At 72.7% G+C, this 56,746-nt stretch carries 49 protein-coding genes and 1 riboswitch (2 of these 50 cut by a window edge); of the genes, 34 read left to right on the plus strand and 15 right to left on the minus strand.

Annotated elements, in window-relative coordinates; genetic code table 11:
- A protein-coding gene (locus tag ACQB60_RS00295; protein ID WP_496923740.1) for an ABC-F family ATP-binding cassette domain-containing protein crosses the window boundary here: on the minus strand, nt 1–1,414 show its 5' portion. 185 nt of this gene lie to the left of the window's left edge; 1,414 of the gene's 1,599 nt are visible here — the first part of the coding sequence; it begins with the start codon at nt 1,412–1,414; the stop codon falls past the left edge of the window.
- A gap of 114 nt (nt 1,415–1,528) precedes the next feature.
- Nucleotides 1,529–2,317, minus strand: coding sequence for a PQQ-binding-like beta-propeller repeat protein (locus tag ACQB60_RS00300; RefSeq protein WP_496923741.1), 789 nt, complete (start codon nt 2,315–2,317; stop codon nt 1,529–1,531).
- Between the two features lie 233 nt (nt 2,318–2,550).
- Here ACQB60_RS00300 and ypfJ point away from each other — a divergent pair, with 233 nt between their 5' ends.
- On the plus strand, nt 2,551–3,441 hold the full coding sequence (ypfJ, locus tag ACQB60_RS00305) for a KPN_02809 family neutral zinc metallopeptidase (protein ID WP_496923742.1): 891 nt from the start codon (nt 2,551–2,553) through the stop codon (nt 3,439–3,441).
- Between the two features lie 31 nt (nt 3,442–3,472).
- On the opposite strand, the gene ACQB60_RS00310 is transcribed toward ypfJ, so the two are convergent.
- The 3 genes from ACQB60_RS00310 to ACQB60_RS00320 all read right to left on the minus strand — a co-directional run bounded on the left by ACQB60_RS00310 (nt 3,473) and on the right by ACQB60_RS00320 (nt 7,067).
- Nucleotides 3,473–4,933 carry a hypothetical protein gene (locus tag ACQB60_RS00310; RefSeq protein WP_496923743.1) on the minus strand — a complete coding sequence of 487 codons (1,461 nt, stop codon included), beginning with the start codon at nt 4,931–4,933 and terminating at the stop codon, nt 3,473–3,475.
- Nucleotides 4,934–5,001: 68 nt separating this feature from the next.
- Nucleotides 5,002–6,138, minus strand: coding sequence for an alpha/beta hydrolase family protein (locus ACQB60_RS00315; RefSeq protein WP_496923744.1), 1,137 nt, complete (start codon nt 6,136–6,138; stop codon nt 5,002–5,004).
- Between the two features lie 203 nt (nt 6,139–6,341).
- Nucleotides 6,342–7,067 carry a class II aldolase/adducin family protein gene (locus ACQB60_RS00320; RefSeq protein WP_496923745.1) on the minus strand — a complete coding sequence of 242 codons (726 nt, stop codon included), beginning with the start codon at nt 7,065–7,067 and terminating at the stop codon, nt 6,342–6,344.
- A gap of 188 nt (nt 7,068–7,255) precedes the next feature.
- Here ACQB60_RS00320 and ACQB60_RS00325 point away from each other — a divergent pair, with 188 nt between their 5' ends.
- From ACQB60_RS00325 to cobI, 10 genes are all read left to right on the plus strand, one after another.
- Nucleotides 7,256–7,996 carry a lysozyme gene (locus tag ACQB60_RS00325; protein WP_496923746.1) on the plus strand — a complete coding sequence of 247 codons (741 nt, stop codon included), beginning with the start codon at nt 7,256–7,258 and terminating at the stop codon, nt 7,994–7,996.
- Nucleotides 7,997–8,208: 212 nt separating this feature from the next.
- A complete protein-coding gene (locus ACQB60_RS00330; RefSeq protein WP_496923747.1) occupies nt 8,209–9,504 on the plus strand; it encodes an inorganic phosphate transporter in 1,296 nt (431 codons plus the stop codon).
- A gap of 12 nt (nt 9,505–9,516) precedes the next feature.
- Entirely contained in the window at nt 9,517–9,747 is a 231-nt protein-coding gene (locus tag ACQB60_RS00335; RefSeq protein WP_496923748.1) for a hypothetical protein, read from the plus strand.
- Between the two features lie 191 nt (nt 9,748–9,938).
- A riboswitch (cobalamin riboswitch) is annotated at nt 9,939–10,021 on the plus strand.
- 126 nt (nt 10,022–10,147) lie between these two features.
- Complete coding sequence (locus tag ACQB60_RS00340) at nt 10,148–11,116, plus strand: cobalamin biosynthesis protein (RefSeq protein WP_496923749.1); 969 nt, start codon at nt 10,148–10,150, stop codon at nt 11,114–11,116.
- Nucleotides 11,113–12,621, plus strand: a complete 1,509-nt coding sequence (locus ACQB60_RS00345; RefSeq protein WP_496923750.1) for a cobyric acid synthase — start codon at nt 11,113–11,115, stop codon at nt 12,619–12,621. Before ACQB60_RS00340 ends, ACQB60_RS00345 begins: the two co-directional genes overlap by 4 nt.
- The gene (gene cobN / locus ACQB60_RS00350) at nt 12,618–16,268 is read left to right on the plus strand and encodes a cobaltochelatase subunit CobN (protein WP_496923751.1); all 3,651 of its coding nucleotides are present in this window, start codon (nt 12,618–12,620) and stop codon (nt 16,266–16,268) included. Before ACQB60_RS00345 ends, cobN begins: the two co-directional genes overlap by 4 nt.
- A gap of 115 nt (nt 16,269–16,383) precedes the next feature.
- Nucleotides 16,384–18,432 (plus strand): putative cobaltochelatase, encoded by a 2,049-nt coding sequence (locus ACQB60_RS00355; RefSeq protein ID WP_496923752.1) that lies wholly within the window; start codon nt 16,384–16,386, stop codon nt 18,430–18,432.
- On the plus strand, nt 18,432–19,031 hold the full coding sequence (gene cobO / locus ACQB60_RS00360; protein ID WP_384839817.1) for a cob(I)yrinic acid a,c-diamide adenosyltransferase: 600 nt from the start codon (nt 18,432–18,434) through the stop codon (nt 19,029–19,031). The genes ACQB60_RS00355 and cobO overlap by 1 nt, the downstream gene beginning before the upstream one ends.
- Entirely contained in the window at nt 19,025–20,500 is a 1,476-nt protein-coding gene (locus ACQB60_RS00365; RefSeq protein ID WP_496923753.1) for a cobyrinic acid a,c-diamide synthase CobB, read from the plus strand. Before cobO ends, ACQB60_RS00365 begins: the two co-directional genes overlap by 7 nt.
- Nucleotides 20,497–21,237 (plus strand): precorrin-2 C(20)-methyltransferase, encoded by a 741-nt coding sequence (gene cobI / locus ACQB60_RS00370; RefSeq protein ID WP_496923754.1) that lies wholly within the window; start codon nt 20,497–20,499, stop codon nt 21,235–21,237. The genes ACQB60_RS00365 and cobI overlap by 4 nt, the downstream gene beginning before the upstream one ends.
- Nucleotides 21,238–21,274: 37 nt before the next feature.
- Here the strand turns inward: cobI and ACQB60_RS00375 are convergent, their stop codons facing one another.
- Complete coding sequence (locus ACQB60_RS00375; protein ID WP_496923755.1) at nt 21,275–22,006, minus strand: ZIP family metal transporter; 732 nt, start codon at nt 22,004–22,006, stop codon at nt 21,275–21,277.
- 292 nt (nt 22,007–22,298) lie between these two features.
- Here ACQB60_RS00375 and cobM point away from each other — a divergent pair, with 292 nt between their 5' ends.
- The 5 genes from cobM to cobC are packed head-to-tail and all read left to right on the plus strand — an operon-like array spanning nt 22,299 to nt 28,332.
- Nucleotides 22,299–23,153 carry a precorrin-4 C(11)-methyltransferase gene (gene cobM, locus ACQB60_RS00380; RefSeq protein WP_496923756.1) on the plus strand — a complete coding sequence of 285 codons (855 nt, stop codon included), beginning with the start codon at nt 22,299–22,301 and terminating at the stop codon, nt 23,151–23,153.
- On the plus strand, nt 23,150–24,472 hold the full coding sequence (gene cbiE, locus ACQB60_RS00385) for a precorrin-6y C5,15-methyltransferase (decarboxylating) subunit CbiE (protein WP_496923757.1): 1,323 nt from the start codon (nt 23,150–23,152) through the stop codon (nt 24,470–24,472). The genes cobM and cbiE overlap by 4 nt, the downstream gene beginning before the upstream one ends.
- A complete protein-coding gene (cobJ, locus tag ACQB60_RS00390; protein ID WP_496923758.1) occupies nt 24,469–26,214 on the plus strand; it encodes a precorrin-3B C(17)-methyltransferase in 1,746 nt (581 codons plus the stop codon). Before cbiE ends, cobJ begins: the two co-directional genes overlap by 4 nt.
- Nucleotides 26,211–27,191 (plus strand): sirohydrochlorin chelatase, encoded by a 981-nt coding sequence (locus tag ACQB60_RS00395; RefSeq protein WP_496923759.1) that lies wholly within the window; start codon nt 26,211–26,213, stop codon nt 27,189–27,191. Before cobJ ends, ACQB60_RS00395 begins: the two co-directional genes overlap by 4 nt.
- The gene (gene cobC, locus ACQB60_RS00400; RefSeq protein WP_496923760.1) at nt 27,175–28,332 is read left to right on the plus strand and encodes an Rv2231c family histidinol phosphate aminotransferase CobC; all 1,158 of its coding nucleotides are present in this window, start codon (nt 27,175–27,177) and stop codon (nt 28,330–28,332) included. Before ACQB60_RS00395 ends, cobC begins: the two co-directional genes overlap by 17 nt.
- A 3-nt stretch (nt 28,333–28,335) precedes the next feature.
- Here cobC and ACQB60_RS00405 read toward each other — a convergent pair whose 3' ends face one another.
- Complete coding sequence (locus ACQB60_RS00405; protein WP_496923761.1) at nt 28,336–29,286, minus strand: SCO1860 family LAETG-anchored protein; 951 nt, start codon at nt 29,284–29,286, stop codon at nt 28,336–28,338.
- Nucleotides 29,287–29,763: 477 nt separating this feature from the next.
- Between ACQB60_RS00405 and ACQB60_RS00410 the strand changes: the two genes are divergently transcribed.
- From ACQB60_RS00410 to ACQB60_RS00450, 9 genes are all read left to right on the plus strand, one after another.
- A complete protein-coding gene (locus tag ACQB60_RS00410) occupies nt 29,764–29,928 on the plus strand; it encodes a plantaricin C family lantibiotic (protein ID WP_384839848.1) in 165 nt (54 codons plus the stop codon).
- A 44-nt stretch (nt 29,929–29,972) separates the two neighbouring features.
- Nucleotides 29,973–30,137, plus strand: coding sequence for a class II lanthipeptide, LchA2/BrtA2 family (locus ACQB60_RS00415; protein WP_384839851.1), 165 nt, complete (start codon nt 29,973–29,975; stop codon nt 30,135–30,137).
- Between the two features lie 141 nt (nt 30,138–30,278).
- The gene (locus ACQB60_RS00420) at nt 30,279–33,347 is read left to right on the plus strand and encodes a type 2 lanthipeptide synthetase LanM family protein (protein WP_496923762.1); all 3,069 of its coding nucleotides are present in this window, start codon (nt 30,279–30,281) and stop codon (nt 33,345–33,347) included.
- Nucleotides 33,348–33,349: 2 nt separating this feature from the next.
- Nucleotides 33,350–35,545: a peptidase domain-containing ABC transporter gene (locus tag ACQB60_RS00425; protein WP_496923763.1), complete on the plus strand. Its 2,196-nt coding sequence runs from the start codon at nt 33,350–33,352 to the stop codon at nt 35,543–35,545.
- Nucleotides 35,542–38,346 (plus strand): DUF4135 domain-containing protein, encoded by a 2,805-nt coding sequence (locus ACQB60_RS00430; protein WP_496923764.1) that lies wholly within the window; start codon nt 35,542–35,544, stop codon nt 38,344–38,346. The genes ACQB60_RS00425 and ACQB60_RS00430 overlap by 4 nt, the downstream gene beginning before the upstream one ends.
- Before the next feature lie 23 nt (nt 38,347–38,369).
- Nucleotides 38,370–38,555, plus strand: coding sequence for a hypothetical protein (locus ACQB60_RS00435; RefSeq protein ID WP_496923765.1), 186 nt, complete (start codon nt 38,370–38,372; stop codon nt 38,553–38,555).
- Between the two features lie 10 nt (nt 38,556–38,565).
- Entirely contained in the window at nt 38,566–39,543 is a 978-nt protein-coding gene (locus ACQB60_RS00440; protein WP_496923766.1) for an LLM class flavin-dependent oxidoreductase, read from the plus strand.
- Between the two features lie 55 nt (nt 39,544–39,598).
- Nucleotides 39,599–40,513: an ABC transporter ATP-binding protein gene (locus tag ACQB60_RS00445; protein WP_496923767.1), complete on the plus strand. Its 915-nt coding sequence runs from the start codon at nt 39,599–39,601 to the stop codon at nt 40,511–40,513.
- 2 nt (nt 40,514–40,515) lie between these two features.
- On the plus strand, nt 40,516–41,325 hold the full coding sequence (locus tag ACQB60_RS00450; RefSeq protein WP_496923768.1) for an ABC transporter permease: 810 nt from the start codon (nt 40,516–40,518) through the stop codon (nt 41,323–41,325).
- A gap of 39 nt (nt 41,326–41,364) precedes the next feature.
- On the opposite strand, the gene ACQB60_RS00455 is transcribed toward ACQB60_RS00450, so the two are convergent.
- Both ACQB60_RS00455 and ACQB60_RS00460 read right to left on the minus strand, forming a co-directional pair.
- Nucleotides 41,365–42,129: an AfsR/SARP family transcriptional regulator gene (locus ACQB60_RS00455; protein ID WP_496923769.1), complete on the minus strand. Its 765-nt coding sequence runs from the start codon at nt 42,127–42,129 to the stop codon at nt 41,365–41,367.
- Between the two features lie 333 nt (nt 42,130–42,462).
- The gene (locus ACQB60_RS00460) at nt 42,463–43,551 is read right to left on the minus strand and encodes an amidohydrolase family protein (protein WP_496923770.1); all 1,089 of its coding nucleotides are present in this window, start codon (nt 43,549–43,551) and stop codon (nt 42,463–42,465) included.
- Between the two features lie 120 nt (nt 43,552–43,671).
- Here ACQB60_RS00460 and ACQB60_RS00465 point away from each other — a divergent pair, with 120 nt between their 5' ends.
- The 6 genes from ACQB60_RS00465 to thpD all read left to right on the plus strand — a co-directional run bounded on the left by ACQB60_RS00465 (nt 43,672) and on the right by thpD (nt 49,043).
- A complete protein-coding gene (locus tag ACQB60_RS00465; protein WP_496924741.1) occupies nt 43,672–44,772 on the plus strand; it encodes a pyridoxal-phosphate-dependent aminotransferase family protein in 1,101 nt (366 codons plus the stop codon).
- Between the two features lie 83 nt (nt 44,773–44,855).
- The gene (locus ACQB60_RS00470) at nt 44,856–45,383 is read left to right on the plus strand and encodes a DinB family protein (protein WP_496923771.1); all 528 of its coding nucleotides are present in this window, start codon (nt 44,856–44,858) and stop codon (nt 45,381–45,383) included.
- A 329-nt stretch (nt 45,384–45,712) separates the two neighbouring features.
- On the plus strand, nt 45,713–46,264 hold the full coding sequence (gene ectA, locus ACQB60_RS00475; RefSeq protein ID WP_496923772.1) for a diaminobutyrate acetyltransferase: 552 nt from the start codon (nt 45,713–45,715) through the stop codon (nt 46,262–46,264).
- Nucleotides 46,265–46,361: 97 nt separating this feature from the next.
- Nucleotides 46,362–47,633, plus strand: a complete 1,272-nt coding sequence (gene ectB, locus ACQB60_RS00480) for a diaminobutyrate--2-oxoglutarate transaminase (protein WP_384839884.1) — start codon at nt 46,362–46,364, stop codon at nt 47,631–47,633.
- 50 nt (nt 47,634–47,683) lie between these two features.
- Nucleotides 47,684–48,088, plus strand: coding sequence for an ectoine synthase (locus tag ACQB60_RS00485; RefSeq protein WP_496923773.1), 405 nt, complete (start codon nt 47,684–47,686; stop codon nt 48,086–48,088).
- A gap of 55 nt (nt 48,089–48,143) precedes the next feature.
- On the plus strand, nt 48,144–49,043 hold the full coding sequence (thpD, locus tag ACQB60_RS00490) for an ectoine hydroxylase (protein WP_496923774.1): 900 nt from the start codon (nt 48,144–48,146) through the stop codon (nt 49,041–49,043).
- Nucleotides 49,044–49,135: 92 nt separating this feature from the next.
- On the opposite strand, the gene ACQB60_RS00495 is transcribed toward thpD, so the two are convergent.
- The gene (locus ACQB60_RS00495; protein ID WP_496923775.1) at nt 49,136–50,197 is read right to left on the minus strand and encodes an alkene reductase; all 1,062 of its coding nucleotides are present in this window, start codon (nt 50,195–50,197) and stop codon (nt 49,136–49,138) included.
- Nucleotides 50,198–50,341: 144 nt separating this feature from the next.
- Here ACQB60_RS00495 and ACQB60_RS00500 point away from each other — a divergent pair, with 144 nt between their 5' ends.
- Nucleotides 50,342–50,845, plus strand: a complete 504-nt coding sequence (locus ACQB60_RS00500; protein WP_496923776.1) for a MarR family winged helix-turn-helix transcriptional regulator — start codon at nt 50,342–50,344, stop codon at nt 50,843–50,845.
- A gap of 38 nt (nt 50,846–50,883) precedes the next feature.
- Here the strand turns inward: ACQB60_RS00500 and ACQB60_RS00505 are convergent, their stop codons facing one another.
- The 5 genes from ACQB60_RS00505 to ACQB60_RS00525 all read right to left on the minus strand — a co-directional run bounded on the left by ACQB60_RS00505 (nt 50,884) and on the right by ACQB60_RS00525 (nt 55,625).
- On the minus strand, nt 50,884–51,939 hold the full coding sequence (locus ACQB60_RS00505) for an aminotransferase class V-fold PLP-dependent enzyme (protein WP_496923777.1): 1,056 nt from the start codon (nt 51,937–51,939) through the stop codon (nt 50,884–50,886).
- A 69-nt stretch (nt 51,940–52,008) separates the two neighbouring features.
- Nucleotides 52,009–52,737: a DsbA family oxidoreductase gene (locus ACQB60_RS00510; protein ID WP_496923778.1), complete on the minus strand. Its 729-nt coding sequence runs from the start codon at nt 52,735–52,737 to the stop codon at nt 52,009–52,011.
- 64 nt (nt 52,738–52,801) lie between these two features.
- Complete coding sequence (locus tag ACQB60_RS00515) at nt 52,802–53,296, minus strand: GNAT family N-acetyltransferase (RefSeq protein WP_496923779.1); 495 nt, start codon at nt 53,294–53,296, stop codon at nt 52,802–52,804.
- Between the two features lie 110 nt (nt 53,297–53,406).
- Nucleotides 53,407–54,090: a DUF1349 domain-containing protein gene (locus ACQB60_RS00520; RefSeq protein ID WP_496923780.1), complete on the minus strand. Its 684-nt coding sequence runs from the start codon at nt 54,088–54,090 to the stop codon at nt 53,407–53,409.
- Between the two features lie 5 nt (nt 54,091–54,095).
- On the minus strand, nt 54,096–55,625 hold the full coding sequence (locus ACQB60_RS00525; RefSeq protein ID WP_496923781.1) for an aldehyde dehydrogenase (NADP(+)): 1,530 nt from the start codon (nt 55,623–55,625) through the stop codon (nt 54,096–54,098).
- A gap of 116 nt (nt 55,626–55,741) precedes the next feature.
- Here ACQB60_RS00525 and ACQB60_RS00530 point away from each other — a divergent pair, with 116 nt between their 5' ends.
- Nucleotides 55,742–56,512 carry an IclR family transcriptional regulator gene (locus ACQB60_RS00530; RefSeq protein WP_384839913.1) on the plus strand — a complete coding sequence of 257 codons (771 nt, stop codon included), beginning with the start codon at nt 55,742–55,744 and terminating at the stop codon, nt 56,510–56,512.
- 3 nt (nt 56,513–56,515) lie between these two features.
- Nucleotides 56,516–56,746 carry the 5' portion of a GNAT family N-acetyltransferase gene (locus ACQB60_RS00535; protein WP_496923782.1) on the plus strand. The gene runs 342 nt beyond the window's last position, so the window shows 231 of its 573 coding nt (coding positions 1–231); it begins with the start codon at nt 56,516–56,518; the stop codon falls past the right edge of the window.

Below are 56,746 nucleotides of genomic sequence, written 5' to 3' on the forward strand. Positions count from 1 at the left end.
TGTTCGTGGGCTCGTCCAGGAGCAGGACGTTGGCCGAGGAGACGACCAGGGTCGCGAGCGCGAGCCGGGTCTTCTCGCCGCCGGAGAGCACTCCCGCGGGCTTGTCCACGTCGTCGCCGGAGAAGAGGAAGGAGCCGAGGGTCTTGCGGACCTCGACGAGGTCCAGGTCGGGGGCGGCGGAGCGCATGTTCTCCAGGACCGTGCGCTCCGGGTCGAGGGTCTCGTGCTCCTGCGCGTAGTAGCCGAGCTTGAGGCCGTGGCCCTCGATGACCTGGCCGGTGTCGGGCTTCTCGGCGCCGCCGAGGAGCCGGAGCAGGGTGGTCTTGCCCGCGCCGTTGAGCCCGAGGATGACGACGCGCGAGCCCTTGTCGATGGCCAGGTCGACGTCCGTGAAGATCTCCAGGGAGCCGTACGACTTCGACAGGCCCTCGGCCATGAGCGGCGTCTTGCCGCAGGGCGAGGGCTCGGGGAAGCGCAGCTTGGCGACCTTGTCGCTCTGGCGCACCTCCTCCAGGCCCGCGAGGAGCTTGTCGGCGCGCTTGGCCATGTTCTGGGCGGCGACGGTCTTGGTGGCCTTGGCGCGCATCTTGTCGGCCTGCGAGTGCAGGGCGGCGGCCTTCTTCTCCGCGTTCTGGCGCTCGCGCTTGCGGCGCTTCTCGTCGGACTCGCGCTGCTGCTGGTAGAGCTTCCAGCCCATGTTGTAGACGTCGATCGCGGAGCGGTTGGCGTCCAGGTAGAAGACCTTGTTCACGACCGTCTCGACCAGTTCGACGTCGTGGGAGATCACGATGAAGCCGCCGCGGTACGTCTTCAGGTAGTCGCGCAGCCAGACGATCGAGTCGGCGTCGAGGTGGTTCGTCGGCTCGTCCAGGAGGAGCGTGTCCGCGTCCGAGAAGAGGATGCGGGCCAGCTCGATGCGGCGGCGCTGACCGCCGGAGAGGGTGTGCAGGGGCTGGCCGAGCACCCGGTCGGGGAGGTTGAGCGCGGCGGCGATGGTGGCGGCCTCCGCCTCGGCCGCGTACCCGCCCTTGGTGAGGAACTCCGTCTCCTGGCGCTCGTACTGCTTGAGGGCCTTCTCGCGGGTGGCGCCCGAGCCGTTCGCGATGCGCTGCTCGTTCTCGCGCATCTTGCGGATCAGGACGTCGAGTCCGCGCGCGGAGAGGATGCGGTCGCGGGCCAGCACGTCCAGGTCACCGGTGCGCGGGTCCTGCGGGAGGTAGCCGACCTCACCGGAGCGGGAGATGGTGCCCCCGGCCGGGATGCCCTCGCCGGCGAGGCACTTGGTGAGCGTGGTCTTGCCCGCTCCATTGCGGCCGACGAGGCCGATGCGGTCGCCCTTGGCGATACGGAAGCTCGCGTTCTCGATGAGGATGCGGGCGCCGGCGCGCAGCTCGATACCGGAGGCGGTGATCACGGGACAGACTCCTGGGCAGTGGAAGGACGGCGGGTGAGGGTCACGGAGGGCGGTGCCGCGCACGGCTGCCGCCGGCGCCGTCTAGTGCAGGAGGAGAATGGCCATGCGGCAATTCTAACGGGGCGGTGCAACCACTTTTTCAGGGCCGCCCCGCCCGGCGCCCGGCCCGCCGGGAAGCTCGTTGCCGAGCGGGGTGCGGTGGGGCGCGATCCGGCCAAGGCCGTCCACCGCGACCAGTTGGGACGTCCAGGGGGCCGTGCCGTCGCCGCAGGGCTGGGCGAGGAGGAGCGCGCCGCGGTGGTGAGCCGCGCGGGCGGGTTCGAAGGCGCAGCCGCGGCGGGCGGGCAGCGTCCAGCGCAGGTCGCCGTCGGCGGTGCGGTAGGCGGCGATGCGCCGCGGGGTGACGACGGCCAGCATGCGGGCGTCCGGGTCGAGCGGCTGCAGGACACCGGCGGCGCCCCGGGCGGCGGGGGTGCGCAGCCAGGGGGCGGTGGCCGGGACGGCGCGGTGCCAGCGGACCGCGGCGCCGGTGCGCTCGGTGTCGGTGATCAGTCCGTCGTCCCAGAGCGCGATGGCGTGCCCCGGCACCGGGAGCAGTGAGAGGGGGCGGTGCCCCGCGCGCGTGTACGTCCAGCGGGCGCGGCCGGTGCGCGGGTCGTACGCCTCGACGGAGCGGCTCCCGGCGCGCAGGCCGGGCCCGGTCTCGGCGGCCACGCGCGCGTGGACGGTGAGGTGGTCTCCGTAGGGGGCGGGCCGGGAGAGGTGGGCCGCGGTGATGAGCGGGAGGGCGAGGACGGCGAGGGCCACGGGCAGCGCGAGGCGGGTGCCCCGGCCCAGCGAGGGCGGTCCGGGCATCGGCGCAGCGGGCTCGGCGGGCGTCGGCGCAGCGGGCTCAGCGGGCATCGGGCCCCCCTTCGGTACCACTCACGGCCCAGGATCAGGCGGAGCGTAGCCGCGGGCCGGTTCGCGGCACGGACCTCGGCGCCGCGACACGGCGCGGGGCGCGGTGCGCGTCCCCCGTTCGGACCCCCGCCCGGGGCCAGGCACTGTGGGGCATATCAGGATGAAGTGGCCGGGCATCCGGCGCCGGGCGGTACGTCGCCGCACCGGATGCGAGGCAGAGGGTGGTGCGCCCCATGCAGTTCGACGACGACGCGAATCTGGACACCTCCGAGGTGCAGGATGTGCGCGGCAGTCGGATCCCCGGCGGCAAGGCGACGATCGGCGGTGGCATCGCCGGCCTCATCGCGCTCCTGATGGGGCTGTTCTTCGGAGTGGGCCCGGACCAGCTCGGGCTGTCGTCGGGCAACGACGAACCGGCCGCCTCGTCCTCGTCGATCGCGCAGGTGCAGCAGAGCTGCAAGACGGGGCGGGACGCCAACTCCAAGGAGGACTGCCGCATGGTCGCGGTGGTCAACAGCGTCCAGGACTTCTGGCGCCAGGAGTTCCCGCGCAGGAACGGCCGCTACACCCCCGCGCAGACCGTCTTCTTCACCGGCCGCGTCGGCACCGCCTGCGGCCAGGCGTCCTCCGCCGTCGGCCCGTTCTACTGCCCCGGCGACCAGAAGGTCTATCTGGACCTGGGCTTCTTCAACGAGCTGCGGTCGAAGTTCGGCGCGAGCGGCGGGGCCTTCGCGCAGGCGTACGTCGTCGCGCACGAGTACGGGCACCACGTGCAGAACCTGATGGGGACCCTGAAGCGCGCACAGGACGGCCGTACGGGCAAGAACAGCAATGCCGTCCGGGTCGAGCTGCAGGCCGACTGCTACGCGGGCGTGTGGGCGCACCACGCGACGACCACCCCGGACGAGTCCACCGGCAAGCCGCTCATCACGAAGCTGACCGACGACGACATCCGCGACGGCCTGGACGCGGCGGCGGCCGTCGGCGACGACCGGATCCAGGAGCGCTACCAGGGCCGGGTGACCCCGGAGTCCTGGACGCACGGCTCGGCCAAGCAGCGACAGGAGTGGTTCTACGAGGGGTACCGCACCGGCGACATGGCGCGCTGCAACACCTTCCGCTGAGCGGCCGGCCCGTTCCTCCCGTACGGGTCCCTCAGTCGCCGCCGGTGTGCACCTGGAACGCGGCGCGGCGCACCGCCTTGGCCAGCGCCGGGTCGGGGTGCGCGGCCGCGAGGGCGACCAGGACCTGGACGGTGCGGGGGTGGCCGACCGTCCGCACCTCGTCGAGGAGCGCGGGGACGGTGCCCTGGACCGCCGACTCCAGGTGGCGGACGAGGAGTTGGGTCTCGCCGTGGTCGGCGACGGCGGCGGCCGTGTCCACCCACAGCCAGGTCGACTCCTCGCGGGACAGGACCTGGTGGACGTCCTCGGGGTCCATGCCCTCCTGCTCGGCCAGCCACAGCAGGGCGTAGGGGCGCAGCGGGGGCTCGTCGACGACCGCCCGTACGTCCGGCTCGGCGGGGGCGCCGACGACGCGCAGCGCCTCGAAGGCCAGTCCGCGCAGCAGGGCGTCCTCGCCGCGCGCGGTGTCGAGGAGTTCGGTGACGGCACTGCCGACGGGGCGGGCGGCGAGCCAGGCGCGGTACTCGGCACGGGCCGCGTTGGGCCGCAGCCGGGCGCAGCCGCGCAGCATGTCGTCCGCGGACTGCTCGATGTGCCCCGCCGGGCTCTGCGCGGCGACGCAGATCTGCTCCAGCTTGACCCAGACCGCCCAGCTGCCGAGCGGCGTGAGGGTGGCCTGCCCGTCGGCGTAGGTGAGGGCGCCGACGGCGGCGAGGCCGTGCAGGGCCCAGTCGAGGAGGTCGAGCAGCGGGGGGTCGTCGTCGGTGTCGGGGGCGGCGACCGGCTCGGGCTGTGGCCCGTAGGGGATCTCGCAGCGTTCCGTGCGCAGTTCCGTGACGCGCTGGTCCAGGAGGTCGAGCAGCTGCGGTACGGGGACGGGGCCCGCCGACAGCTGGAGCAGGGACAGGAGTTGGGGCACCGCCTCGACGGCCTCGGCGACGGCGGCGGGCGGCAGCTCGCCGGGGGCCGGGTGGACCAGGGACCAGGCGTCGAAGAGGGCGACCCAGCCGCGCAGCACGGCGGCGTCGTCGCGGTCCCAGGCGCGCAGCCGCCAGCCGGGCCGGGCGCTGTCGCCGTGCACCTCGACGAGTCCGGCGAGCCGGGCGGTGTCCCAGTCGGCGCGCACCTGGGCAGGGGACAGGCCGAGGTCCGTGGCGGCCCGCAGGGCCGTGGCGTCGGAGAGGACTCCGTTGGTGTCGGGGGCCGCGTCGGCGCGGTCCCGCGCCGGGCTCAGCGCCGCGTCGGCCCAGCGGGCCACGCGGACGGCCGCGGCGAGGCCCGCGCGCGCCATCCGGGCCAGCTCCGCGGGGGCCGGGGTGCCCTCGGGCGGACGCGGCGCGGGGCGGCGCCTGCGGCGCTCCGCGGTCGCCCGGGGTCCGACGAGCCTGGTTCGCGCTGGGCCGCGCTCCGCCTCCGCTCGCTGTTCGGCCCCCAAAAGCGGAGCGGTCCTGACGAGTCGGAGCCTGGAGTCGCGCGGGATACGGGACGTCACAGGAAGCAGTCTTCCTGTTGACGGTCCGAAAACCCAAACGGAATGGCGCGCCAGGGCCTTGCCCGGCGTTACATCAGGGGGGTGAGGAAGCGGCGGAGCGCCTCTTCGTAGCCCTCCGGGTCCGCGTTCCACATCGCGCCGTGGGGCGCATCCGGAACCTGGTGCAAAGTGACCAACTCGGCCCTCTTGTGGGCGAGTTCCCGCGAGAGGCCCCAGGGGGCGACGGTGTCGTCCGGGCCGTGCACGACGAGGGTCGGCACCTTCAGGACGGCGGGGTCGGCGGCCTCCAGGATGCGGTCGCCGCGCAGTCCGGTGCGGCCCTGGGCGGCGCGCACGGCGAGCGGGAGCAGCGGGCCCGGGGTGCGGCGGGCGGTGGCCAGGGCGCGCAGCGTGGTCTCCCAGTTGAGCACCGGGGAGTCCAGGACGAGTCCGCTGATGCGGTCGCGGAGGGCCGAGTGCGCGGCGGCGTGCAGGGCCATGGTGGCGCCGGTGGACCAGCCGTGCAGGACGACCCGTTCGGCGCCGTGGCGCACGGCGTAGCGGATCGCCGCGTCGAGGTCGCGCCACTCGGTCTCGCCGAGGTGGCCGAGGCCGTCCGGGGAGCGGGGCGCGCCGAGGTCGCCGCGGTAGGCGAGGGAGAGCACGGGGAACTGCTGCTGGTGCAGGAACTCCATGATGTTCATGGGGAGTTCGCGGGTGGTGCCGAGGCCGTGCACCGCGATGACCCAGGTGTCCCGGACGGCGGGCACGAACCAGGCGGGCAGCGCGCCGAGTTCACCGTCGATGTCGACGTCGGCGTGGTCCAGGCCGAGGGCGTCGCGCGGGTTGCCGATGTACACCTGCGGGGTGAGCCAGGCCCGGTCGCCCGCCTCGAGGGAGCCGTGGGTGACCCGCTCCAGGCGGCGCACCACCGCGCTGGCCTCGTGCGGCGCGGCGTCCAGGACGGGGCCGACGACGGCGTGCGAGCCGTCGCCGCTGAGCCCGTAGGTGCCGGGGCGCAGGCTCGCGAGGGCGCGGGTCAGGGTGATGCGGCCCGCGGCGGTGCCGTGCACCGTGAGGCGGGGCTCGGTGGGCAGGGGGCGGCCCGCGGGCGCCTTGAGGGCGGCGTCGCTGGCGTATCTGCCCGCCACCACTGCGGCGGCTGTGGCCGCGAGGGTGGCGGTGACTGCGGTGACGGCGGCGGCGGTTGCTTGGGCGGGGCGCACGGGTTCAGTGTCTTCGGGTGGGCGCGGAACGGCCAGTGGGCGGGGGCCGGTGGAGGGGTGCGGGTCTTGCCTGCGGCGCTTCCTTCCCCGGTCCCGCCCCTTCCCGGCTGCATCAATTAGCGCGCTCCGCGCGCGGAGCGACTCCGTCGCCCCCGGGCCCCCTTGTCGGCGCTTCGCGCCTCGTCCTCAATCGCCGGACGGGCTCAATGGCCGCCGCCGGACGGGCTTGAGTTCGCTTGCCCGTAGCCCTTCAGCTTCTCCTCCGCTTTCGCCATCTCCTCCGGCGACAGCAGCGTCATCTCCCGGCCCGGGACGCCCGATGCCAGGAGCCAGACCCTGCACATCCACTCCAGCTGGGCCGTGCGGTCGTATGCCTGGGCGAGCGTCGCGCCGTAGGCCATCGTGCCGTGGTTCTGGAGGAGGCAGGCGGTGCGGTCGGTCAGTGCATGGAGCATGTTCTCGGCCAACTCGTCGGTGCCGTAGAGGGCATACTTCGCAACTCGGACCGGGCCGCCCAGGGCCCCCGCCATGTAGTGGACGGGCGGGAGCTCGGGGACGAGGGCGGAGACCGCGGTGGCGTGGGCCGCGTGCGTGTGGACCACAGCGGCCGCGTCCGTCGAGCGGTAGATCGCCAGGTGCATGGGGAGCTCGCTGGTGGGGTTCAGCCTGCCGAGGCGCTGTTCGCCGTGCAGGTCAACGGCGGTGAGGTCCGTGTGGGTCAGGCGGTCGTACGGGACTCCGCTCGGGGTGACGAGGACCGTGTCGCCGACGCGCACCGAGACGTTGCCCGACGTGCCGACCACCAGGCCGTCCGTGACCGTCCTGCGGGCCGTCGCCACCAGCTCGGACCAGGCCCGGTCGAGCTCTGCCTCCTCGCGCCGCCGCTCCCAGGGGCGCTGCCGCTGTCGCTGTCCGTCGTCTGCAGTCATGCGGCGATCCTGCCAGGGCGGCCGGCCGGAGCCGGGGCACTTTAGTGCGGAGGCCAGGCGTCCGTAAGGGCGCATATGGGCATACATCCCCCTCTAGGAAGGATTGGCCAGAGATCGACTGGCATTGACCGATCTTCCAGTAATCTCTGGGAGATTTGTCGTGCACGTCGCCATTTCCGGGGGGAACCATGGCTCGTGATCAGACAGCACCCCGCCGTCGCACCCGGATCGTCGCGGCGTCCGCGGTGGCACTCGCCATCGGGGGGACCGCGCTCGCGGAGGTTCCGGTTTCGGCAGCGAGCAAGCCGCGGGGGCACGACGTGTCCTCGCACCAGAAGAACGTGAACTGGCGCAAGGCCAAGAACAAGGGCGCCCGGTTCGTCTACGTGAAGGCGACCGAGGCCACGAACTACCGCAACCCCTACTTCGCCCAGCAGTACAACGGCTCGCGCAACGTGGGGCTCATCCGCGGCGCCTACCACTTCGCCGTACCCAACAAGTCGTCGGGCAAGAGGCAGGCCGCGTACTTCCTGCGCCACGGCGGCCGCTGGTCGCGGGACGGGTGGACGCTGCCGCCCGCCCTCGACATCGAGCACAACCCGTACAGTTCGCGCCGCTGCTCCGGGATGAGCAAGGGGCAGATGATCCACTGGATCAAGTCGTTCAGCAATGAGGTCAAGCGGCAGACCGGGCGCCGCCCCGTGATCTACACGAACGCGATCTGGTGGAACACCTGCACCGGCGGCAGCCGCGCCTTCGCGTCCAGCCATCCGCTCTGGCTGGCGCGCTGGGGTGCGAGCGCCGGGGCCCTGCCCAGGGGCTGGTCGTACTGGACCTTCTGGCAGCACGACAACGGCGGCCGGTTCCCGGGTGATCAGAATCTCTTCAATGGGTCCATGCGGCAGTTGAAGCGGTTCGCGCGCGGGTAGGCCCGGCCGTCCGGCGGCGCCGGGGATCCCGGGATTCCGGGGGCTCCGGCGCCGTGGTGACCGTGTGCGATCAGGCGTATTCGACCTTCGATCCGAAAGTGAGAGACCACTTCCCGCATGCGGCCACTCCCCCGCCCGTCTTAGTTCACCTTCCGTTCACTCGGCTTTCCTACGTTCAACGAGCCACTGACGTCCAACAGAAGCCTGGGTAAATGGAACACATCACGCTTCTCCTCGGGATCGTGATCGTTACCGCTCTCGTGTTCGATTTCACGAACGGTTTCCACGACACTGCCAACGCGATGGCGACGACCATCTCGACCGGCGCTCTCAAGCCCAAGACGGCGGTGGCCATGTCCGCCGTGCTCAACCTCGTCGGCGCCTTCCTCTCGGTGGAGGTCGCCAAGACGATCTCCGGCGGCATCGTCAACGAGGACGGGCTGAAGACCTCAGTCATCTTCGCGGCGCTCGTCGGCGCCATTCTGTGGAACCTGCTGACCTGGCTGGTCGGGCTCCCCTCCAGTTCCTCGCACGCCCTGTTCGGCGGCCTCATCGGCGCCGCGGTCATGTCGATGGGCTGGTCGTCGATCAACGGCGGCACCGTCGTCACCAAGATCCTCATCCCGGCCGTGGCCGCGCCGATCGTGGCGGGCCTCGCCGCGACGTTCGCGACCCGGCTCACCTACCGGATCGGCCGGAACACGGACGACAAGGCGACCGCCAAGGGCTACCGCGCCGGACAGATCGCCTCCGCGGGCCTCGTCTCGCTGGCCCACGGCACGAACGACGCGCAGAAGACGATGGGCATCATCACCCTCGCCCTCATCACCGGCGGCGTCCTGAGCCCCGGCGCCAACCCCCCGATGTGGGTCATCGTCTCGGCCGGTATCGCCATCGCGCTCGGCACCTACCTGGGCGGCTGGCGCATCATCCGCACCATGGGCAAGGGCCTCACCGACCTCCAGCCGCAGCAGGGCTTCGCCGCCCAGACCAGTGCGGCGACCGCGATCCTCGCCTCCTCGCACATCGGCTTCTCGCTCTCCACCACCCAGGTCTGCTCCGGCGCCGTGATGGGCGCGGGCCTCGGCCGCAAGGGCGGCGTGGTCCGCTGGTCCACGGCGACGCGGATGTTCGTGGCGTGGGGCCTGACCCTGCCGGCCGCCGGACTGGTCGGCGCGGGCGCGGAGTTCCTCACCAAGCAGGGCGACTGGGGCGTCGCGGTGACCGCGGCCCTGCTGATCGCCGGTGCGGCCGTCATCTGGGCCCTGTCCCGGCGCAACTCGATCGACCACACGAACGTCACGGACGACCACGCCCCGGGCGAGACCGTCCCCGCCGCCGAGCCCGCGGGCGTCGTGACCACCGCGATCGCCGCCGTCACGCCGCCGCCCGCCGGGACGGTCGCCGCGTCGGCCGCCGACGAGACGGCCGCGGAGCCCGTGCAGACGACCACCTTCTCGGCCCCGACCGGATCCGTGGCGGACCCCGCCCGGCCCGCCACGGTGTAAGGACACATCAGCATGAACATCGACTGGGCAGCACTGGGCTCCGTCTTCGGAGTCAGCCTCGCGGTGACGGTGGCCCTGGTGGGCCTGTTCTCCCTCGGGATCATCGGCCTCGCCAAGCAGGAGGCGGGGGCCGCGCAGGGACGCGGCACAGGGTCGGTCACCGTCGCGCGCGGCGGGGCGTACCTCTGCTTCGCGCTGTGCGCCGCCGCGGTGGCCTACGGGATCTTCCTGATCGTCGCCTGAACCTGATCGTCGTGCGAAAGGGCGCCCCGCCTCGGTGGGGCGCCCTTTCGCGTCCCGTTCCGCATCCCTTTTCGCGTCTCGGGAAGGCCGGTGGAAGTGGTCCTCGCAACACTCTCCCTTCGCAGGTCAAAGGCGAGTTGACGGGCGTCGCGGGCCATGGTGGACTGCCCGAGCCACTTACGGCGGCAGGAGAGGAAGCCGGTGCGAATCCGGCGCGGTCCCGCCACTGTCACCGGGCACGGCCACAGCGTCCGTCCCCGGAAGCCAGGAACTCTCACCGCCGATCACGTCGAACCAGGGCGCGGACACCCTGAGTGAGGACCCATCGCCATGCGCGGCTGCCCGTTGCCGGTTCTGTTCAGTGTGAGAGCTCCACTTCGCGTATCGGCGGGCTGAACCCATGTGTGCCGAGCGCGACTTTGCGTACGGCGCCGCCGCCGGCCTCCTCGGTGACCTGATCCTCGGCGATCCCCGCCGCGGGCATCCGGTCGCCGCGTTCGGGCGTGCGGCCGGGGCCGTCGAGCGCGTGCTGTGGCGTGACCGCCGGGGGCGGGGCGCCGCGCACGCCGTGGTGTGTGCGGGGGGTGCCGCACTCGTCGGTGCGCTCGCCGCCGCTGCCGTACGACGGTCCCGGGCCGGGTCCGTCGCCCTGACCGCCGCCGCCACGTGGGCCGTTGTCGGCGGGACCTCGCTCGCGCGCGAGGCGCGGGCCATCGGTGGGGCGCTCGCCGTCGGCGACGTGGAGGTGGCGCGGGAGCGGCTGCCGCATCTGTGCGGGCGGGATCCGCAGTCCCTGGACGCCGACGGGATCGCCCGGGCCGTGGTGGAGTCCGTCGCCGAGAACACGTCCGACGCCGTCGTGGGGGCGTTGGTGTGGGGTGCGGTGGGGGGTGTGCCGGGGCTCGTGGGGTTCCGGGCCGTGAACACGCTGGACGCGATGGTGGGGCACAAGTCGCCCAAGTACCGGAGGTTCGGCTGGGCTTCGGCCCGCCTTGACGACGTGGTCGGGTGGCCCGGTGCCCGGCTCACCGCAGCGCTCGCTGTTCTTTCGGGAGGCTCTCCCGCGCGGGCCGTTCGGGCGTGGCGGGCCGATGCGGGGGCTCATCCGAGCCCCAACGCGGGGCCCGTCGAGGCCGCCTTCGCCGGGGCTCTCGGGGTGCGGCTCGGGGGAACGCTGGCTTATGGGGGGCGGGTTGAGCATCGGCCTGTCCTCAACCCTGCGGGGCGGCGGGTCTCGGTGGCGGACATCGAGAGGGCTGTGCGGCTGTCTCGGCGGGTTACGTGGCTTGCCCTTGGTGTCGCGGTCGCCGCAGACGCCGCGCGCCGTTCCGACCGCCTGTGCCCACAGAGAGTAGGGGCTCGATCATGACTGGTGGACTGCTCGTCGCCGGGACCACCTCTGATGCCGGCAAGAGTGTCGTCACCGCCGGGATCTGTCGGTGGCTTGCCCGCAAGGGAGTTGCCGTCGCGCCCTTCAAGGCGCAGAACATGTCGCTCAACTCCTTTGTCACGCGCGAAGGCGCCGAGATCGGGCGGGCGCAGGCCATGCAGGCGCAGGCCGCCCGGGTCGAGCCGAGTGCGCTGATGAATCCCGTGCTGCTGAAGCCGGGGAGTGACCGGAGCAGTCAGGTCGTTCTCATGGGGAAGCCCGTGGGGGAGATGAGTGCGCGCGGCTATCACGGGGGGCGGCAGCGGGCGCTGCTCGACACCGTCGTGGGATGCCTGGAGGAACTTCGGGGCAGCTATGACGCCGTGATCTGTGAGGGGGCGGGCTCACCCGCCGAGATCAATCTGCGGCGCACCGACATCGTGAACATGGGGATCGCCCGGGCCGCGCGCTTTCCCGTGCTCGTGGTCGGGGACATCGACCGGGGCGGGGTCTTCGCCTCGTTCTTCGGGACGACCGCGCTGCTCAGCGCCGAGGACCAGGAGCTGGTCGCCGGGTACTTGGTCAACAAGTTCCGCGGGGACGTCGGCCTGCTGGAACCCGGGCTCGACATGCTGCACGGGCTCACCGGGCGGCGCACCTACGGGGTGCTGCCCTTCCGGCACGGGCTCGGCATCGACGAGGAGGACGGGCTGCGGGTCTCCCTGCGCGGCGCCGTGCGGGAGTCCGCCGTGGCGCCGCCCGTCGGGGACGACGTGCTGCGCGTCGCCGTGTGCGCCGTGCCGCTGATGTCCAACTTCACCGATGTCGACGCCCTTGCCGCCGAACCCGGTGTCGTCGTGCGGTTCGTGGACCGGGCCGAGGAGCTCGTCGACGCCGACCTCGTGATCGTGCCGGGGACGCGCGGCACCGTACGGGCCCTGCGGTGGCTGCGCGAGCGCGGGCTCGCCGACGCGCTCGCCCGGCGCGCCGCCGAGGGGCGCCCGGTGCTCGGGATCTGCGGCGGCTTCCAGGTGCTCGGCGAGCACATCGAGGACGACGTCGAGTCGCGGGCCGGGGCCGTGGAAGGGCTCGGACTGCTCCCCGTACGCGTGCGGTTCGAGAAGGAGAAGACCCTTGCGCGGCCTGTCGGGGAGGCGCTGGGCGAAGCCGTCGAAGGGTACGAGATCCATCACGGGGTCGCCCGAGTGACCGGCGGTGCGCCCTTCTTGGACGGGTGCCGGGTCGGGGAGACCTGGGGCACCCACTGGCACGGCTCGCTGGAGAGCGACGCGTTCCGGCGGCGGTTCCTGACGGAGGTCGCCCGTGCCGCCGGGCGCCGCTTCGTCCCCGCGCCCGACACCAGCTTCGGGGCGCTGCGCGAGGAGCAGCTCGACCTGCTCGGCGACCTCATCGAAGAACACGCGGACACCGACGCGCTGCTGCGCCTCATCGAGACCGGCGCACCCGCCGGCCTCCCCTTCATCGCACCGGGGGCTCCCTCATGACCGTCCTGCTTCTGTCCACCGCCGACACGGACCTGCTGGCCGCCCGCGCGTCCGGCGCCCCGTACCGGATCGCCAACCCGACGCGCGTCGACGTGCGCGAGGAGCTGCCCGGGCTCATCGACGGCGCCGACCTGGCCGTCGTACGGCTGCTCGGCGGCAAGCGGGCCTGGGAGGACGGGCTCGCGGCGCTCAAGTCGGCGGGGATCCCCACCGTGCTGCTGGGCGGCGAGGCCGTGCCCGACGCCGAGCTCATGGCCGAGTCGTCGGTGCCCGCGGGCGTGGTCGCCGAGGCCCTGCGGTACTTGGTCGAGGGCGGACCCGACAACTTCGTGGAGCTCGCCCGGTTCCTGTCCGACACCGTCCTGCTGACCGGCGAGGGCTTCTCGGAGCCGCAGCGCATGCCCGCCTTCGGGGTGCACGGCTCGCGCCCGTACGAGGAGGGGCGGCCCACCGTCGGCGTGCTCTTCTACCGGGCGCACCAGCTCTCCGGGAACACCGCCTTCGTGGACACCCTGTGCGACGCGGTCGAGGCGCGCGGCGCCAACGCCCTTCCGGTGTACTGCGGTTCGCTGCGCGGCGCCGACCCGGAGCTGTACGAGATCCTCGGCCGGGCCGACGTGCTGGTCGCCACCGTCCTGGCCGCGGGCGGCACGCACGCGTCCGAGGCGAGCGCGGGCGGCGACGAGGAAGCCTGGGACATCGGTGCCCTCGCGGATCTCGACGTCCCCGTCCTGCAGGGGCTCTGCCTCACCTCGTCGCGGGCCGCGTGGGAGGCGTCGGACGCCGCCCTCTCCCCCATGGACGCCGCGATGCAGGTCGCGATCCCCGAGTTCGACGGGCGGATCGTCACCGTGCCCTTCTCCTTCAAGGAGCAGGGCCCCGACGATGTGCCCGTGTACGTCGCCGACCCCGAGCGGGCCGCGCGCGTCGCCGGAATCGCCGTACGCCACGGGCAGTTGAAGCACAAGGAGAACCGGGACAAGCGGCTCGCGCTCGTCTTCACCGCCTACCCGACCAAGCACTCGCGCGTCGGCAACGCCGTCGGCCTCGACACGCCCGCCTCCGCCGTACGGGTCCTCGACGCCCTGCGCGACGCCGGTTATGTGGTGGAAGGGCACCCCGACAACGGTGACGAGCTGATCCACCGGCTCATCAACGCCGGTGGCCACGACGTCGAGTGGCTCACCGAGGAGCAGCTGGCCGCCGCCCCCGCGCGCGTGCCGCTCGCCGACTACCGGGCGTGGTTCGACACGCTCGACCCGGAGCTGCGCGACGGGATGCTGGAGGCGTGGGGCGAGCCCCCGGGGTCGCTGTACGTCGACGGCGACGACATCGTGCTCGCCTCCCTGCAGTTCGGGAACGTCGTCGTGATGATCCAGCCGCCGCGCGGCTTCGGCGAGAACCCCATCGCGATCTACCACGACCCGGACATGCCGCCCTCGCACCACTACATGGCGGCCTACCGCTGGCTCGACAACACGTTCGGCGCCGACGCGATCGTGCACATGGGCAAGCACGGCACGATGGAGTGGCTGCCCGGCAAGGGGCTCGGGCTCAGCGGCGGGTGCGCGCCGGACGCCGTCCTCGGCGACCTGCCGCTGATCTACCCGTTCATCGTCAACGACCCCGGCGAGGGCACCCAGGCCAAGCGGCGCGGGCACGCCACCGTCGTGGACCACCTGGTGCCGCCGATGGCCCGCGCCGACACCTACGGGGACCTCGCCAAGCTGGAACAGCTCCTCGACGAGTACGCCCTGGTGAGCGACCTCGACCCGACGAAGGCACCGGCCGTGCGCGCGCAGATCTGGACGCTCGTGAAGGCCGCCGAGCTCCACCACGACCTGCACGTCGACGAGCAGCCCGACGACGGCGACTTCGACGAGTTCGTCATGCACATCGACGGCTATCTGTGCGAGATCAAGGACGTGCAGATCAGGGACGGCCTGCACATCCTCGGCGGCGGCCCGGTCGGCGAACCGCGCGTCAACCTCGTCCTCGCCGTGCTGCGCGCCTCCCAGGTGTGGGGCGGCCGCGCCAACGCGCTGCCGGGCCTGCGGGCCTGTCTGGCCGAGCACTTCGGGCTCAGCGAGAAGGAGCTGCTCGGGGAGCCCGGCGCACCCGTGAAGGACGTCTCCGCCGCGCTCACGTCGCTGGTCGACGGGCCCGCCCGCACGGCCGCCGACGTCATCGACCTGCTGGAGCAGCTGTGCCGCCGGCTCGCCGAGGGCATGGAGGAGCGCGGCTGGGAGCTCACGGCCGCGCGCGAGCTGGTGCGCGAGGTCGTCGGGACCGAACTCCCGGGCGCCGTCGCCGTGCTGGGCTTCGCCTGCGAGGAGGTCGTGCCGCGCCTCGCCCGTACGACGGACGAGATCGGGCACATCCTGCGGGCCCTGAACGGCGGTTACGTCCCGGCGGGCCCTTCGGGGTCGCCCACGCGCGGCCTGGTGAACGTGCTCCCCACGGGGCGCAATTTCTACTCCGTCGACCCCAAGGCCATCCCTTCCAGGCTGAGTTGGGAGGTCGGGCAGTCGCTCGCCGACTCGCTGGTGGCGCGGTACCTGGCGGACACCGGGGACTATCCGAAGTCGGTGGGCCTGACCGTGTGGGGCACGTCGGCCATGCGGACCCAGGGCGACGACATCGCGGAGATCCTCGCGCTGCTCGGGTGCCGTCCGGTGTGGGACGACGCGTCGCGGCGGGTCACCGGCTTCGAGGTCGTGCCGGTGAGTGAGTTGGGGCGGCCCAGGATCGACGTCACGGTGCGGATCTCCGGGTTCTTCCGGGACGCCTTCCCGCACGTGGTCGGGCTGATCGACGACGCGGTGCGGGCCGTCGCCGCGCTGGACGAGCCGGACGAGGACAATTTCGTACGGGCGCACGTGGAGGAGGACGCCGCCGAGCACGGGGACCGGCGGCGGGCCACGGCGCGCATCTTCGGGTCCAAGCCGGGGGCGTACGGAGCGGGGCTGCTGCCGCTCATCGACGCGCGGAACTGGCGCTCGGACGCCGACCTCGCCGAGGTGTACGCCGTGTGGGGCGGCTACGCGTACGGGCGGGGGCTCGACGGGCGCGCGGCGCGCGGGGACATGGAGACGGCGTTCCGGCGGATCGCCGTCGCCGCGAAGAACGTCGACACGAGGGAACACGATCTCGTCGACGCCGACGACTACTTCCAGTACCACGGCGGGATGGTCGCCATGGTGCGGCATCTGACGGGGGCGTCGCCCGAGGCGTACGTGGGTGACTCCGCCGTGCCCGACCAGGTCAAGACGCGGACGCTCGGGGAAGAGACCCATCGCGTGTTCCGTGCGCGGGTCGTCAATCCGCGGTGGATGGCGGCGATGCGGAGGCACGGGTACAAGGGTGCCTTCGAGATGGCGGCCACGGTCGACTATCTCTTCGGGTACGACGCGACGGCGGGCGTCGTCGACGACTGGATGTACGAGAAGTTGTCGGCGGAGTACGTGTTCGACCCGGAGAACCGGGAGTTCATGGAGAAGTCCAACCCCTGGGCGCTGCGGGGGATTTCGGAGCGGTTGCTGGAGGCGGCCGAGCGGGGGCTCTGGGCTGAGCCTGATCCCGCGACACTGGAGCGGCTTCGGGCCACCTATCTGGAGCTTGAGGGTGAATTGGAGGGAGACGAGTGAATCTCCCCCACCCCGCCCCTTCCCGAATCGCCGCTCCGCGGCCCTCGGGCGCCCTGTATCGCCTGAACGGCTCGTCCTCGAACGCCGGACGGGCTGAAATGCTGGAGGTTCACGCATGAGTGCCCCCTATCCGTTCACCGCCCTCGTCGGGCAGGACGATCTGCGGCTTGCCTTGCTGCTCAATGCCGTGTCGCCCGCCGTCGGTGGCGTTCTCGTACGAGGAGAGAAGGGCACCGCCAAGTCCACCGCCGTGCGGGCCCTTTCCGCGCTGTTGCCCGATGTCGATGTCGTCGCCGGTTGCCGGTTCTCGTGTGACCCGGGGGCGCCCGACCCCGAGTGCCCGGACGGGCCCCACGAGGTGGCCGCCGGGGTCGCTCGGGCCTCGCGCATGGTGGAGTTGCCCGTGGGCGCCTCCGAGGACCGGCTCGTGGGGGCGCTCGACATCGAGCGGGCGCTCGCCGAAGGGGTCAAGGCGTTCGAGCCGGGGCTGCTCGCCGATGCCCATCGCGGGATCCTCTACGTCGACGAGGTCAACCTGCTCCACGACCACCTCGTCGACCTCCTCCTCGACGCCGCCGCCATGGGTGCCTCCTACGTCGAGCGCGAGGGCGTCTCCGTACGGCATGCCGCGCGGTTCCTGCTCGTGGGGACCATGAACCCCGAAGAGGGCGAACTGCGGCCGCAGTTGCTCGACCGCTTCGGGCTCACCGTGGAGGTCGCCGCCTCGCGCGAGACCGATCAGCGCGTGGAGGTCGTCAGGCGGCGGCTCGCCTATGACGACGACCCCGGGGGCTTCGGGGCCCGGTGGCGGGACGAGGAGGCCGCCGTGCGGGGACGCATCGTCGCCGCGCGGGCGCTGCTGCCCCGGGTACGGCTCGGGGACGGGGCGCTGCGGCAGATCGCGGCCACCTGTGCCGCGTTCGAGGTCGACGGGATGCGCGCCGACATCGTGATGGCGCGCACCGCGACCGCCCTCGCCGCGTGGGCGGGGCGCGAGGACGTGCTCGCCGAGGACGTCCGGCAGGCCGCGCTGCTCGCCCTTCCGCACCGGCGGCGGCGCAATCCCTTCGACGCGCCCGGACTTGACGAGGACAAGCTCGACGAGACGCTCGAGCAGTCCGCGGGCCAGGACGAGAGCGGCGACGACGACCCGGATCCGGACGGGCCCGGTGGAGGGGGCGGGCGACCGCCGCAGGACGGGCCGGACGACGGGCCGCAGGACGGGGCCTCTCCGCCCGAGAGCGGTGACGTACCGGCGCAGGAGCGCGGCGACGACCGGGACCGCTCCCCCGCCGGTGCCGGCGGAGGCGGTGAGCAGCAGGCCGTGCGCGCCGGTGAGCCGTTCCGCACGAAGGTGCTGAGCGTGCCGGGGCTCGGTGAGGGCGCGGCCGGGCGGCGGTCGCGGGCGCGCACCGAGCACGGGCGCACGACCGGGGCCCGGCGGCCCCGGGGCGCCCTGACGAAGCTGCACCTGGCCGCCACCGTGCAGGCCGCGGCGCCGCACCAGCGGGCGCGCGGGCGGTCGGGGCGCGGGCTCGTCGTACGCCGTGACGATCTGCGGCAGGCGGCCCGGGAGGGGCGCGAGGGGAACCTCGTGCTGTTCGTCGTGGACGCCTCCGGGTCGATGGCGGCGCGGCAGCGGATGAGCGCCGTCAAGGGGGCGGTGCTCTCGCTGCTGCTCGACGCCTATCAGCGGCGGGACAAGGTGGGGCTCGTGACGTTCCGGGGGTCGTCGGCCGATGTCGCGCTGCCGCCCACCTCGTCCGTGGACGCCGCCGCCGTGCGGCTGGAGTCGCTGCCCACGGGCGGGCGGACGCCGCTGGCCGCCGGGCTGTTGAAGGCGCACGAGGTGCTGCGGGTGGAGCGGCTGCGGGATCCCGCGCGGCGGCCGCTGGTCGTGACGGTGACCGACGGGCGGGCCACGGGCGGTCCGGAGCCGGTGGCGCTCGCCGGGCGCGCGGCGGGGCTGCTCGCCGCCGAAGGGGTCGCCTCCGTGGTCGTCGACTGCGAGTCGGGGCCCGTGCGGCTCGGGCTCGCGGGGCAGCTGGCGGGTCGACTCGGCGGTACCGCCGTGACGTTGGACGAGCTGCGGGCCGATTCCATCGCCGGGCTCGTACGGGATGTGCAGCAGGGTGGCGGGAACGGAAGCAGGAGGGCCGCTTAATGCCTCAGGGACAGCCGAGCGTCGTACCGGACGACGGACTGACGACACGTCAGCGCCGGAACCGTCCGCTGGTCGTCGTGCACACGGGCATCGGCAAGGGCAAGTCGACGGCCGCCTTCGGGCTGGCCCTGCGGGCCTGGAACCAGGGGTGGCCCATCGGGGTGTTCCAGTTCGTCAAGTCGGCGAAGTGGAAGGTGGGGGAAGAGAACGCGCTGCGGGTCCTCGGAGCCAGTGGCGAAGGGGGCTCCGTCGACTGGCACAAGATGGGTGAGGGCTGGTCGTGGGTGCAGCGCGACTCCCAGATGGACAACGAGGAGAAGGCGCGCGAGGGGTGGGAGCAGGTCAAGCGGGACCTCGCCGCGGAGACCTACCGGCTGTACGTGCTCGATGAGTTCGCCTACCCGATGCACTGGGGATGGGTCGACGTCGAGGAGGTCGTGTCCGTGCTGCGGGAGCGGCCGGGGACGCAGCATGTGGTGATCACCGGGCGCAACGCCCCCGAGAAGCTGGTCGAGTTCGCCGATCTCGTCACCGATATGTCCAAGGTCAAGCACCCGATGGACGCGGGGCAGAAGGGGCAGCGGGGCATCGAGTGGTGAACGTTCCTCGGCTTGTCATCGCCGCGCCGGCCTCGGGCAGCGGGAAGACCACCGTCGCGACGGGGCTCATGGCCGCGTTCGCCGAGCGGGGGCTCTCCGTGTCCCCGCACAAGGTGGGGCCCGACTACATCGACCCCGGGTACCACGCGCTCGCGTGTGGGCGGGTGGGGCGGAACCTCGATGCCTATCTGTGCGGGGCGGAGCTGGTGGAGCCGCTGTTCGCGCATGGGGCGGCGGGGTGTGACCTCGCGGTCGTGGAAGGTGTGATGGGGCTCTATGACGGGGCCTCGGGGCAGGGGGAGCTCGCCTCCACCGCGCACGTGGCGAAGCTGCTGCGGGCGCCTGTCGTTCTCGTGGTCGATGCGTCGTCGCAGTCGCGGTCCGTCGCCGCGCTGGTGCACGGGTTCGCCTCGTGGGATCCCGAAGTGCGGGTGGGGGGCGTCATCTTGAACAAGGTGGGGTCCGCGCGGCACGAGGAGTTGCTGCGGGAGGCGCTCGACGAGAGCGGGGTGCCCGTGTTGGGGGCGCTGGCCCGGGTGCGGCAAGTGCGGGCGCCTTCGCGGCACTTGGGGCTCGTGCCCGTGGTGGAGCGGCGGGGTGAGGCCGTCGAGTCCGTGCGGGCTCTTGCCGAGCAGGTGCGGGGTGGGTGTGACCTGGAGGGGTTGCTGGCGCTTGCCCGGAGTGCGCCTGTGTTGGAGGGTGCGGCTTGGGATGCGGGGGCGGCTGTTGCCTCCGGCGCTTCTTTCCCCAGTCCCGCCCCTTCCCGAAATCGCGACTCCGTCGCCCTGGGGCGGCCCTCTGGGGCTGCGCCCCTAGACCCCCCTGTCGGCGCTGAACGCGCCTCGTCCTCAAACGCCGGACGGGCTGAAAGGCCCGTTGTTGCCCTTGCCAGCGGATCCGCCTTCAGCTTTGCCTACGCCGAGCACTCCGAGCTGCTCTCCGCCGCCGGTGCCGACGTCGTCCCCTTTGATCCGCTGCACGATGAGCAACTGCCCGACGGCACCCGGGGATTGGTGATCGGCGGGGGGTTTCCCGAGGTGTATGCGCCTGAGCTCTCCGCCAATGAGCCGCTGCGGAAAGCCGTGGCCGAGCTTGCCCGGAGCGGGGCGCCTGTCGCTGCCGAGTGTGCCGGGTTGCTGTATCTGGGGCGGGAGTTGGACGGGAAGCCCATGTGCGGGGTGCTGGACGCGTCGGCGCGGATGTCGGAGCGGCTCACGCTGGGGTATCGGGAAGCCGTTGCCGTGTCCGACAGTGTTCTCGGCGTCGCCGGCACGCGGATGCGGGGGCACGAGTTTCATCGCACCGTCGTCGAGCCGGGCGCCGGGGCGGCTCCCGCCTGGGGGTTCACCGCCCCTGAACGGCGCGTCGAAGGTTTCGTACAACAGGGAGTGCACGCCAGTTATCTGCACACCCACTGGGCGGCCGAGCCCCGGTTCGCCCGTCGGTTCGTAGAGAGGTGCACCCCATGAGCAGCGACGGATACACACTCGTCGGCGTCGGAGTCGGGCCCGGTGACCCGGAGCTGGTGACCGTCAAGGGCGTCAACGCGCTGCGGGACGCCGCCGTCGTCGTCGTGCCCGTGATGGACAGCGGGGAGCGGGGGCGGGCCGAGGCCACCGTGCTGCATTACGTGCCGGAGGACAAGGTCGTACGGGTCGTGTTCGCGCTCAACGAGCGCAGCGACCGGGCGCGGCGCGAGGCCGCCTGGGACGCCGCCGGGGAGCGCGTCGCCGGGCTGCTGCGGGAGCACGGCAGCGTGGCCTTCGCGACCATCGGGGACCCCAATGTCTACTCGACGTTCACGTATCTCGCGCAGACCATCGGCGAACTGGTCGCCGGTGTGCGGATCGCGACCGTTCCCGGGATCACCGCCATGCAGGACCTCGCCGCGCGCAGCGGAGCCGTCCTGACGGAGGGGACCGAGCCGTTGACGCTCGTGCCCGTGACCGCGGGGGCCGCCGTACTGAAGGAGGCGCTGCACGGGCCCGGCACCGTGGTGGCGTACAAGTTCGGGCGGCTCGCGCACGAAGTGGCGGCCGCGCTGCGGGAGACGGGGCGGACCGGGGACGCCGTGTGGGGGTCGGCGCTCGGGCTCGCCGAGGAGTCGATCCGGCCCGCCGGGGAGCTGGGCGACGGCCCGCTGCCGTATCTCTCCACGCTCATCTCGCCCGCACGCCGCGACGGTGGCCGCGGCGGGAAGCTGTGAGGGGCCGAACAGCATGAGCTCCCCGCGGGGCACCGCGTCACTCCGCCGCCGTGCCGATCACCAGCCACATCAGCGCCGCGCCGGCCACGGTGCACAGCAGCGTCGTCCTGGCCGGGTGCTCGTGGCTGGCCTCGGGCAGGATCTCGGCGGCCGCGATGTAGAGCAGGACGCCGCCGAAGAAGCCGAGATAGCAGGCGAGCGCTTGCGCCGGAATGGTGAAGAGGAGCGTCGACGCGGCGCCCACCACCGGCGCGAGGGCGTCCGCGCCGAGCATCGCGAGGGCCTTGCGGCGGGCGTTCCCGTAGGCGCGCGTGAGCGTGTACGTGTTGAAGCCGTCCGCGAAGTCATGGGTGATGACCGCGAGTGCGACGGTGTAGCCCATCGCGTTGTTCACCTGGAACGAGGCGCCGATCGCGACGCCGTCCGCGACGCTGTGCCCGACCATCGCGGCCGCCGCCCCGAGGCCCACCTCGGGCACCGGCTCGGGGTCGTCGTGCGCGCCGTGCGCCGCCTGCCGCATGGCCATCAGGCGCTCGACGACGTGCGCGACGAGGAAGCCCGCGACGAACAGGAGCAGCGCCGCCGGGACCCCGTACACGTCCTGCCCCGCGCCCTCCAGGGCCTCCGGGAGCAGGTCGAAGCCGACGACGCCGAGCATCAGGCCGCCGGCGAAACCGAGCACCAAGTGGCGCCGGTCGGCGACGTGCTGCGCGGTCCAGCCGCCGACCAGCGTCATCACGAAAGAGCCCAGGGCGACGAGCACGGCCATGGTCCTTTGCTAGCGGATCGGGCCGGGGGCCGCATGTCCGTGGCCGCCGCCGCGATCCCCGTCTCCGTGGCCGCCGCCCCGGGCCTTGTCTCCGTGGTGGCCGCCGCCCCGGGCCCTGTCCCCGCGGCCGCCGCCCCGAGCCCTGCCCCCGCGGCTGTGCCCGTACCCGTCTCGTTCCCCGTCTCCGTCCCCGTCCCCGCCCCCGTCCCCGGGTGCTGTCGCTGACCCCGGTCGGCGGCCTCGCCCCTTCCGCACCCCTTCACTTCGTACGATCCGAGAGGACCCCCATCCCATGGCCGATGCCGCCGCAGCCGCCAGCCCCGGCAAGGTGACCTTCGTCGGTGCCGGGCCCGGCGCCGCCGACCTGCTCACCTTCCGCGCCGCGCGGGCCATCGCGGACGCCGACGTCGTCATCTGGGCGGCCAGCCTGGTGCAGGCCGAGGTCCTTGAGCACGCGCGGGACGGCGCCGAGATCCTCGACTCGGCGGCGATGTCCCTCGAAGACGTCGTCGCCGTGTACGAGCGGGCCGCCCGTGACGGGCTGAAGGTCGCGCGGATCCACTCCGGCGACCCCGCCCTGTGGGGCGGCACGCAGGAGCAGCTCGACCGGTGCGCGGCACTCGGCGTGGCCACGGAGATCGTGCCGGGCGTCTCGTCGTTCTCGGCCGTCGCCGCGATCGCGGGCCGTGAGCTGACGATCCCCGAGGTCGCGCAGTCCGTGATCCTCACCCGGCTCGGCGGCGGCAAGACGCCGATGCCGCCCGGCGAGGAGGTGCGCGAGTTCGCCCGGCACGGCACGACGATGGCGCTGTTCCTGTCGGCGGCGCGCAGCGGCCAGCTGGTACGGGAGCTCCTGGAGGGCGGCTATCCGACGTCGACGCCGGTCGTCGTCGCGTACCAGGCGACCTGGCCCGAGGAGCTCGTCCTCACCTGCACCATCGGGACGCTGGAGGAGACCGTCAAGGAGCACCGGCTGTGGAAGCACACGCTGTTCCTCGTCGGCCCGGCGCTCGCCGCGCACGGCACTCGCTCGCACCTCTACCACCCGGGGCACTTCCACGGCTTCCGGCGGGCCGACCCGGCGGCGCGGGCCGCGCTGCGCGCCGAGCGCGCGGAGGGCGCCGAGCGCGCGGAGGGCAACACATGATCGTTGTCGTCGGTACGGGGACGGGGGCGCCGCTGGACGCGGCGGCCCGCGAAGCCGTGCGCGCGGCGGGGCTCGTGGCCGGGGCCCGGCGCCATCTGGACGCGGCCGCGGACGAGGTGCCGCCGGACGCCGAGCGCGTGGTGATGGGTCCGCTCGCGCCCGCGCTCGACGCCATCGAGCGGCACCTGGAGAAGCGGGACTCCGTGACGGCTGCGTTCCTGGCCGGCTCCGCCGCGCGGGCGAGCGCGGCCGGTGTCGTCGTCCTCGCCTCCGGGGACCCCGGGTTCTTCGGGATCGTGCGGGCGCTCGCGGAGCGGTTCGGGCCCGCGGCGCTCGATGTGCGGCCCGGTGTCTCGTCCGTGGCCACCGCCTTCGCCCGGGTCGGCCTGCCGTGGGACGACGCCGTCGTGGTGAGCGCGCACGGCCGGGACGTCCGCACCGCCCTGCACGCCTGCCGCGCCCACCCGAAGGTCGCCGTCCTGACCGGCCCCGGCGCCGGCCCCGCCGAGCTCGGCGCCGAACTGGCACGCCGCACCGACTCCCGCACCCTCGTCGTCGCCACCGCTCTCGGCGACCCCGAGCACGAGCGCATCGAACGGGTCTCCCCCGCCGAGGCCGCCGCCCGCGACTGGGGCGCCGCCGTCAGCGTCGTGCTCTGCCTCGACGAGGACCGTGCCCTCGCGCCGGTGCGGGCGTTCGCGGGGGCGGGCCCTGGGCCCACCCAATGGGCCCTGGACGAGAGCGAGTTCGCGCACCGCGACTCGATGATCACCAAGTTCGAGGTGCGGGCGCTCGCCCTGGCCCGGCTCGGCCCGCGCCTGGGCGACCTGGTGTGGGACATCGGCTCGGGCTCCGGCTCGGTCGCCGTGGAGTGCGCGCGGTTCGGTGCGGCCGTCGTCGCGGTGGAGAAGACCGCGTCCGGCTGTGAGCGGATCCGCGCCAACGCGGCCGCGCACGGCGTCGACGTGCGCGTCGTGCACGGTGCCGCGCCCACGGTCCTGTCCGACTTCTCCGACCCGGACGCGGTCTTCATCGGCGGCGGCGGGCGCGAGCTGCCCGCCATCGTGACGAGCAGCGCCCGGCGGGCCCGGCGCGCGGTGGTGGTGGCGATGGCCGCGCTCGACCGGGTGCCGTTGGTGCGGGACACGCTCGTCGCGGCGGGCTACGCCTGCGACGGCGTGCTGCTGCAGTCGTCGCGGCTCGCGCCGCTGCCGGGCGAGGTGTCGCGGCTCGCGGGCACCAACCCGGTGTTCCTGCTGTGGGGCGTCCGCCCCACGGCTTCTTCCACACATACCTTCGGTGAAGGGGTAGTTCAGTGATCGGCCTGATCTCCGCGACGGCTTCCGGCGGGGACGCCCGCGACCGTCTCGCCCTGGCGTGGCCCGGGCGGACCCGGGTGTACGAAGGTCCCGTGCGGGATGCCTTTGAGCGGGCCTTCGCGGAGTGCGAGCAAGTGGTGGCGTTCCTCGCGACGGGGGCCGTGGTGCGGATGGTCGCGCCGCTGCTGTCGGACAAGGGGTCCGATCCCGGGGTCGTCTGCGTCGACGAGGCGGGGCGGTTCGCGGTCTCTCTTGTGGGTGGGCATGCCGGGGGCGGCAATGACCTGGCTGAGGAAGTCGCCCACGTACTGGGGGCCCAGCCCGTCATCACGACGGCCACGGACTCGGTGGGGCTGCCGGGTCTCGATACGTTGGGGATCCCGTACGAGGGGGACGTCGCCGGGGTCAGCCGGGCCCTGCTGGACGGGGAACCCGTCGCGCTGCACGCCGAGTTGGCCTGGCCTCTCCCTGCCCTTCCCGCCCATGTCGCGCCGGGCGCGGGCGGGGACGCGGCCCCCGGGGTGCGGGTCAGCGACCGCGTCCTGGACATCGGCTCCCGCGAAGTCGTCCTCCGGCCCCCCTCCCTCACCGTCGGCGTAGGCGCCAGCAAGGGTGCCCCCGTCGGGGAAGTCCTCGGGCTCGTGCGGGAGTCGCTGCGTGACGCCGGACTCTCGGAGAAGTCCGTCGGATTCCTCGCGACCGTCGACGCCAAGGCCGAGGAACCCGGCATCGTCGGCGCCGCCGAGGAGCTCGGAGTTCCCCTCCGGACCTACGGCGCCGAGGAGTTGGCCGCCGTCGACGTCCCGCACCCCTCCGACGCGCCGCTCGCCGCCGTCGGGACGCCCTCCGTCGCGGAGGCCGCCGCCCTGGTGGGCGGGGGTGAACTCCTCGTACCGAAGCGGAAGTCGGCGCCCGAGGGGCGGGCCGCGATGGCGACCTGTGCCGTCGTGCGGCGCCCGGCGCGGGGGCGGCTCGCGGTCGTCGGGCTCGGGCCCGGGGCGCGCGATCTGCTCACGCCGCGCGCCCGCGAGGAGCTGCGCCGCGCCTCGGTCCTGGTGGGCCTGGACCAGTACGTGGACCAGATCAGGGATCTGCTCAGGCCCGGTACGCGGATCATCGAGTCGGGGCTCGGCGCCGAGGAGGAGCGGGCCCGTACCGCCGTCGCCGAGGCGCAGCGCGGGCAGGCCGTGGCGCTGATCGGGTCGGGGGACGCGGGCGTGTACGCGATGGCGTCGCCCGCGCTCGCCGAGGCCGGGGACGACATCGACGTGGTGGGCGTGCCGGGGGTGACCGCAGCGCTCGCCGCCGCGGCCGTGCTCGGGGCGCCGCTCGGCCACGACCACGTCTCCATCAGCCTGTCCGACCTGCACACGCCGTGGGAGGTCATCGAGCGGCGGGTGCGCGCGGCCGCGGCGGCCGACCTCGTCGTGACCTTCTACAACCCGCGCAGCCGGGGCCGTGACTGGCAGCTCCCGAAGGCCCTGGCGATCCTCGGGGAGCACCGCGAGCCGTCGACGCCCGTGGGGGTCGTACGCAATGCCTCGCGGCCCGACGAGTCCGCGCGCCACACGACGCTCGGCGGGCTCGACCCGGCGAGCGTCGACATGATGACCGTCGTGACCGTGGGCAACACGGCGACGCGTGCCGTCGCCGGCCGCATGGTGACGCCGCGCGGCTACCGCTGGCAGGCCGAGACCGCTTCAGAGAACAAGAACACCTCACGCTCCAAGGAGTCCCAGTGACCACCCTTCCCCAAGCTCTCAGCTCCGTTCGAGCAGGGGAGCCCCCATTCGCCCTGCTCATCGCCGGACACGGCACCCGCGACGAGGCGGGGGCCGCCGCCTTCCGGGACTTCGTGGCCGAACTGGCCCGCCGCCGCCCCGAGATCCCCGTCGCGGGCGGCTTCATCGAGCTGTCGCCGCCGCCGCTCGGTGAGGCCGTCACGGAGCTCGTGGAGCGCGGTGTCACGCGCTTCGCCGCGGTCCCGCTGATGCTCGTGTCCGCCGGGCACGCCAAGGGCGACATCCCCGCGGCGCTGACCCGCGAGAAGGAGCGCCACCCCGGGATCTCGTACTCCTACGGGCGTCCGCTCGGCCCGCACCCGAAGCTCCTGAACGTCCTGGAGCGGCGCCTCGACGAGGCGCTGGGCGGCACGGCGCGCACGCCCGAGGACCGCGCCGACGTCACGGTCCTGCTGGTGGGGCGCGGTTCGACGGACCCGGACGCCAACGCCGAGGTGCACAAGGCGGCGCGGCTGCTGTGGGAGGGGCGCGGCTACGCGGGCGTGGAGACGGCGTTCGTGTCGCTCGCGGCGCCGGACGTGCCGGCGGGCCTGGACCGCTGCGTGAAGCTCGGCGCGCGCCGCGTCGTCGTCCTCCCCTACTTCCTGTTCACCGGGATCCTGCCGGACCGGGTGCGGCAGCAGACGGAGGGCTGGGCGGCCGCGCACCCCGAGGTGGAGGTGGTCTCCGCCGATGTGATCGGCCCGGAGGAGGAGCTCCTGGACCTGGTCATGGAGCGGTACGAGGAGGCGGTCAAGGGCGATCTGCGGATGAACTGCGACTCGTGCGTGTACCGCATCGCGCTGCCGGGCTTCGAGGACAAGGTGGGCCTGCCCCAGCAGCCGCACTTCCACCCGGACGACGACGGGCACCACCACCACGGGGACCACGGGCACCACCACGGGCACAGCCACGGAAGCCATGCGCACTCCCACTGAGGCGGCCGGGCCCGCGCAGGCCGCCGCGTCCGTGGATCTGCGCCACCACGGTGACGCGGAGATGCGGGACGGCGACGGTGCCCGCCGTGGCCTCACGGACCTGGCGGTGAACGTCCGCGCGGACACGCCGCCGGGCTGGCTGAAGGAGCGCATCGCGGCGTCCCTCGACGGCCTTGCCGCCTACCCGGACGGCCGCGCGGCGCGTGCGGCGGTGGCGGCCCGGCACGAACTCCCGCCGGAGCGCGTCCTGTTGACGGCGGGCGCGGCGGAGGCGTTCGTCCTCCTCGCGCGCGCCCTGAAGGTGCGCGCGCCCGTGGTGGTGCACCCGCAGTTCACGGAGCCGGAGGCGGCGCTGCGGGACGCCGGGCACGAGGTGCGCCGGGTGCTCCTCGCCCCCGGGGACGGCTTCCGGCTGTCCCCGGACGCGGTCCCCGAGGACGCGGACCTGGTCGTCATCGGCAACCCGACCAACCCCACGTCGGTCCTGCACCCGGCCGAGTCGATCACCCGGCTGGCGCGCCCCGGGCGGACGCTGGTCGTGGACGAGGCGTTCATGGACGCGGTGCCGGGCGAGCGCGAGGCGCTCGCGGGCCGCACGGACGTGCCCGGCCTCGTGGTGCTGCGCAGCCTCACCAAGACGTGGGGGCTCGCGGGCCTGCGGATCGGCTATGTCCTCGCCGCCCCGGAGACCGTCGCGGACCTGGCGCGGGCCCAGCCCCTGTGGCCGGTCTCCACGCCCGCCCTGGTGGCCGCCGAGACGTGTGTGTCGCCGCGTGCCCTCGCCGAGGCGGGCCACGCGGCGCACCGCATCGCCGCGGACCGGGCCCATCTGGTCGCGGGTCTGGGCGAGTTGGCCGCGGCGGGGGTCCGGGTGACCGGTCCCGCGGCGGCGCCCTTCGTCCTCGTACGGGCTCCGCACGCGGCCCGCCTCCGGGAGGAGCTGCGGGGGCGGGGGTTCGCGGTGCGGCGCGGCGACACGTTCCCCGGACTCGGGGAGGAGTGGCTGCGGGTCGCGGTGCGGGACCGGTCGACGAGCGACCGGTTCCTGGCGGAGCTGCGTGCGCTGCTCGGCGTCCAGGGCCTGCCCGGCCGCCCTGGTGGCCCTGGTGGCCCCGGTGGCCCCGGTGGCCCGCCCCGCTGAGCCTCAGGCCCGGTTGCGCGCCCGGCGCGAGACGGCCACCGCTGCGCCGCCCGTCACGAGCAGGAGCGCGGCGCCCCCGGCGATGTAGGGCGTGCGGGAGTCGCCGCCGGTCTCCGCGAGGTTCTCGCGGGGCTCGGCGGCCTGCGCGGCGACGGGCTCGGCCGCCTTGCCCTGCGCCTTGGGACCCTCGTCCTCCGGCTCGGGCTCGGGCGCGGCCCCAGGCGGGGCCGTGCAGGTGGCGCCCGCCAGGGTGACGGTGCCCTCGACCTCGGCGACGTTGAGCTTCAACGGGTTGACGGACACCTTGAGTTCGAGCGCGGCGGCCGCGGCCGTACGGGACGTCGTGCTCGTCTTCGACAGGTCGAGGCGGACCTCGCCGACGCCCGGCACCTTGACCTGGGTGGTGCCACCCGCCGACAGCGTGACCCGCTTGCCGAGGACGGTGACGGAGCCGAGCAGGTTGGACTCGGCGACGGGCCGCCTGCCCGCCGCGCACACGGCCTTCGAGGTGACCTGGTCGACCTCGATGAGCGAGAGCAGCGGCAGGCCCGGCACGTGCACCTTGGCGTGCGCGACGTTGCTGTACCCCTCCGCCCTGCCCTTCTCGGCGGTGGCGCGGGCGGTGGCCACGTCGGCGCGGAGCACGCTGAAGGGGCGGCCGTGGTCGACGCCCGCCAACTCGGCGGTGAGCGCGGTCTTCTGGGCGCTCGCGGGGGCGTGGACCTCGTTCAGAGCGAGGGTGAGCGGGACGTTCAGGGTCTTGTTGAGCAGGGAGACGTCGAGCCCGGTGCGCAGGACGACGGCGCCCGCCCTGCCCTTGCCCTTTCCGTCGTGCCCGTCGCCGCCGGTCGCCTGGGCGGGGACGGTGGCGGCGGTGGCCAGGAGCGCGGTCGCGGCGAGGGCGGCGGCGGCCGTACGGACGGCGGTGCTGCTGTTCACGGTGGTGCTGTTCACGGTGGTGGGACCCCCACGGGAGAAACGGAGTCGGGCGCGGGCGAGCGGCGGCCGGCCCGCTTCGCGTACGCATGGGGGACATGGGACAGGCGGGGGCGCCGTGCCGACGACCAACATCGACGGGGGAATCTTTACGCACTGAGAGTGAACGGGCGAGCACCTGTGGTGAGTTCACTCCAACGGGAGGTTTCCGCTTCCCCATTCGAATCCGGCGGCACGGATGTTCCCTGAAGTCACCCGAGTTGCGGAGTGACTCGGGTGCGCCTGCCCACGGGACGAGTCGGGCGGACATCTGCAACGAGCCACCGCCCCCGGGCGTCACGCCGCGTCAACCCCGCATGCCGCGCCTATGCGCGAGCTGTGCGCCGCCTGCTCGCTCCCGATATCCCGCCTGAACATGTGTCGCCCAGGATGAATCCCGGGTCGCCGACGTGCAGATGAGCCGGCGGCTTTTGGATTCGAACCTAAGGAGACCTTGTGTACAAGGGCGACATCGAGCTGCTGGAAGAGATCCAGGAGCAGGACTTCGACGGCATCGCCTACGGCGCTTGCACCACGAACACCTTCTCGCTGTCCAACAAGCTGGGCAACAACGGCGGTTGGTGCACGCTCACCAAGGAATGCCAGCCCAACTGCAACTGATTCCGGCAGCACGCCGACAGCGGAACCCGAACAAGGAGCACCTCATGCAGGACAAGAAGAACGACGTGCTGGGCGGCTACGACGAGGCCGAGCTCATCGAGCTGAGCGAGGCCGACACGCACGGCGGCACCGGCCCGTGGTGCATCGCCACGGTCACCCTGGCCAGCGCGGCGCTGTGCCCGACCACCAAGTGCAGCAGCAAGTGCTGAAGCCCGCTTCGTCCTTCGGGATAGGCGGATAGCACGGCGGAGGCGGAACGGGAGCAGCACCACCGGTTCCCGTTCCGCCTCTCGCCGTCCCGGCCCTCGACTCTCGATTCTCGACTTCGCGCACTACGGAGCAGCAAGAACGTGACAACTCCCCTTCAGTACTACCCCGAGTTCGACAGTGCCGAGGTCGAAGAGACCATCACGCCCCTCAAGGAATTCGACGCGGAGACGCTGGCCGTCCTCGACGACCCGGCCGCCGCCCGGCTCGGCGCGTGGCTCGGCGCACCCGAGGACTACCCGTTCCAGCGCGTCATCCGCGGTGTCGCCGCCACCCTCGCGGATACGCGCCCGCTCGACGGCTTCGACGGCCTCCTCGCCGACCCGCAGGACGCCCTGCTCCAGCTGCTCGGCCGCGCCGAGACCCGGCTGCGGGACGTGTACACCCGCCCGCTGGTCGCCGCGGTCAACCACGCGCGCGAGAACGGCCTCCTGGCGGGCGCCACCCCCGAGGAGCGCTACGCCTCCTTCGTCGACGGCGCCTGCCGCACGTCCTTCGAGACGTTCAGCGGCCTGTCCTTCCCGGTCCTGCGGGACGTCACCCGCATCGTGCTGCGCAACGAGGCCGCGGCCGCCCGGGAGCTGTGCGCCCGCCTGGTGGCCGACCGCCCGGCGATCGCCGCCGAGTTCGGCATCGACGCCCGCGACCGGCTGGTCTCCCTCGGCCGCTCCGAGGGGGACACGCACCACCACGGCCGCAGCGTGTCCGTCCTGGTCTTCGCGTCCGGCAGGCGCCTCGTGTACAAACCCCGCGACGTGTCCTGCGAGTCCGGCTACGTGACGCTCGCCGAGGAGCTCAACTCCCGTCTGGGGACCGGGCTCGTCAGTGCGGCGGTGCTGCGGCGCGAGGGCTACGGGTACGTGGAGTTCATCGAGGCAGAGGACGTCTCCGACCGGTCGGCGTCGTTCATGCGCGCCAGCGGTGAGCTCGCCGCCGTGCTGTATCTGCTCAACGCGCGGGACATGCACTTCGAGAACATCCTGCCCACCCGCCGCGGCCCGCTCCCGATCGACCTGGAGACGATCCTGCACCCGGAGCGGATCCACACCGGTCCGACCCCGGAGGCCCCCGGCAACGCGTACGCGACGATCGGGCAGTCGATCTACGGCATCGGCATCCTGCCCCTCGTCATGGCCGGCAAGGACCCGGGCTCCGGCCACGTCGACCTGGGCTTCCTCGGCGACCAGGGCAGCGGCGCCTCGCCGTTCAAGTCGCTGCAGTTCGTCCGGCCGTTCACGGACGAGGTCGGCCTGGCCTTCCGGGCGGCGGCCGCCGAGCGCCGCCAGACCGTCGCGGGCTCCCTCTCCCAGGACGAGACGTACGAGCTCGGCCGGCACATGGCCGACGGCTTCTCGCGGGTCTTCCGTGCCGTCATGGCGGACCGGGAGAGCTGGACGGACCTGCTGCGCCGGGTTGCCGGGGACCTCCGCGTCCGGTACGTGCACAACCCCACCGCCCTGTACGCGCAGACGCTGCGGATGACGGCGGGACCGAGCGCCCTCGACGCCCCCGCCCCGTATCTGGCGCTCCTGAAGCGCATCGCGATCGCCAGCAAGACCTCCGACCGGCAGCTCGTCCGCTCCGAGATGCGCCAGCTCGCCGGGCGCGACGTCCCGTACTTCACCGTCGCCGCCACCGGCACCGCCCTGACCGACGGCGCCGGCGCCGAGGTCGGCGCGCACTTCGCGCGGTCGCCGCTTGACCTCGCCCTCGACAAGGCCGCGCGCCTGAGCGAGTTCGAGCTCGGCGAGCAACTCCGGCTGCTGCACTCGGCGTTCGCGTCCCGCTTCCCCGACAACCACCTCCTCGCCGACGCGGGCCCGGCACCCGCGCCTGCCTCTCCGTCCGGCATCCGTCCGCCGCGCGACGGCGCGCACACGCCGCTCACCCCGCTCTCCCTCGTCACCGAGCTGTGCGACCGGATGCTCGCGACGTCGCTGCCCGACAAGTTCGCGCACCTGCCCCGGACCTGGATCGGCCCGCTCGCCTCCGCCGACGCGGGCCGCCCCTGGCCGCCCGGCGTCCTCGGCTACGACCTGTACACCGGCCGCACCGGCCCGGCCCTGGCGCTCGCCGCGGCCGGACGCCTCCTCGACCACGGCGCCTACCGCGAGCTGGCCGCGCAGATCTTCTCGACGACCGCCGACATCCTGGCGAGCCGCCGGTACGAGACGCGCAGCATCCACCAGGCCGGGTACGGGGGTTACACGGGGATGGCGGGCATCCTCTTCGCCCTGTCGGCGGCGGGCCGGATCCTCGACGAGCCCGACTGGACCCGGGCCGCGCAGGACGCGGTGCCCCTCGTCCTCGACCAGCTCCGCGCCCAGCCGCCGGGCCGGGTTCCGTTGGACGTCATCGGCGGCGTCGCGGGCGTGCTCGGCTGTGTCCAGGCCATCGGCGGGCCGCACGCCGCGGCCGCCGTGCCCGAACTGGTCGCGCTGCTCGGGGAGTTCCTGCGCGCGGACGCCCCGCACGCGGGCGGCGAGGCGGCCGCGTCCGTCCTCTCGCAGTCCGGCTTCGCGCACGGCGTCAGCGGCATCGTGCACACCCTGAGCCGGGCCCTGCCCCAGCTGCCCGCGGACCGGCGGGACGCGGCCGAGGAGACCCTGGCCTCGCTCGCGGGCCGGCTGCACGGCTTCTACGACCCCGACGCGCGCAACTGGTACTCCAGCGTCACGGCCCCGGGCACCTTCTCGACCGGCTGGTGCCACGGCGCGGCCGGCATCGCCCTGGCCCTGTCCTCGTACGCCTCCGTCACCGGCGACGACACGGTGGCCCGGCTGCGGGACCAGGCCGTCGCCCACACCCTGGAATCCGGCTTCGGCCGCAACCTCACCTGGTGCCACGGGGACCTGGGCAACCACGCCATCCTCACCGAACTGGCCGACCGCGCCGACCGCGCCGACCACTCCGGCGTCTCCGGCGTCTCCGGGGCGAAGGGCGGCGATGCCCTGCGCGCCGAGATCGCGGCGGTCGAGGAGCGGTGGCTGCGCCCCGACGTGTTCGTCCGCAAGACCTCCGACGCCCGCAGCCGGTACGCCCACACCAACAGCCTCATGGTGGGCTCCGCCGGGATCGTGCTGCACCTGGTCAACCGCCTGGACCCGGCCCGCCGGGTGTCCCCGCTGACCCTCACCGTGCGGGGGGACTGACCATGGCCCGCCAGGTACCCACCGTCACCCAGGTCACCCAGACCGAGTGCGGGCTCTGTTCCTGCGTCGCGGTCCTGCGCTACCACGGGCGCGCCGAGAGTCTCTCCAGCGCCCGCGACGCCATGGACGCGGGCCGCGACGGGCTGTCCGCGAACCAGCTCGCGCAGTACCTGTCCGCGCGCGGCATGGACGTGAAGCCGTACCGCGTGAAGGACATCTCCGCGCTGGAGAAGTTCACCTCCCCGGTGATCCTGTACTGGGAGGACTACCACTTCCTCGTCCTGGAGAAGTTCGACGGCCGCACCGCGGTCGTCATGGACCCCGCCGTGGGGCGGCGCCGCCTCACCCGGGCCGAACTCGAGGCCGGGTTCAGCGACATCGCGCTCACCGCCGAGCCGGGCCCCGGCTTCGAGAGGACCCGGGCGAAGCCGCTGAGCGAGTGGCGCGGCATCCCCCTCTTCGCCGAGGGGGCCAAGAAGCGCATCGCCCTCGTGGCGCTCCTGTCGCTCAGCGGATACGCCGCCGTCCTCGGCATCCCGATGCTCACCGAGTGGGCCGTGGACCGGGCCGGGCGCTGGCAGGGGCTCGACGACCTCTCCCTGGTCATCGCGCTGGTCCTGGCCGTGGCCGTCGGCTACTTCGCGATCCACCTGGTGCGGATCCTCACCCTGTCGTCGCTGGTCGCGGTGCTCGGCAAGCACCTGATGACGCACACCTTCGCCAAACTCCTCGCGCTGCCCTACCGGTTCTTCACCACGCGACAACCCGGCGAGCTGCTGTTCCGGCTCAACAGCGTCAACGCGATCCGGGACCTGCTCTCCTCGCGGGTCGCCCAGGGCGTCCTCGACGTGGGCACCCTCGTCTGCGTCACCGTCTACCTGTTCGTCACCGAGTGGCGGCTCGGCCTGATCGCGCTGGTCCTCTTCCTGCTCAACGCCGCCTATCTGGCCAAGACCCGGGTGCGCGTCCGGGAGGCCGTCGACGCCGAGATCGCGCACCTGTCCAAGAGCCAGTCCACGCAGCTCGACGCGATCGTGTCGATCCCGACGATCAAGATGGGCGGCTACGCCGACGAGTTCGTCGCGGGCTGGCGCGAGACGTACGACCAGTCCCTTGACGCCATGAAGCAGCGCATGCGCCTGCAGCAGGGCCGCATCTCCGGCGTGACGACCACGACGCAGATGTTCGGGCCGATCGTGCTGCTCCTGGCGAGCCTGTACTTCGTCGGCCACGGCCAGATATCCCTGGGCGCCGCGATCGCCGTGCAGGCGGTGTCCGCCACGTACTTCGCGCTCGCGACGTCGGTGTTCCAGACGTACACCGAGTTCGCGGAGGCGTCCCGGTACGTGGCCCGCCTCAACGACATCACCGCGACCCCGGCGGAGTCGCCAGGCGGCGACCGCACCGAACTCCCGGACACCTCCATCACGTTGGAAGACGTCAGCTTCCGCTACACCGCGCACAGCTCCCTCGTGGTGCGCAACGTGTCCCTGGAGATCGAGCCGGGCGCCAAGGTCGCCTTCGTCGGCGCGTCCGGCTCCGGCAAGAGCACCCTCGGCAGGATCGTCTGCGGCCTGTACGAACCCACCAGCGGGAGCGTGCTGTTCGGCGGCCTCGACATGGCCGAGTACGACAAGAACGCCCTGCGCCGCGCCATCGGCTACATCCCGCAGGAAGTGCACCTGCACAACCGCACCATCCTGGAGAACCTGACCCTCGGCCAGGACATCCCGGTGGAGCAGGTGCGGGAGTACTGCGCGAGCGTCGGCATCCTCGACTTCCTCGACGACCTGCCCATGGGCCTGAAGACCCTGGTGTCCGAGATGGGCGCCAACTTCTCCGGCGGGCAGCGCCAGCGCCTCGCGATCGTACGGGCCCTGCTGCAGCGCCCCAGGATCCTGCTGATGGACGAGGCGACCGCGTCCCTGGACACCGTCAACGAACGGCGGGTCACGCAGATCATCCAGGACATCGGCGCGACCCAGGTGGTGATCGCCCACCGCCTGGCGACGATCAAGTCGGCCGACCACATCTACGTGTTCGACAGCGGGCGCGTCGTCGAACACGGCACGCACGAGGCGCTGTTGGCCGGCGGTTCGGTCTACGCCGACCTCTACGCAGACAGCGCGGACAGCCCAGACAGCCCGGACCGCGCAGACACGACCACGGATGTCCTCGTCGGAGGCGAGCCAGCATGACCGAGCCCCACGTTCCGGCCGAGCCCCATGTCTCGGTCCCGGCCTTCCTGCCGTTCTATCTGAGCCTGATCCCGCGCGAGACGGTCGCCGAGCGGCTGCGCGACGCCGTCGCCGGGGCGTCCGCTCCTCAGTACGGGGACGCGCTGCTCGACCAGGTGTGGCACGAGCTCGTCGGCGCCGTCGAGTTCCACTCGTTCCGCATGCTGATCGGCGAGTTCCACGCCTTCCGGGAGCGGCGCGGGCTGCCGATGACGACCGAGAGCGACCAGGCCCTCAAGGAGTACGGCGGACGCCTCGCCGACCCCGCGTACAGCCATGAGCTCATGGACCGGTACGCGGTGCTCCAGCAGCGCCTCGACCGGGTCCTGAGCAACTCCCTCGACGCGTTCACCGACGTGTTCACCGCCTATGCCGAGGACCGGGCCGCACTGCGCGCCGCCGGGCTCCTCGCGGCCGACGATGCGCCCCTGACCCGGCTCTTCGCCACCGGCGCCGATCTGCACAACGACAACCGGCAGGTCGTCGGCGTCGAGGTCGCGGGCGGCGGCAAGGTCGTCTTCAAGCCGCGCGCCCTGGTCTCCGACGCCTTCGTCCGCGATCTGTACACGGCGGCCGACCAGCACCTCACGTACTCGCTGCGGGAGTGCGCCCCGGCCTCCGTCACCATCGGCGGGCACGGCTGGCAGAGCTACGTCACCCCGCGGCCGATGACGGGAGCGGACCAAGTCGCCCGCTACTTCTACCGGTTCGGCGCCCTGTGCGCGCTGTTCGGCGCCATCGGCGCCTCGGACCTGCACGACGAGAACCTCCTCGCCGCGGGCGAGAACCCGTGCGTGATCGACACCGAGACCATGGTCCGGCCCAACGCCGGGGTGGACAACGACTCGCTGCCGCACGTGCTGATCAACCAGCTGAAGCTGTCCGTGGTCTCCACGATGCTCGTGCCGATGGCCAACCCCAACTCCCCCATCGACCTGGTCATGGCGGGCGTCGGTATCGACGGCGACCAGACGTCGAAGATGAAGCGGCCGGTCATCCACGACAGCACCACGGACGGCGTCCGCGTCCGCTGGGAGCAGGTCACCCACCGCCAGACCGACAACGTGCCCCGGCTCGGCGAGCGGCCGCTGTCGCCCGTCGACCACTTCGGCGACATCCTCTCCGGCTACCGGGACGCGCTCCGGGCCGTGCGCGGCGACGGGATCGGCAAGGTCCTCGACGCGTACCCCGACATGCCGGTGCGCTGTCTGATCCGCTCGACGATGGTCTACACCCGGTTCCTGGACGCCGCCACGCACCCGGACTACCTGCGCGAGATCGAGGAGGCCGAGCGGGTCTTCGGGCTCCTCGGCACCTACCCGGACTATCTGAGCCCCGAGGCGGCCGTCTACGTGGGCGAGCAGGAGCGCGCGGCGCTGCACACCGGGAACGTCCCGTACTTCGTCGCGCGCGGCGGATCCACCGAACTGGCCACCCCCGGCACGCACTTCCCCCGGGTCCACACGACCTCGGCGCTCGACTTCGCCCGCGCGGGCGTCGCGCTCGGCGGCCGCCGCAGCGACCTCTTCCACCACTTCCTGCTGGAGGAGTGCTTCAACGAGGTGACCGCGGACCACCCGACCGGCCTGTCCGCGCACAGCGTGTTCGCGCCGACCCTTGGCGGGGCCCGGCCGCGCGCCTGGTGGCCGGGCATCGCCCGCACCCTCGACGCCGTGAGCGTCGCGTACGACGGGCCGCGGGGGCCGGAGACGGGCTGGGTCTGCGGCATCGGCCCGGACCGCAACGCGCCCACGGTCACGCCCGGCAACTTCATCTCGTTCCACGACGCGGGCGGCATCGTCACGTTCCTGGAGAACGCGGCCCGCCACGACGCGGCGTTCACCGAGGTGGCGCGGAGCGCGGCACGGGGCTTCGACGCGCTTCTCGCCGAGTACGGCGACGTACTCGCGGACGCGCCGGAGAGCGTGTTCACGGGGGCAGCCTCCACGCTGCTCGCCCGGCCGGGGCAGGTGGACCCGGCGTGGCTGGAGCGGACGCTCGACACGATCGACGCGCGGGCGGCGGCCGGGACCCTGGACAGCGATCTGGCGACGGGACCCGCGGGCATCCTCATGGTCCTGCTGTCGCGCCTGGAGGCAGGCGAGCACCCCCTGGTCGACGAGCGGCGGCTCGCGGCCCTGCGCGACCTCACGCTCGCGCACGCCCAGGCGCCGAAGACGAAGCCCTGGTTCGACGTGGCCCACGGCGAACTCGGCATGCGCTGGGCCGCCGCCCGCGTCGGCCGGGTCCTCGGGGACACCGCCCTGGCGCAGGAGTCGGCCGAGTGGCTGCTGCGGCGCCTCGTCGACGGCGACCGCTCCCCCGCGTCCGGCTGGTGCAACGGCGCGGCGGGCCTGCTCCTCGCCACGGCGGAGATCCTCACGTCGGCCGGGCGCCGGGACTGGCTGTCCGGGGACCGGCTTGCGGACCTGGTGGACGGGGCGACGCGGCTGCCCGCCGAGGGCCCGGTGGACCTGTCGGTCTGCCACGGCACCAGCGGCGTCGTGCAGTCCCTGATCGCCACGGGCCGCAGCCTCAAGGACGCCTCCCTCCTGGAGCGGGCGGAGACCTACCAGGAGCGGGTGCTCGCGGCGGCGCGCGACCGCGGCTTCCACACCGGCGTCGCGGGCCGCACCTCGCTCCTCGGCTATCTGCTCGGCTGGTCGGGGGTCGGCGACACGGACCTCATGCTGCGGGCCGCCCGGACCGCCGACGGACCGGCCGTCCCGGTGGCCCTCATCAGCGCCCGGCCCGCCAACTGACGTACAGAGAAAAGGAGTTCCCCGTGAAGAACCAGAACGGCCCGAAGAACGGCCGCAAGAACAGCATGAGCACCGGCTTCCCGCTGCTCATCGGTGTCGTGATCGCGGCCGTCTGCACCACCCAGAAGAACTGGGGCGGCGCGGGCTTCGCCGTCGTCGTGGGCGCCGCGGTCTCGCTCTGGATGCTGCGGTCGTCCCGCCGCAAGTAAGGGCAGGTCCGTGCACTACTCGATCCTTCTCCCCTTCGGACCGACCCGCCCCGAGCAGGTCGTGCCGTTCGCCAACCTCGTGAAGTGGGCCGGGGCCGAGCGGCTCTGGCAGGGCCAGGGCATGGTCCTGGAGTCCCACCACGTGATCAGCCATCTGGCGGGCCTCGGCATCCGGGTGCCCGCAGGCTTCGGCGTCTCGCTGATGCCGTTCCGCTCGCCGTACCAGGCGGCGGTCGAGGCCCGGTCGGTGGCGCTCGCCACCGGGCACCCGGTCGTCGCGGGCTTCGGCCCCGGTTCCCTGTCGATCCAGGAGGGCGTGCTCGGCACGCCGTACGCCAGTCCGCTGCGCGCCTCCCGCGAGTACATCCAGATCGTGCGGGGCCTGCTGAACGGCGACACCGTGGACGTCCGGGGCGACTACCACGCCGTCTCCGGGAACCTGATCAAGTCCCTCGCCCCGCCGGTGTCCGTGGGCCTCGGCGTGCTGCGGGAGCGGATGGCGGCCCTGGCCGGCGAGGTCGCGGACGTGGCCATCACCTGGATGGGCAACGCCCGGTACGTCGGCACCACCCTGATGCCCGCCCTGCGCGGCGCGGAGCGCGCCCTGGACGAGCCGGTCAGGGTCACCGCCATCGTGCCCGTCGCCCTGTCGGGGCCCGACCGCGACGTCACGGCGCTCGCGGCGGCCGCCTGCGGCTCCCACATCCAACTGCCGCACTACCAGGACACGTTGCGCCGGGCCGGGATCACCGTGACGGGCGAGTCCGGCCCCGCGGACGCCGGGCGGCTCGTCGACGGCGGCGTGTTCCTCTACGGCACCGCGGAGGACATCCACCAACGCCTCGACGAGTACCGGCAGTTCGGCGTGGACGAGATCGTCCTCAACGCCACCGGGGTCGGCCAGGTCCACGGCCCGCAGGCCGCGGCGCGCGACCTGCTGAAGCTGCTGCGCACGAAGCCGGCGGAACCCGACACGAAACCGGCGTAACCAGAGAAGACAGCTCTCCCCCCACCATCCCCCCACCACCGAGAAGTGACAGGCAATGATCGACGTACAACACCTGACCCAGCGCTATGGAGCGACGCTCGCCGTCGACGGACTGACCTTCCGCGTCGAGCCGGGGCGCGTCACCGGCTTCCTCGGCCCCAACGGCGCCGGCAAGTCCACCACGATGCGCGCCATGATCGGCCTGGAGCGCCCGGCGTCCGGCCGGGTGCTCATCGACGGCAGGCCGTACGCCGCGATCCCGCAGCCGCTGCGCACGGTCGGCGCGCTCCTGGAGGCCAAGGCCCTGCACGGCGGGCGCACCGCGCACGGGCACCTCCTCGGGCTCGCCCGCAGCAACGGCATCCCCGCGGCGCGCGTGGGCGAGGTCCTCGACACCGTGGGCCTCGCGGACGTGGCCCGCAAGCGGGCGAAGGGGCTCTCGCTGGGCATGGCGCAGCGCCTGGGCGTGGCCGCCGCGCTGCTCGGCGACCCCCGGGTGCTGCTCCTGGACGAGCCGGTCAACGGGCTCGACCCCGAAGGCATCCTGTGGATAAGGGAGTTGATGAAGAACCTGGCGGCAGAGGGCCGCACGGTCTTCGTCTCCAGCCATCTGATGAGCGAGATGGCGCTGACCGCGGACCACCTCGTCGTGATCGGCCGGGGCCGCCTCCTCGCGGACACCTCCGTCGAGGAGTTCATCGCCCGCCACTCCCGCTCGTACATCCTCGTCCGCACCCCGGAGCCCGAGCGCATGCGGGACGTGCTGACCGCCGAGGGGATCCGGTTCGCGGACGGGCCCGAGGGCGTCATCGAGGCGGAGGGCACCTCCTTGGAGACGGTGGGGGCGCTCGCCTCCCGCAACCAGGTGACCGTGTACGAGATCAGCCCCCAAGTGGCTTCCCTGGAGGAGGCGTTCATGCGGCTGACGGCCGACGCCGTGGACTACCGGGCGAAGCAGGAGGTGCGCTGACGATGGCGGCAGATGTGATGACGACGGCCGAAGGCTCGCCGGCGACGGAGCTCCGCGCGGCCATGGCCTTCGAGTGGATCAAGATCAGGACGCTGCGGTCCACCGTGTGGAACCTCGGCCTCTTCCTGGTGGTGAGCGTGGCCGTCGCCGTGCTCACGGGCTCCGTCATGCGGAACGCGTACGACGACATGGGCGCGGAGTCGAAGGCCGACTTCGACGCGGTCGCCACCGGCTTCGGCGGGCTGCGGCTGGGCCTGATCGCCCTCGTCGTCTTCGGTGTGCTGACCGTGACCAGCGAGTACTCCTCGGGCACCATCAACAGCTCGCTCACCGCGGTGCCCCGGCGCGGCGTGCTCTACACGGCGAAGGTGCTCACCGGCACCGCGACGGCGTTCGTGGCGTCCGTCGTCGTGGTCGCGGCCGGCTTCTTCGCCACGCAGCTGTCCCTGGGCGGGGCGCTGGCCGCGTCGGTCTCCGACACGGGGGCGGTGCGCGCGCTGGTCGGGGCGGTGCTCTACACGACGCTGCTCTGCGCGTTCTCGATCGGCCTCGCGGCGGTGCTGCGCAGCTCCGCGCTCACCATGGGCCTGCTGGTGCCGCTGTTCTTCATGGTGTCGACGATCCTCAACAGCCTGCCGGGCGTGCGGAAGTTCGCCCAGTTCCTGCCGGACGTGGCGGGCAGCCTGATCCTGTCGAGTCGGCCTGCGGAGGACACGGTGCTGACCGCCTGGACCGGCATGGCCGTCCTGGCCGCGTGGACGGCGCTCGCACTGGCGCTGGGGTACGTGGCGCTGCGCCGCCGGAACTCCTGACGCGCACAGCGCCCTGGTACGAGGCCGGTGCCGCCCCCGCTACACGAAGTCGGGGGCGGCGCCCTCGGCGGTCGAGGCGCGCGCGGCGACGAGCCGGAACGCCGCGTCGCAGTCCCAGGTGAGCGCCGCGGCCCGCATGGCCGCCACCTGGGGCGGCAGGTCGAGACCCAGGTCGTCGGCGAAGAGCTGCTGGCAGCGCTTGACCGCGTTCAGGGCGCCGACGACATCGCCGCGGATGCAGTGCACCGCGGCCAGCAGGGCCCAGAGCTTCTGCCGGTAGGGCTCCTCGGCGATCACGGTCTCGATCCGGTAGCCGAGCAGCTCGGTCCGGCCGGCGAGGATGCAGGCGGTGAACAGGTCCTGGCAGGCGTCGAAGCGGGCGTTGTTGAGGCCGACCGTATGGGCGCTGAACCAGCGCGTCGGGGGCAGGTCCTGTCCGAAGGGGCCCCGCCACAGGGCCACGGCTTCCTCGAGGGTGTCGACGGCGGCGTCGGCCCGGCCGTCGAGGAGCAGGGCGCGGCCGTGCCGGGTGGCGCGCGTGAACCGGGCCAGGTCGGATTCGTCCGGGGTGACGTCGAGTCCGTAGCCGCTCTGGCCGCCGCGGTAGGTCTTGAGGCGGCCGCTGAGCCCGGGGGCCGCCTCGTCCAAGTCGCGCCGCAGTCCGGTCACATGGCTGCGGATGTTCGCGGTGGCGGAACAGGGCGGCTCGTCCCAGAGCAGTTCGGCCAGCTCTCCCACGGCTATGGACTGGCCCGGTCTGAGCAGAAAGGCGGTGAGGATCGCGCGCCGGACGGGCGAGCTCATTTCAGCGCTCCCCTGCACCCGGAGCGGGCCAAGAATCCTGAAAAGCATGTCCCCGATGTCTCTTCTCTCATCAAGTCGAAGGGAGCAGAGCGGCACCTTTCAGCACGCCGTCGGACCGACCGCGCGCCGCGGCCACGCGTGCGGCGTGAACGGGCGCGAGGTACTTTCCGTAACCCCTGCAGACCGGGTTATTTCGACACCCGTCAGCATGGATCAGCCACCCCCCTTGGCACGGGCTTTACCGTGTCATGGGAGGCGGATCTCGTCAATCTCCGCGAAAACACCCAAAGGCAGCGTTCGGTGAACTCCCGCCGGAAACAGTCGAGTTCGCCTTCATCCCACCACCCGTCCGTTCAGCACCACCCGTCGCGGCGCCGCGAGCACGCCGACGTCCTCCCGGGGGTCCGTCCCGTACACCACCAGGTCCGCCGCGGCCCCCTCGTCGAGCCCGGGCCGCCCCAGCCACTCCCGCGCACCCCACGTCGTCGCCGACAGGGCGTCCCGCACCGGAATCCCCGCCCGCACCAGCTCCGCGACCTCCCCGGCCACGAGCCCGTGCGCCAGCGAGCCTCCGGCGTCCGTGCCCGCGTAGATCGGCACCCCGGCGTCGTACGCCGCCCGCACCGTGTCGTAGCGGCGCTCGTACAGGTCCCGCATGTGCGCGGACCACCGGGGGAACTTCGCCTCGCCGCCCGCCGCCAGGTCCGGGAACGTGGCGATGTTGACCAGGGTCGGGACGATCGCCACGCCCCTCTCCGCGAAGAGCGGGATCGTGTCCTCGGTCAGGCCCGTCGCGTGCTCGATGCAGTCGATGCCCGCCTCGACCAGGTCGCGCAGCGAGTCCTCCGCGAAGCAGTGCGCCGTGACCCGCGCCCCGAGCCGGTGCGCCTCCGCGATCGCCGCCTCCACCGCGCCGCGCGGCCAGCACGCCGTGAGGTCGCCCGCCTCGCGGTCGATCCAGTCGCCGACGAGCTTGACCCAGCCGTCGCCGCGGCGGGCCTCCTGCGCGACGTAGGCGACGAGGTCGTCGGGCTCGATCTCGTGGGCGTAGTTGCGGATGTAGCGGCGGGTGCGCGCGATGTGCCGGCCGGCCCGGATGATCTTCGGGAGGTCCTCGCGGTCGTCGATCCAGCGGGTGTCGGAGGGCGAACCGGCGTCGCGGATCAGCAGGGTGCCCGCCTCGCGGTCGGTGAGCGCCTGCTTCTCTGCGGTCTCGGCGTCCACGGGTCCATGGGTGTCGAGCCCGACGTGGCAGTGCGCGTCGACGAGGCCCGGCAGCGCCCAGCCCTCGACGGTCGTCACATCGGTCGCGGCGGGGCGGTCGTAGGTGACCCGGCCCCCGACCACCCACAGCTCGTCCCGTACGTCGTCGGGCCCGACCAGCACCCGCCCCTTCACGTGCAGCACCGCGTGATCGCTCATGTACGAAGCTTAGGAGGCTGCGGTTACGCTCGAAGCGGCAGCCCGACCGCACCGAGAGCAGCCTGGCCGCACCAAACAGACGAACCATGAAGCGAGATGACGCGACCCGTGAGCAGCAGCGTGACGCACCCCTTCCTCGACCTGGCCCCCCTCAGCGCCGCCCACTTCGCCGCCATCGAGGACCGGGTCGCCCGCCTCCTCGGCACCGGACAGGACGTCGTGATCATGCAGGGCGAGGCGCTGCTGCCCCTGGAGGGCTGCATCAAGGGGGCCGCGGGTCCGGGGACGACCGCGCTCAACGTCATCACGGGCCCGTACGGGCAGACCTTCGGCAACTGGCTGCGGGACTGCGGCGCGACGGTCATCGACCTGTCCGTGCCGTTCCACACGGCCGTCACCGCCGAGCAGGTGCGGGCCGCCTTCGCCGCGCACCCGGAGATCGACTTCGTCTCGCTCGTGCACGCCGAGGCCGCCACCGGCAACACCAACCCGGTCGCGGAGATCGGTGCGGTCGTACGGGAGCACGGCGCGCTGTTCATGCTGGACGCCGTCGCCTCGGTGGCCGCCGAGCCGCTGCTGCCGGACGCGTGGGGCGTCGACCTGTGCGTGATCGGCGCGCAGAAGGCCATGGGCGGTCCCGCGGGCGTCTCCGCGGTGTCGGTGAGCGAGCGGGCCTGGCAGCGGATCGCCGCCAACCCGAAGGCGCCGCGCCGCTCCTACCTCTCCCTCCTGGACTGGAAGGAGCGCTGGGTCGACGGCGGCCGGAAGGCGCTCCTGCACGCCCCGGCGCAGCTGGAGATGCTCGCCCTGGAGGCGTGCGTGGAGCGCATCGAGAACGAGGGCCTCGACGCGGTGATGGCCCGGCACGCCACGGCGGCGGCCGCCACCCGCGCGGGGGCCGTCGCGCTCGGCGGCGGACTCGAGCCGTATGTCCACGAGGCCGTGGACGCGGCGCCGGTGGCCACGACGCTGCGCGTCCCGGCCGGGGTCGACGCCTCGCAGCTGGTGGCGAAGGCCCTCGCGGCCGATCCGGTGCTGCCGCTGGTCGCGGGCGGGGGCGCGCTCGCCCAGGAGATGATCCGGGTGAACCACTACGGGCCCGACGCGACCCGCGGCGTCGTGCACGCCTCGCTCGCCGCCCTGGGCGCGGCGCTCGGCGAGGCGGGTCTGACGGTCGACCTGGAGGCGGCGCGGCGCGCGGTGACGGACGCCTGGGGGTAGCCGCCCGCGCACGCCCGGGAGTTGTCGCACTCGCGTGCGCAATTCGGCGGCGCCGTCCGGCCGTTCATGACAGCGTGGCCGTCATGACGACCATGCCGGACGACGACCGCGTCATCCCGCCGCTGACCGCCGACGAGCCGGCCATGCTGATGTCCTGGCTCGACTTCCACCGCGAGACGCTCGCCCTGAAGTGCGCGGGCCTGGACGACGAGCAGCTGCGGCGGCGGGCGGCCGCGCCGTCGGCCCTGACACTGCTCGGCCTGGTGCAGCACATGGCGGGGGTCGAACGGAACTGGTTCCAGACGGTGTTCGCGGGCCGGGACGTGCCCTGGGTGTACGAGGGCGACCAGTACGGGTTCACGCTCGACCCCGGGCGCTCGCTCGACGACGCGCTGGCGGTCTGGCGGCGGGAAGTGGCCACGGCGCGCGAGATCTGCGCGGGGCGCTCGCTGGACGACACCGGGCGGTTCACCGAGCAGGACGCGGCCTGGGTCGGCGGGCGGGACGTGAGCCTGCGCTGGATCCTGGTGCACCTCATCGAGGAGTACGCCCGCCACAACGGCCATGCGGATCTGCTGCGCGAGGCCATCGACGGAACCACCGGTCCCTGAATTACCGCGCCGCAAGCATCGCTTTTACGCCGCATTCATGAATTCTTTATGAGCACAGCTTCCCGTATTCTTCTGCCCGCTTTCCTGGTGGCTAAACACTAAGATTTCGACAGCGCCAAACGTCGTAATTCGGGCACGCTTCAGGGAAGTTTCGCTTCTGTGACGCACTCCACAGCGCGCACCTTTTGCCGCATATGACCGGCGCAAATCACCACATTCCGACCGGCATTCCTGCGGGCGCGCGCCCCCGCGTGATAACACATCGAGGCTTCGTACGTAACCCCTTCCCCCGATGCAATCCCAGGAATTGCTCGGTAAATTCAATCCGCATGACCGCTGCACAAGCCGATCTACCGACCGACCTGCAAGCGAATTACCGAGAAATGCCCGAGGGGCTGCGCCTCAGCACTCCCGACGTCGCCGACGGCGCCGCGATCTGGCGGATCGCCCGCGACTCGAAGGTGCTCGACCTCAACTCCTCCTACAGCTATCTGCTCTGGTGCCGTGACTTCGCGGCCACCTCCGTGGTGGCCCGGGACGCCGAGGGCGAGGTGGCGGGCTTCATCACCGGCTACGTCCGGCCCGACCGCCCGCGCACCCTGATGGTCTGGCAGGTGGCCGTCGACCACGCGCACCGCGGCAAGGGACTCGCCGCCGCGCTCCTCGACGGGCTGACCGCGAAGGTGGCGGCCGACCGCGAGATCGACGCGCTGGAGACGACCATCTCGCCCGACAACACCGCGTCCGAGGCCCTCTTCACCTCGTACGCCCGACGGCACGGCGCATCGGTCGCGCGCACGGTCCTGTTCGACGCGGGCCTGTTCCCCGACGACGGGCACGAGCCCGAGGTGCTCTACCTCATCGAGCCACTCCCGCGCTGAGCGGCGGCAGGCACTCCCCCCACAGCTCTTCCCGCGCTTCACCGGACACCCCCACCCCCCACTCCCCCGCACTTCTTCATCTCCCAGGAGATTCGCTGTGACCATCACCCAGCCCGACCTGAGCGTCTTCGAGACCCTGGAGTCGGAGGTGCGCAGCTACTGCCGCGGTTGGCCTACGGTCTTCGACCGCGCGCAGGGCAGCCGCATGTTCGACGAGGACGGCCACGAGTACCTCGACTTCTTCGCCGGGGCCGGTTCGCTCAACTACGGCCACAACAACCCCGTCCTGAAACGCGCCCTGATCGACTACATCGAGCGCGACGGCGTCACCCACGGCCTCGACATGTCGACGACCGCCAAGCGCGCCTTCCTGGAGACCTTCCAGAACGTCATCCTGCGGCCGCGCGACCTGCCCTACAAGGTCATGTTCCCGGGCCCGACGGGCACCAACGCCGTGGAGTCGGCGCTGAAGCTGGCCCGCAAGGTCAAGGGCCGCGAGTCGATCGTCTCGTTCACCAACGCCTTCCACGGCATGTCTCTCGGCTCGCTCGCCGTGACCGGCAACGCCTTCAAGCGGGCGGGCGCGGGCATCCCCCTCGTCCACGGCACGCCGATGCCGTTCGACAACTACCTCGACGGCCAGACCCCCGACTTCATCTGGTTCGAGCGCCTCCTGGAGGACTCCGGCTCGGGCCTGAACACCCCGGCGGCCGTGATCGTCGAGACGGTGCAGGGCGAGGGCGGCATCAACGTGGCCCGCGCCGAGTGGCTGCGCAAGCTCGCCGACGTCTGTGAGCGCTGGGACATGCTGCTCATCGTCGACGACATCCAGATGGGCTGCGGCCGCACCGGCGCGTTCTTCTCCTTCGAGGAGGCGGGCATCACGCCGGACATCGTGACCGTCTCGAAGTCCATCAGCGGCTACGGACTGCCCATGTCCCTCTGCCTGTTCAAGCCGGAGCTGGACGTCTGGGAGCCGGGCGAGCACAACGGCACGTTCCGCGGCAACAACCCCGCGTTCGTGACGGCCGCCGCGGCCCTGGAGACGTACTGGACCGACGGCGCCGCCATGGAGAAGCAGACCCTGGCGCGCGGCCAGCAGATCGAGGAGACCCTCAGCGCGCTGCGCGCCGAGTACCCCGACGACACCGTCGAGTACCGCGGCCGCGGCCTGGTGTGGGGCATCGAGTTCCGCGACAAGGAGCGGGCCGGCAAGGTCGCCAAGCGCGCCTTCGAGCTCGGTCTGCTCATCGAGACCTCCGGCCCCGAGAGCGAGGTCGTCAAGCTGCTCCCGGCGCTGACGATCACGCCCGAGGAGCTGGACGAGGGGCTGCGGACGCTGGCGCGCGCCGTGCGCGAGACCGCTTGACGGCCGCCCGCCCCGCACCGTACGACAGCTAAGAAAGCAGGCAACTCACCGTGATCGTCCGTTCGTTCAAGGACATTGAGGGCACCGACCGGCATGTGAAGGCCAAGTCGGGCACCTGGGAGAGCAAGCGCATCGTGCTCGCCAAGGAGCGCGTCGGCTTCTCCCTGCACGAGACCATCCTGTACGCCGGTACGGAGACGTCGATGTGGTACGCGAACCACATCGAGGCCGTCGTCTGCACCAAGGGCGAGGCGGAGCTGACCGACGACACGACCGGCGAGAAGTACATCATCACGCCGGGCACCATGTACCTGCTCGACGGGCACGAGAAGCACACCATGCGGATCAAGGAAGACTTCCACTGCCTGTGCGTCTTCAACCCGCCGGTGACGGGCCGCGAGGACCACGACGAGAACGGCGTCTACCCGCTGCTCACCGAGCCCGAGGCCGACTGACTTTCGCGTTCTACATCCCGAACAGGGCCGTACGAGAGGAGAGGCAGGCAACACCATGACCACCGCACCCGAACGCACCGCCGACCTGTACCCGACGCGAGGCACCGAAGAGGTGCTGATCGAGCGCAAGGACCCCGTGGTGTGGTCCGCGCCGGGTGCCGAAGGGCCCATCACGGCCCAGGACTTGGCGGGGTTCGAACGGGACGGGTTCCTGGCGATCGACCAGCTCATCACCCCCGATGAGGTGGCCGTTTACCACGCGGAGCTGGAGCGCCTGATGGGCGATCCCGCGATGCGGGAGAACCCGCGCTCCATCGTGGAGCCGCGCTCGCAGGAGATCCGCTCCCTCTTCGAGGTGCACAAGATCAGCGAGGTCTTCGCCAAGCTGGCGGCGGACCCGCGCGTCGTCGGCAGGGCCCGGCAGATCCTCGGCTCGGACGTGTACGTCCACCAGTCGCGGATCAACGTGAAGCCGGGCTTCGGTGCCTCCGGCTTCTACTGGCACTCCGACTTCGAGACCTGGCACGCCGAGGACGGCCTGCCGAACATGCGCACCGTCTCGGTGTCGATCGCGCTCACCAAGAACCACGACACCAACGGCGGGCTCATGATCATGCCCGGCTCGCACAAGACGTTCCTTGGCTGTGCGGGCGCCACGCCGAAGGACAACTACAAGCGGTCGCTGCAGATGCAGGACGCGGGCATCCCGTCGGACGGGACGCTCACGAGCCTCGCGTCCGACCACGGCATCCGCCTGTTCACCGGCGAGGCGGGCTCGGCGACGTGGTTCGACTGCAACGCCATGCACGGCTCGGGGGACAACATCACCCCGTACCCGCGCAGCAACGTCTTCATCGTGTTCAACAGCGTGGAGAACACGGCGGTGGAGCCGTTCGCGGCACCCATCCGGCGCCCCGAGTACATCGGGGCACGGGACTTCACTCCGGTCAAGTGAGGTAGCGCGCAAGCGAGTCGAACCGGCCCGGCGTCCTTCGTGGATGCCGGGCCGGTTCGCGTCCTGGTGTCTGCTTCTGTCGCCTCCGCCGCTTACAGCGCCGGGTAGTCCGTGTAGCCCTTCGCGTCGCCGCCGTAGAACGTCGCCTGGTCGGGCTCGTTGTAGGGGCCGCCGGCCCGCAGGCGGGCGGGCAGGTCGGGGTTGGCGAGGAAGAGCGAGCCGAAGGTGAGCACGTCGGCGGTGCCGTCCTCGATCAGGGCGAGGGCGTCGGCTCCGGTGGGTCCCTCGGTCTGCGGGTTCAGGACGAACGTGCCGCTGAAGCCCTGGCGCAGCGTGGTGGTGAGCTCACGGATGTCACCCACCTCCATGACGTGCAGATACGCGAGGCCGAGCGCGTCCAGCTCCTTGACCAGGGCGGTGTAGGTGGGCTCCGGGTCGGGCTCGGAGATGTCGTTGAAGGGGTTGCCGGGCGAGACGCGGAAGCCGGTGCGGGCGGCGCCGATCTCGGCGCTGACGGCGCGGGCCACCTCGACGGCGAAGCGGATGCGGTTCTCGGGCGAGCCGCCCCACTCGTCGGTGCGCCGGTTGGAGCCCGGCGCGAGGAACTGGTGGATCAAGTAGCCGTTGGCGCCGTGCAGTTCGACGCCGTCGAAGCCCGCGTCGATCGCGCCCCGGGCGGCGGCCACGAAGTCCCCTATGGTGGCGCGGACTTCGGCGCCGGTCAGCTCGCGCGGGGTGACGAAGTCCTTCGGGCCCTCGGGGGTGAAGACCTGCCCCTGTGCGGCGATCGCGGAGGGCGCCACGTTCACGAGCCCGTCGGGCAGCAGCACCGGGTGGCCGATGCGGCCCGCGTGCATGATCTGCGCGAAGATCCGGCCCCCCTTCGCGTGCACGGCGTCGGTGACCTTCCGCCAGGAGGCGACCTGCTCGGCGCTGTGCAGGCCCGGCGTGAACGGATAGCCCTGGCCGATCGCGGAGGGCTGGATCCCCTCGGTGATGATCAGGCCCGCGGAGGCGCGCTGCGCGTAGTACTCGGCGGTGAGGTCGGTGGCGACGCCGCCCTCCCCCGCCCTGCTGCGGGTCATGGGCGCCATCGCGACGCGGTTGGAGAGCGTGGTGCCGGACAGGTCGATGGTGTCGAACGCGGTGGTCATCGGTGCTCCCAAGGCATACGGGTGGCGGGGAACCCACATTTATGTGGTCGGCCAAGCTTTCGGCCGTGAGCCCACTGTAACGCATTCATTGGCCGACCAAGGTATTCTCGTGGGAGCAGCCGGAAGACCGAGGAGGAGCGCGCGATGAAGGCCGACCCCGCCTGTACCGAGGAACCCGATGTGACCCTGGCGGGCCCCATCAGCCACGCCATCAGCCGGGTCGCCCGGCTGCACCGCCTGACCGCGGGCAAGCTCCTCAAGGACCTCGGCCTCTACCCCGGTCAGGAGCTCCTGATGATGCACCTGTGGGACGCGGGCGCGGTGCGCCAGTCCGAGCTCATCAAGCGCCTGGAGCTCGACCCCTCGACGGTCACGAAGATGCTGCAGCGCCTGGAGCAGGCGGGACACGTGCGGCGCCGCCCGGACCCGGACGACCGGCGCGCGGTGCTCGTCGAGACCACCGAGGCCAGCTGCGGACTGCTCACCCAGATGACGGACGTCTGGGGCCGGCTGGAGGGGCACACCGTCGCGGGCCTGGACGCGGCCGAGTGCGAGCAGCTGGCCCGCCTGCTCGCGCGGGTCGAGGAGAACCTCTGCAAGGAGACGGCGGACTGCCCGGTGGAGGCCAGGCGGGCGGCGGCCGACTAGGGCCTGTCCGGCGGCCGGTTGCCCGCGCGGTCCGGCGCTCAGCCGCCCGTCCCGTCCAGCACGTCCAGGATCCGGTCCACGTCCGCCTCCGTGTTGTACAGGTGGAACGACGCCCGCAGATGGCCCGCGCGCGCCGAGGTGAGGACGCCCGCGCGCGACAGCTCGCCGTGCCGGTCGGCGAGGCCGGGCACCGAGACGATCGACGAGCCGCCCGGGACCGGGGTGTGCCCGAGGCGTGCCAGACCCGCCCGGTAGCGGTCCGCGAGGCCCATGGCGTGGGAGTGGATCGCGGCCACGCCGATCTCCTCCAGGAGGGCGAGCGCGGGGACGGCCGCGTGGTAGGCGAGGAAGGCGGGCGGCTCGTCGAACCGGCGGGCGTCCGGGGCGAGTTCGGTGAGCGGCCCGTACGTGGAGTTCCAGCTGTCGGCCGCCGCGAGCCAGCCGCCGTTGCCCGGCGTCAGGGACTCCTGCGCGGACTCGCTCACCGTCAGGAAGGACGCGCCGCGCGGGCACAGCAGCCACTTGAAGGCGCCCGTGACCGTGTAGTCCCACCAGGAGGCGTCGACGGGGCAGGCGCCGGTGGCCTGGGTCGCGTCCACGAGGGTGCGGGCGCCGTGGGCGGCCGCCGCCTCCCGCAGCGCCGCCAGGTCCGCGGTCCTGCCGTCCGCCGACTGGACCGCCGAGAACGCGACGAGCGCCGTCGAGGGCCGCACGGACGCGGCGAGCTCCGCGAGCGGCACGTACCGCAGCTTGAAGTCGCCGCGCAGCAGGAACGGATCGATGACGGAGCCGAACTCGCCCTCGGGGAAGAGGACTTCGCTGCCCGGCGCCAGCGAGCCCGCGATCAGGCCGACGTGCACGGCGACGGAGCCGCCGGTGGCCACCCGCGAGGCGTCCACGCCGACGAGGCGCGCGAACCGCTGCCGCGCCTCGTCCACCACCTCGAAGTCCCCCGCCCCGCCGGGCCTGCCGGAGACCAGCTCCGCGGTCAGGGCGCGGACCGCCTCGGCGGCGCGGCGGGGCAGCAGCCCGCAGCTCGCGGTGTTCAAGTAGGTCGACTCGGGCGCGAATTCGTCACCGGTGATGATCCCCATGGGCCAACTGTGCCGTCCCCGCACACCGCCGTCCATTGCGGATGTGTACGCGGATCCGGTAAGCGACGCTTATACGTCGCCCTTGACCTGCGGGACCTCGCAGCCGTCGGGGCCGCAGGCGTCGCCGGTCGCGGCCCCGTCGAGCGTCGTCAGCGGGGAGCGGCTGCCCCACGCCTGCTCCAGGGCCTGGGTGAAGACCTCGGCGGGCTGGGCGCCGGAGACGCCGTACGTGCGGTCGAGGACGAAGAACGGCACGCCGTTCGCGCCCAGTTCGGCGGCCTCGCGCTCGTCGGCGCGGACCTCGGCCGCGTACCGCTCGGGGTCGGCGAGGACAGCGCGGGCCGCGTCGGCGTCCAGGCCCGCGGCGGCCGCGAGCTCCACGAGGCGCTCGTCGTCGGCGAAGACGGACTTCTCGTCGGCGAAGTTGGCGCGGTACAGCAGGTCGAGCAGCGCGTCCTGGCGGCCCTGCTCCCGGGCGAAGTGCAGCAGGCGGTGCATGTCGAAGGTGGAGCCGTGGTCGCGGCCCTCGGTCAGGTAGTCGAGGCCCTCGGCGGCGGCGTTCTCGCCGAGCCGTGCCTCGGCCTCCCTGGCCTGCTGCTCGCTCATGCCGTACTTCTGGGCCAGCATCGGGATCACCAGCCCGGTGTCGTCCTTGGCGCGGCCCGGGTCCAGCTCGAAGGAGCGGTGCACCACCTCGACGCCGTCGCGGTGCGGGAAGGCGGCGAGCGCCTTCTCGAAGCGGGCCTTGCCCACGTAGCACCACGGGCAGGCGATGTCGCTCCAGATCTCCACGCGCATGTTCTCGGCTTCTTTCCAGGTCGTGCGGGCTGTACTCAGGCCCTCAACACGGCTCCGGAGCCCCTCATTCCCCGAGCGGCGATTCCCCGAGCGGCAGGCGCATCCGTACGTGGCCGCCGCCGTCGTCGCCCGCACCCAGCGACTCCCAGCCCTTGGCCGCGTAGAAGCCCTGCGCCCGCGCGTTGTCCGCGTGCACGTCCAGGATCGCCTCGGTCATCCCGTCGGCCCGCCACTCCTCCACGCACGCCGCGTGCAGACAGCCGCCGATGCCGGTGCGCCACAGGTCGGGGTCCACGTGGAACTGGAACAGCTTCACCGTGTCCGCGGGCGCGTCCTCGGGGGTGCGGAAGGAGGCGAGGCCCGCCACGCGGCCGTCGCGGACCGCGCACAGGACGTGGCCGTCGGGGCGCTCTATGGCGGCGCGCCACCGCTCGGCCCAGTCGACGCCGTCGTCCGGGAACCCGCCCTCGTAGTACGTGGCGCGGGCGCGGGCGTGCAGCTCGGTCAGGGCGGGGGCCTCGGCGGGCACGGCGGTCCTGATCATGATGTTTTGGATCATGTCGGGAAAGACGTGCCGCCCCCGGCGGAGGTTCCGCACCCGTCGCTCAGCCGCTCAGTCGCTCAGCCGCTCAGCCGCTCAGCCGCTCAGCCGCTCAGCCGCTCAGCCGCTCACGAACCGTCGCGCAGCCCCTTCGGCCAGTTCGGGCGGAACTCGATGTTCTCGTACGTCACCACGCAGCCCTCCCCCACGGGCGACTGCGCCATGAAGCCGACGAGGGCGGCGCCGGCCGTCTCCTCGTCGCCGAGCGAGAAGATCCGGACGAACGTCCAGTGCTCGCCGTCCGTCGAGGCGTGGAAGGCGAACGCGGTCCCGGTGCGGCTGATCCGCAGCCAGGCACTGGGGCCGTCCACCACGAAGGCGTTGGCGTCGTCGGAGCGGCCGCGCGTGACGACCGTGCAGATCGTCGGCTCGTCCGGCGACCGCTCCAGGCAGAGCTTCGCCCACCCGCCACCCACCGCCGCCCTTCCATCGAGACGCTCCGCGTCCGCCTCTTGATTCCGCTCGCCCACATGCAGATACAGCACGCCCGCGTCGAAGGCGGCCGCGAAGCCGACCGTGACGCGGGCGATCAGCTGGAAGTCGCCCTCCGGCGCCCCGAGGAGCCGGGGAGCGTCCGACGCCGGGTCGAGGGCCTCCCCGGTCGGGGGCACGAACCGGTCCTGGCGGGGGCCCGCCCAGCCGGTGAGCACCCCGGCCGCGTCCCCGCCGGTCTCGTCGGCCTCGTACGACCAGTGGCCGTCAGGCCCGTACGAGCGCAGCGGAAAGGGCAGTTCGGGGAGTCGGAGGTCCATGGGCGTCAGTGTTCCAGGCGGCCGTTGAAGCGGCGCGGCAGCCCCAGCGGATTGGCGTCGCGCAGCTCGGGCGGGAGCAGCGCCTCGGGCGTCGACTGGTAGGCGACCGGGCGCAGCCAGCGCTCGACGGCCGTGCCGCCGACGGACGTCGAGGTGGACGTGGTCGCCGGGTAGGGGCCGCCGTGGTGCTGGGCGGGGGCGACGGCGACGCCGGTGGGCCAGCCGTTGACGAGCACGCGCCCGGCGAGCGGGGTGAGTTCGGCGAGCAGCTCTGCCGCCTCCCCCTCCCCGGCCGCCTCGTCCGCCGACAGCTGCAGGGTCGCCGTGAGGTTGCCGGGGAGCCGGGACAGGACGGCGGTGATCTCGGCGGCGTCGGCGTAGCGGGCGACGACGGTGACCGGGCCGAAGCACTCCTCCAGGAGCAGGTCGTGCGCGCCCTCGGCGGCGAGCTTGGCGGCCGGGACGGTGAGGTACCCCGGCGCCACGGTGTGCTCGCTGCCCGCGCCGGGCGTCACCGGGGCTTCCACGTCCGGGAGTTCACCGCGCTCGCGCACGCCCGCGACGAAGTTGTCCCGCATGCGGTGGTCGAGCAGGACACCCGCCTCGGTGTCGCTGACGGCGGCGGTCAGGGACTTCAGGAGCCGGTCGCCGGCCGCGCCCTCGGGGGCGAGCACCAGACCGGGCTTCACACAGAACTGGCCGACGCCCAGGGTCATCGAGCCCGCGAGCCCCGCGCCGATCTCCTCGGCCCGCTCGGCGGCGGCCGCCTCGGTGACCACGACGGGGTTGAGGGAGCCGAGCTCGCCGTGGAAGGGGATCGGGACGGGCCGGGCGGCCGCCGCGTCGAAGAGGGCGCGGCCGCCGCGTACGGAACCGGTGAACCCGGCGGCGGCCACCAGCGGGTGGCGCACCAGTTCCACGCCCGCGTCGAAGCCGTGCACGAGCCCGAGCACGCCCTCCGGGATGCCGTGCGCGGCGGCGGCCCGGCGCAGGACGACGGCCACCAGCTCGGAGGTGGCCGGGTGGTCGGGGTGGGCCTTGACGACGACGGGGCAGCCCGCGGCGAGGGCGCTGGCGGTGTCGCCGCCGGGCACGGAGAAGGCGAAGGGGAAGTTGGACGCCGAGTAGACGGCGACGACGCCGAGGGGCAGCTTGTAGCGGCGCAGGTCGGGGACGGGCGGGGTGGCCGAAGGATCGGGGTGGTCGATGACGACGCCGAGGAAGGAACCCTCGTCGACGAGGTCCGCGAAGGCCCTCAACTGGTAGCAGGTGCGGGCCAGTTCACCGGTCAGCCGGACCGGGCCGAGCGCGGTCTCCGCGTCGGCGGCCTCCACGAGCTGGTCCCTGGCGCCGTCGAGGAGGTCGGCGGCGGAGCGCAGGAAGGCGGAGCGCACGGCGCGGTCCGCGAGCGCGCCGCGGGCGGCGTGCGCGGCGTGGACCGCCTCGTCCACCTCTTCGGCCGTGGCCTCCACCGCAACCTGCTCGCGCTGCTTCCCGGTTCGGGGGTCGACACTCCAGACTGGTGCTGCTGCCACCGCGGGTTCCTCCAGATGTATGCCACTCACCAGGGCCGTTCGATATATTGAACGCTGTCTCCGTTCATGAACGGAGACTGGAGACTATTTCTCGGCGAACTGAGGGGTCAAGGGCGATGGCGGCTGGCGAGACGGGTGGAGCGCAGGTCAAGTCCGCTGTACGGACCGTGGAGCTGCTCGAGTACTTCGCGGGCCGCCCCGGCATGCACACGCTGGCCGCCGTCCAGGAGGCCGTCGGATACCCCAAGTCCAGTCTGTACATGCTCCTTCGGACCCTCGTCGACCTCGGCTGGGTGGAGACGGACGCGACGGGCACACGGTACGGGATCGGGGTGCGGGCCCTGCTCGTCGGGACCTCCTACATCGACGGCGACGAGGTGGTGGCGGCGGCCCGCCCCACCCTCGACCGCCTCTCCGACGACACCACGGAGACCATCCACCTCGCCCGCCTCGACGGCACGAACGTCGTCTACCTGGCGACCCGTCAGTCCCAGCACTATCTGCGGCCGTTCACGCGCGTGGGGCGCCGGCTGCCCGCGCACTCGACCTCGCTCGGCAAGGCGCTGCTCGCCACGCACACCGACGAGCAGGTCCGCAAGATGCTCCCCGAGACGCTGCCCGCGCTCACCGAACACACCATCACCGACCGGGAGAAGCTCATCGAGGAGCTCCGCGTGGTGCGGGAGCAGGGCTTCGCCGTCGACCGCGAGGAGAACACGCTGGGCCTGCGCTGCTTCGGCGTGGCGATCCCCTACCGCACCCCGGCCCGCGACGCGATCAGCTGCTCGGTGCCGGTGGCGCGCCTGACCCCCGCGCACGAACAGATGGTGAAGGACGCCCTGTTCGACGCGCGCGACCGGCTGACACTGGCAACTCGTAGGCTCTGAGCCATGGTTGAGTTCACCGGCTTTCCCGGGTTCCCCGCACGCGAGGCGGCCGAGGTGGCCCTGCGCCCGGTCCACGACAGCGACGTGCCCGTCTTCTTCCGCTGGGCGAACGACCCCGAGTCGAACCACGTCGCGGCGTTCACGTCCCCCAGGTCCGCGGACTGGGACCGGTTCACCGCGCACTGGGCCGAGCTGCGCTCGTCACCGGACACCGACGTATGGACGATCCTCGCG

This window comes from Streptomyces odontotermitis (genome assembly GCF_050510915.1).
Lineage (GTDB): Bacteria > Actinomycetota > Actinomycetes > Streptomycetales > Streptomycetaceae > Streptomyces.

What these genes read in the sequence shown, in the direction of transcription:
- cobC (WP_496923760.1), top strand. Translation starts at nt 27,175, where the DNA reads ATGCGCACTCCCACTGAGGCGGCCGGGCCCGCGCAGGCCGCCGCGTCC.
- ACQB60_RS00515 (WP_496923779.1), bottom strand. Translation starts at nt 53,296, where the DNA reads ATGATCCAAAACATCATGATCAGGACCGCCGTGCCCGCCGAGGCCCCC.
- ypfJ (WP_496923742.1), top strand. Translation starts at nt 2,551, where the DNA reads ATGCAGTTCGACGACGACGCGAATCTGGACACCTCCGAGGTGCAGGAT.
- ACQB60_RS00330 (WP_496923747.1), top strand. Translation starts at nt 8,209, where the DNA reads ATGGAACACATCACGCTTCTCCTCGGGATCGTGATCGTTACCGCTCTC.
- ACQB60_RS00510 (WP_496923778.1), bottom strand. Translation starts at nt 52,737, where the DNA reads ATGCGCGTGGAGATCTGGAGCGACATCGCCTGCCCGTGGTGCTACGTG.
- ectA (WP_496923772.1), top strand. Translation starts at nt 45,713, where the DNA reads ATGACCGCTGCACAAGCCGATCTACCGACCGACCTGCAAGCGAATTAC.
- ACQB60_RS00495 (WP_496923775.1), bottom strand. Translation starts at nt 50,197, where the DNA reads ATGACCACCGCGTTCGACACCATCGACCTGTCCGGCACCACGCTCTCC.
- cbiE (WP_496923757.1), top strand. Translation starts at nt 23,150, where the DNA reads ATGATCGTTGTCGTCGGTACGGGGACGGGGGCGCCGCTGGACGCGGCG.
- ACQB60_RS00430 (WP_496923764.1), top strand. Translation starts at nt 35,542, where the DNA reads ATGACCGAGCCCCACGTTCCGGCCGAGCCCCATGTCTCGGTCCCGGCC.
- cobM (WP_496923756.1), top strand. Translation starts at nt 22,299, where the DNA reads ATGGCCGATGCCGCCGCAGCCGCCAGCCCCGGCAAGGTGACCTTCGTC.
- ACQB60_RS00300 (WP_496923741.1), bottom strand. Translation starts at nt 2,317, where the DNA reads ATGCCCGCTGAGCCCGCTGCGCCGACGCCCGCCGAGCCCGCTGCGCCG.
- ACQB60_RS00530 (WP_384839913.1), top strand. Translation starts at nt 55,742, where the DNA reads ATGGCGGCTGGCGAGACGGGTGGAGCGCAGGTCAAGTCCGCTGTACGG.
- ACQB60_RS00345 (WP_496923750.1), top strand. Translation starts at nt 11,113, where the DNA reads ATGACTGGTGGACTGCTCGTCGCCGGGACCACCTCTGATGCCGGCAAG.
- ACQB60_RS00375 (WP_496923755.1), bottom strand. Translation starts at nt 22,006, where the DNA reads ATGGCCGTGCTCGTCGCCCTGGGCTCTTTCGTGATGACGCTGGTCGGC.
- ACQB60_RS00325 (WP_496923746.1), top strand. Translation starts at nt 7,256, where the DNA reads ATGGCTCGTGATCAGACAGCACCCCGCCGTCGCACCCGGATCGTCGCG.
- ACQB60_RS00455 (WP_496923769.1), bottom strand. Translation starts at nt 42,129, where the DNA reads ATGAGCTCGCCCGTCCGGCGCGCGATCCTCACCGCCTTTCTGCTCAGA.
- ACQB60_RS00415 (WP_384839851.1), top strand. Translation starts at nt 29,973, where the DNA reads ATGCAGGACAAGAAGAACGACGTGCTGGGCGGCTACGACGAGGCCGAG.
- cobN (WP_496923751.1), top strand. Translation starts at nt 12,618, where the DNA reads ATGACCGTCCTGCTTCTGTCCACCGCCGACACGGACCTGCTGGCCGCC.
- cobI (WP_496923754.1), top strand. Translation starts at nt 20,497, where the DNA reads ATGAGCAGCGACGGATACACACTCGTCGGCGTCGGAGTCGGGCCCGGT.
- ACQB60_RS00335 (WP_496923748.1), top strand. Translation starts at nt 9,517, where the DNA reads ATGAACATCGACTGGGCAGCACTGGGCTCCGTCTTCGGAGTCAGCCTC.
- ACQB60_RS00470 (WP_496923771.1), top strand. Translation starts at nt 44,856, where the DNA reads ATGACGACCATGCCGGACGACGACCGCGTCATCCCGCCGCTGACCGCC.
- cobO (WP_384839817.1), top strand. Translation starts at nt 18,432, where the DNA reads ATGCCTCAGGGACAGCCGAGCGTCGTACCGGACGACGGACTGACGACA.
- thpD (WP_496923774.1), top strand. Translation starts at nt 48,144, where the DNA reads ATGACCACCGCACCCGAACGCACCGCCGACCTGTACCCGACGCGAGGC.
- ACQB60_RS00445 (WP_496923767.1), top strand. Translation starts at nt 39,599, where the DNA reads ATGATCGACGTACAACACCTGACCCAGCGCTATGGAGCGACGCTCGCC.
- ACQB60_RS00320 (WP_496923745.1), bottom strand. Translation starts at nt 7,067, where the DNA reads ATGACTGCAGACGACGGACAGCGACAGCGGCAGCGCCCCTGGGAGCGG.
- ACQB60_RS00450 (WP_496923768.1), top strand. Translation starts at nt 40,516, where the DNA reads ATGGCGGCAGATGTGATGACGACGGCCGAAGGCTCGCCGGCGACGGAG.
- ACQB60_RS00505 (WP_496923777.1), bottom strand. Translation starts at nt 51,939, where the DNA reads ATGGGGATCATCACCGGTGACGAATTCGCGCCCGAGTCGACCTACTTG.
- ACQB60_RS00500 (WP_496923776.1), top strand. Translation starts at nt 50,342, where the DNA reads ATGAAGGCCGACCCCGCCTGTACCGAGGAACCCGATGTGACCCTGGCG.
- ACQB60_RS00460 (WP_496923770.1), bottom strand. Translation starts at nt 43,551, where the DNA reads ATGAGCGATCACGCGGTGCTGCACGTGAAGGGGCGGGTGCTGGTCGGG.
- ACQB60_RS00340 (WP_496923749.1), top strand. Translation starts at nt 10,148, where the DNA reads ATGTGTGCCGAGCGCGACTTTGCGTACGGCGCCGCCGCCGGCCTCCTC.
- ACQB60_RS00520 (WP_496923780.1), bottom strand. Translation starts at nt 54,090, where the DNA reads ATGGACCTCCGACTCCCCGAACTGCCCTTTCCGCTGCGCTCGTACGGG.
- ACQB60_RS00355 (WP_496923752.1), top strand. Translation starts at nt 16,384, where the DNA reads ATGAGTGCCCCCTATCCGTTCACCGCCCTCGTCGGGCAGGACGATCTG.
- ACQB60_RS00425 (WP_496923763.1), top strand. Translation starts at nt 33,350, where the DNA reads ATGGCCCGCCAGGTACCCACCGTCACCCAGGTCACCCAGACCGAGTGC.